The organism is Lactobacillus sp. 3B(2020) (assembly GCF_013487845.1).
Taxonomy (GTDB): Bacteria; Bacillota; Bacilli; order Lactobacillales; family Lactobacillaceae; genus Limosilactobacillus; species Limosilactobacillus alvi.
This window is the reverse complement of sequence record NZ_CP047410.1, coordinates 115,343-173,013: the sequence shown is the minus strand read 5'-3', so window position 1 is coordinate 173,013 and position 57,671 is coordinate 115,343. Positions and strand designations below refer to the sequence as shown.

Sequence of the window (57,671 nt, the reverse complement as noted above, 5' to 3'; positions counted from 1 at the left end):
GATCAGCTTCCTTCCGACTTTTGATAATGCACTTGTTAGGAATTAGTTGGATATCATCGTAATCAAATGTTGGCATAAATTAACCACCTTTCGGTTCTAAGCAACAAACCAAAGGATACTATACCAGAAATCTAAGCTTAGTCAAGGGAAATCCGAATGATTTTAAGTTGTCATTTAAGAATCGTTTTCCATATAAAAAATAACCAGCAAGAAAGATTACTTTCTATTCTGGTTATTCAAAATCTCCGAACAATTAATCTGTAAATTTCACTGCAGTTCCGTAAGCTACCACTGACTGCATATCACTCGCAATTGAGCCAGAATCAAAGCGCATCATCACCACAGCATCTGCCCCCTTAGCTTTGGCTTCTGCTTGCATCCGTTCAATCGCTTTTTCCCGGGAAGCTTGTAGCATCTTCGTGTAACCGCGGACTTCACCACCGACGATATTCTTTAAGCCGGCCCCAATATCGCTGACGACGTTTCGGGATTGGGTGGTAACCCCAAAAACTTCACCAAGGACTTCATATTCATGACCAGGAATCCGTTCTGTCGTAGTAATTAACATTGTATTTACTCCTTTCGACCTTGCATAACGCTTTAATTAATTATCCCTTGTTAAGGATAACGGTGTCAATTAATTTTAAGGTACAATAGAGATAGTACTTTAGTTGAGGTGAAAAGAATGGATGTAACTGTAACACGGGAAGGTCTGACCCTCCGGGGTGTCCTTGAAGGTACGGACCGCTTACAAAACGAAAAAATTGCGATTCTAATGCATGGTTTTCAAGGAAACCGCGGTCGCGAAAAAGGTGAGCTCCTTTATGACCTTTCCCACTATTTAAATCAAGTTGGTATTCCAACCTTACGCTTTGATTTCGCAGGTTGTGGCGCTAGCGATGGTAAGAATCAGGAAATGACAGTCCTAGGAGAACTGTTAGATGGAATGGCCATCGTTGACTACGCCCGGACCACCCTTGGGGCAAAAGCGATTACTTTAATTGGTCACTCTCAAGGCGGGGTTGTCGCCTCAATGATTGCGGGTTACTACCGCGATATCATTAAGAAGCTCGTTTTATTAGCCCCCGCCGCTACACTCAAGGATGATGCCCTCCAAGGAATTTGCCAAGGGAGCACCTATGATCCAAATCATATTCCATTAGCGGTTCCCGTCCATGAACGGATCGTCAGCGGCCAATATTTCCGGACGGCGCAGCTATTACCGATTTACGAAACGGCCCAACATTTCGCTGGCCCGGCCTTAATTATTCACGGTTTGGCTGATGACATTGTTTCGCCAGAAGCTTCCCGAAAATACAACGTAATCTTACCGAACAGTAAACTCTACCTCATCGAAGGTGAGCGTCATCGATTAGAAGGGCCAAAATTACCAATGGTAATGCAAACAGTCGCTGAATTCTTAAAATAATAATATATATATGTACACTAAAAGGGCCTGCGCCATCCAGCGCAGAGCCCTTTTATTAGTTATTTATGACGCGTTTGTCAGTAGTTATTACTTAAGACCCTTCCAGGACCATTCTTCAACTTCTGGCATGTCCTTACCTTCAGTCCGGATGTAGTGGTTGTGCTTTGCAACCATGTCATCCATCTTTTGAGCGAAGGCAGCACCCTTTTGTTCGTAACCCTTAATGTTAAGGATTGCGTCCTTAGCCAAGTGGTACCGGTCAAGTTCGTTCAATACCCGCATGTCAAATGGAGTCGTGATGTCCCCGTTTTCGATGTAGCTGTGAATGTGAACGTTGCGGTTGTGACGTGGGAAGAAGAGACTTTGCATCATGTCACGGAAACCGTGCCATGCAAAGACAACTGGCTTGTCCGCAGTGAAGTAACGGTCGAATTCTTCATCAGACATTCCGTTAGGGTTCTTGTCAAGCGTCATCAACTTCATAACGTCAACCACGTTGATAACCCGGATCTTCAATTCTGGGAAGGCATCGTGCAATAATTCAACTGCCGCGAAGACTTCTTCAGTAGGTTCAGTACCAGCCGCTGCAAAGACAACATCTGGTTCAGCACCTTGGTCAGTAGAAGCCCAGTCAACGTAGCCAAGACCGTTAGCTACCAATTCAGTAGCTTCGTCAATGGAGAACCATTGAAGCCGTGGGTGCTTGGAAGTAACAAGCACGTTGATCTTTTCCTTTTCACGGAAGATCTTGTCAGAAACTGCCAAAAGCGTGTTGGTGTCAGCTGGCAAGTATTCACCGATCATGTCTGGACGTTCCTTTTCGTAAAGGTGCGTCAACAGACCTGGATCTTGGTGAGTGTAACCGTTGTGGTCTTGTTGGAAGACCGTTGAAGTATCAACGAACGTCAATGCTGGGTAGTCATTCCGCCAGTATTGTTCCTTAGCCTTCCGCATCCACTTCATGTGTTGCGTAAGCATGGAGTCAACCACCCGACCGAATGATTCGTAGGTTGCAAAGTAACCGTGACGACCAGTCAAAGTGTAACCTTCAAGGAATCCTTCAGCTTGGTGTTCGGAAAGTTGTGAGTCGATGATCCGACCATTTGCAGCCAAGTCTTCATCGTTTGGTTCATGAACAGAAGCCGTCCAAGTCCGCTTTGCAGTATCAAGTGCTGCGTAAAGCCGGTTAGACTTGGATTCGTCAGGACCGAACCCACGGAAGTTGTTAGGGTTGAGTTCCATCATCTTAGCGATGTACTTACCCCATTCGATCATGTCTTGGTGCTTTTCAGTACCGTGGTCCTTTACGTCAACCGCAAAGTCACGGTAATTTGGCATCCGAAGAGCCTTTTGGTTAGCCCCGGCGTTGGTTTCAGGGTTCATAGCCATCCGCATATCAGCAGCTGGTACGTTTGCCCGTACAGCGTCAACTGGGTAACCATTTTCATCGAAGAGTTCTTCTGGCTTGTAAGACTTCATCCAGTCTACCAACATGTCCTTGTGTTCCATTGCATCTTGGGCAACCGGAATAGGAATTTGGTGAGCACGGAATGAGTTTTCGATTGGGTTACCATCAAGATCCTTCGTAGGACCAGTCCAACCCTTAGGTACCCGGAAGACGATCACTGGCCATTGAGCCATTGAACCATCGTTGTTTTCACGAGCGTTCTTTTGGATTGCTTGGATTTCTTCGATGGCAGTGTCCATCACCTTAGCCATTTCTTCGTGGACTTCCATGTGGTCCTTAAGACCATCAAATTCGCCGTCCTTGTAAGCAGACACGAAGTAAGGCTTCCAGCCAAGACCTTCGAAGTACTTAGTAACTTCTTCGTCGCTCATCCGAGAAATCATCGTTGGGTTAGAAATCTTGAACCCGTTAACTTGAACGATTGGCAATACAGCCCCGTCAGTAACTGGGTTGATGAAGCGGTTAGAGAACCATGAAGCAGCCAATGGACCAGTTTCGAATTCCCCGTCACCGATTTCAACAGCGGCGATTTGGTCAGGGTTGTCCAAGATAGCCCCAACACCATGAGAAAGGGCGTAACCTAATTCCCCACCTTCGTGAAGGGAACCTGGAGTTTCAGGAGCAGCGTGTGAAGCAGTTCCACCTGGGAAGGAGAAGTGCTTGAAGAGCTTTGCCATCCCTTCTTCATCTTGGGTGATTTCTGGGTAAATTTCAGTGTATGAACCGTCAAGGTATGAGTTGTTAACCATAACTTGACCACCGTGACCAGAACCTTCGATGTAGAACATCTTAACCCCGTACTTCTTGATAACCCGGTTTAAGTGGGCGTAAATGAAGTTTTGAGGAACGATCGTACCCCAGTGACCAATTGGCTTAGGCTTAACGTCTTCAGCCTTTAATTCCCGACGCAACAATGGGTTGTGCATCAAGAAAAGCGTACCAACTGAAAGGTAGTTAGCAGCGCGCCAGTAAGCATCAACATTTTCCAAGTATGCCTTGGAATCGTAATCTACTGCCATTTAATTTAACACTCCTTTTTGTGTAAAGAAATAACTACGTGTTTGACTTTAACGCATCGTAAATCTCAAGCAATTTACGATTATCATGATAAAGCATTTCGCCAAAAAGTCAACCTTTTTGAAAATTGATACGGTCCAATTTGGTTAACGCTTATCAAAATGCGATTAGATCAACCTTTAGCGTCTCTATCAACTCCTTCATTTTACCGAAGGAAAGCGGTTTACCAAAACTTTTTGCTCAAAATTTTTCCGGATTTTTGGAGAATTTTAATTTTTATAAAAAAAGAAAAACGAGGCCGATTCTAATGAATCAACCTTCGTTCTTCTTATTTCAACCAGTCCGTCAAGTACCATGAACGATACCGTTTCAATAACTTTACCCTTGTCTAATCGTAAGAAAAAAGTTGGGCTTACAGACACCAAACAAGTTGACAAAGTCTTTTAATTCACCACCAATTCCGCTTCCCGAGTCGCTTGACTAGCCCGGGTGGAGAAACCAGCAATAATGCAAGCGATCGTCACAATCGTTGGAAAGACAGCGAACGGGATGTAAGCTACTGTCGAAACTTGTAAGGTTGTGGCAATAAAGACCCCCGAAACACTCCAAGGGACAATGGCGTTAACGGCTGCCCCGGCATCATTTAAGATCCGCGTCATACATTGCCGGGGTAAGTTGTGGTGATCAAAGGCTGCCTTAAAGGATTCCCCGGGTAGGATAATGGCTAGGTAGTGTTCTCCAACTAAGAGATTCACCCCAATACAAGTCAAAGCCGTGGCGACCGTCAAACCACCGGCCCCCTTAACTTTAGCTTCAATTAATTCGATGATAATACTAATGATCTTAAACTTAATCAAGAGCCCGCCAAGGGTTAGCGCAAAGATAATCAAAGCTTCCGAAGTTAACATACTACTAATTCCGCCCTTTGAAAGCAAAACGTTGATCGTCTTGTTTGGCGTGTGGGCGACGTAGCCATTCATAATTAAGTTACTAATCTTGCCGATCGTCGTCGTTGGGTCATGGAACCAACCCAAGGCAATCGCAAACATCGCTCCTAACCCTAAGGAAGGAATGGCGGGAACCTTAAAGAAGGCTAAAATAATCAAAAGTAAAACTGGTAATAAGGTAATTGGGGAAATCCAGAAACCTTGCTTTAAGCCCTGCATCATCTTATGAATGGCGGCCAGACTTGCCGTCTTCGAATTCAAGCCAGTCACCGTAAAGAAAACCAAGGAGATGGCCCAGGCCGGTAAATCCGTCCAAAGCAACGCCCGAATGTGACGGTAGATATCAATTTGGCCAGTTGAGGCCGCCAAGTTTGTCGTCCCCGAAAGCGGAGAAATATTGGCTCCACAGAAAGCCCCCGAGACAATTGCCCCGGCTGCTAAACCAAGGTTAATGTGCAATGTAGCCGCAATCCCAATAAAGGCAATTCCCATCGTAGAAACACTGGTGAAGGAACTCCCACAAGCAATGGCAACTAAGGTACAAACCAGAAAGACCGTTGGTAAGAAGAATTGCACTGAAATGATCTTAAAGCCAAAGTACATAATAGTTGGAATTGTCCCAGAGAAAATCCAAGTGGCGATCAAAACCCCAATCGTCAGAAAAATCACCAGTGGATCAATCCCTGCCCGGAGCCCCGTTCGCATTCCGTCCATTATCGTCGACCACTTAAAGCCCCGTATCCGGCCGTAAAGCATTAGGAGGACAAAGGCAATTAACAAGGGTGCTTGTGGTTCTTGGTGCTCAACGATGATTAGAAAACCCAACAAACTTAAAATAACAATTAAAACAATGACACTTTCCGTGAAACTAAAGACGGGTTCGACCCGATTTTTTAACTTACGCATCGTATTTCTCTCCTTTTAGTAATCTATGACCGCCAATTATTCCCCGTAATAATATCGATCTTGACCACTAATTTGCTCGACCCAACACTCCTTTTGCATATAAATTACCCCTCTCTTTTTCGTTTTAATAAAAAAATCCCTCACCTGAATTACTCAGATGAGGGACGAATGATTCCGTGGTACCACCCAGCTTCGCATGGTTACCCATACCTCTAGCCAATACAGCGGCCAACCGCGATTCTTTATTGGGATGGAGTGTAATTCGCAGTTACGCTTTACGTTGGTTCTCAGCACCACCAACTCTCTTGGCCAGGGAACGAAACTCCTACTTGGCTCCACGGAATCATTAGAAAAATTTAATTAAGTTGTTGTTATTTAACCATGGTTTTACCTAGCAGTCAACCAAGAAAATTAGTAATTTTTAATTTAATACTAATCATCCTAATTTAATTAATCTTAAAAGCATTTACTTATTTTAAGTGATATTTTGTTCTTCGAACTTTTCAAAAGTAATCAAGCTTAACTTGATCACCTCGACCAATTTTCTGGTATTCTAAAGAAAATCAACGAAAGAAGGCTTTTATCATGAAGCAAATTAACGTGGCGGCCGCAGTTATTATTAAGGACGATCAGATTTTAGCTGGGCAACGCGAAGGGGGCCGCTTAGGTTCCGGAGCCTGGGAATTACCTGGGGGGAAAATTCAAGCTGGTGAAGATCCGCGGGTGTCGCTCCAACGCGAACTAGCAGAAGAACTTGGTAGTAATTCGATCATTGGCGAACGGGTTCTCCCAACTGTCGTCCATCAATACCCATGGGGCGAAGTTCACATGCAAGTCTTCTACGCTCGCTTAACGAATCACCAACTTAAAACCAATGCCCACACTAAACTTCGCTGGGGGACCCCAAATGAATTAGCGGAACTCAACTGGCTCCCGGCTGCCAGGCCCGTTTTAGCTAAACTCGCTGAGGTTGATTTAGCCCACATCCAAATTGAAAATCCTGCTCAGTTCTATACCCATCAAGTTGAATACTACGAAACTGACCGGATGGGGATTAGCCACCATTCTAACTATATCCGGTGGATGGAAGAATCCCGAACCCGCTTTTTTGCGGCAATCGGCTGGGACTATGGGCAATTAGAACAGACTGGGATCATCTCTCCGGTTGTCAGCGTTAATTGTCGTTATAAGCAATCCACCACTTTTGGTGACCAAGTCGACATCAAATTAGCCGTTAAGCACCTAGACCGGGTTAAATTAACCTTAGGCTATGAAATGACCTGCGAAGGGAGCCTCGTTTGCTTAGGTGAATCAGAACATTGCTTTACTAAGGATGGACGCTTACTCCGGATTGATCGTGAGCTCCCCGAACTCTACCAAACCCTAGCCAAATTTTTGGCCTAATCATTCGTCTTTTTGCAATTCTCATCATTATTTTTAAGCAAAACATCGCAAAATAATTACTAACCATGGTACAATTTCCCTAGTTTAATACTAATCATTCACCAAAGGGGATTTTAACATGCAGTTTTCACAGCGTATTTTAAACGTCCAGCCATCAGCAACGCTTGCCTTGTCAGCGAAAGCGAAGGCAATGCAAGCCCAAGGAATCGATGTTTTGAACCTTACCGTTGGGGAACCGGATTTCAATACCCCCACTCATATTCATCAAGCGGCAATCCAGGCCATCACCGATAACCAAGCCGACTCTTACACCGCAGCAACGGGAATTTTCCCCCTCCGGGAAGCGGTCGCTAATTTCAATAATCAGCAACACGGGACCAACTTCACTGCTAAAAACGTGGTAATGACGGTGGGAGGAAAGTTTGCCCTGTATGCGCTCAGTCAAGTGCTGCTTAATCCAGGTGATGAGGTTCTCATCCCCCTCCCCGCTTGGGTTAGCTATTCCGAACAGGTTAAATTAGCTGGCGGTGTACCAGTCTTTGCTAAACCACAAGCCGGGCAGTTAAAAGTTACCCCGGCTGAACTAGCAGCTGCTTGGACCCCCAAAACTAAAGTCCTCATCCTTAATTCACCAAACAACCCAACCGGTGAAGTCTACTCCAAGGATGAACTACTCGCCATTGGAGAATGGGCAGTTGCCAAAGACTTAACAATTATTACGGATGATATGTATGGGTCCTTAGTCTACAACGGCACCCAGTTCACCTCCCTCTTAGACTTAACCCCAGCAATCAAAGAGCACACGATTCTGGTGAACGGCTTCTCCAAGGCCTACGCCATGACGGGGTGGCGGGTCGGTTACGTGATCGCTAATGAAGCGTTGATTCAACGCCTCGGTAATTTCATCGGCAACACCACTGGAAACTTAAACGCCGCTAGTCAATATGCGGCCTTAGCAGCAATCACTGGTGATCAAACTTGTGTTGAAGAGATGCGCCAAGTCTATGAAGAACGGTTAAATACAATCTTTCCATTAATTAATGCCTTACCGGGTATTTCATTAGTTAATAAACCAAGCGGGGCTTTCTACCTTTTTCCCGATGTTAGTGCAGCCGTGAAGGCAACCGGATTTACCTCCACCGATGACTTCGTCGCCGCTGTCTTGCAAGAAGCTCATGTCGCCCTGGTTCCCGGAAAAGCCTTTGGCATGGACGGCCACGTACGCTTGAGTTATGGAACGAATTTAACGACGCTTAAGACTGCCATCCAACGGCTACAAAACTTTATTTCTGATCACCAAACGGGCACCAAGCAAAATTAGGTTTAACCCCAACCATTTTCGCTGATTTTCTTATTACAAATGCCCAGCCAGGATGCTATACTATGTTCATTGGGCTGATTGTGCAAATTTTTAAGAGAACTTAATTCCTTACTCCCATTTGGATACTGCTAAGTAAGTCTACTTCTATTACTTAGTTTGTTCATGTTACTCTTTCTATTAGACACCAATTAATACCTTAGCACACGGGAATTTATAAATCCTGGCCAGTCAAAGATAGCCACGAAGAAACGACACGATTCTTCGTGGCTTTTTGAATCGAGATTGAAAGAGTGCTACGATGATAAGCAAGGCTGGCATCGAATAAATAAAGCGCCGTGAAAATTGGCTAAAACCAGTTTTCACGGCGCTATTCTTTTCTCATCTCATTTTACCAGGCACTGATAATCTGCTTATAGGCCTCAATCGTTGCTAAATAGGAACTAATCGTCGTCCACTCATCAACTTGGTGGGAGCTTTCCCAGGCATCTGGCCCTAAAACAGCCACCGGTAAACTGGGCTTAGCTTTAGTGAAAACACTAGCATCAGTTGCCCCATTAATCGTGCGTACTTTAGGAAGCAACCGCTTATCAAGCTTCCCAAAGCAGTGCTGACTTGCCTTTAGGACCGTTTGGATAAACTCGTCTTGCGGGGCCGTTCCTACCGGATAGAAGTCATGAATAATGGTCAATTCCAGGTTATTTCCTGGGAAATCATTCTTTAATTGGGTTACCAACTGCTGTAACCGATCAATTACTTGGCTATTTGGGACTACCTTGGTCGGTCGGACATTCCCCATTAACTCTGCTTGGGCAGGAATCGAATTAACCTGATCGCCACCCTTAATTACGGTTACACTATGTTTAACCGTCCCCAAAATTGGATCTTGCGGTAAGTCTTGAAAGAGCCTAGCTTCTTCCTGATAAAATTTAACCAACGGCGTCAGGGCATTTACCCCTGCTTCGGGTGTTGATGAGTGCGCTGCTTTACCAATGCTTGTCAAACGGTAGTTAATGCTTCCGGCATGGGCATAAACAACATCCCCACCGGTTGCTTCTCCAACCAATAGCGCATCAAGATCGTTGGCAGTTCCTTGCTTCAAGAGCCGATTAGCACCCGGCGTGCCAAATTCTTCACCAGCCGTTGCGAGAAAGCGAAGGTGTCCTGAGATTTTCCCGGCTTCATATAGCTCAATTAAGGCAATTGCTTGCGCGGCCAAACCGCTTTTCATATCAGCAGCCCCGCGCCCGTAGATCCGGTCACCGTCAACCGTTGCTGCAAACGGTGGGTAATGCCAAGCCGTCTCGTCACCAACGGCCACGGTATCCATATGCCCCGTTATCCCCAGGACATGGTCACCGGTGCCAAGCTCTAAAACCAAATTTGCTCGTCCCGGCGCAAATTCATCAACGGTGGCGGTAAGACCATGTGCTTGGAATAAACGTTGAAGGTAATTAGCAACGGCCACTTCATTTTGATTAACCGTTGGTATGTCAATTAGGTCCGTTAAAATCTTTAATTTTGTGTTCTCTTTCATAATGATCCCCCTTAATAATAGTAGAGGGTGGGAATTTTTTCAGTTTTCTCCCGCCTACCTGCCGGCTTTCCGTTGTACCTAGCGAACTTGGTGGTTCAACTTCTTAGCTAACCAGTCCCCGACCAATTGAACGATCAAGACAAAAATTAAAACTAAGAGGGTGGCTACCACCGTCACATCGTTGTTAAACCGGTTGTAGCCGTAAGCAATTGCTGTGTTCCCAAGGCCACCAGCCCCAATGGCCCCAGCCATAGCAGTTAAACCAATTAAACTAATCAAAGTTACCGTTGAAACCCGCACTAATTCCGCCCGGGCTTCACTTAGGTAAACATCAAAGATGATGTCCCAATTGGTAGAACCAAGGGCTTGGGCAGCTTCAATCTTCCCCCGGTCAACACTTTCTAAGGCCACTTCAACTTGCCGGGCAAAGAAGGGGAAGACCCCTAGAGAAAGCGGAACTAAGGCCGCCGTTGTCCCAATTTGGGTCCCCACAATTAATTGGGTGAAGGGCGCGATGAAGGCTAACAAAATAATGAAGGGGATTGCCCGAAAGAAGGAAACAATCTTATCGCAGATATTAAACCAGACCCGGTTAGCTAAGATTCCCCCCTCTTTGGTTAACACCAAGGTAAGACCAAAGACTAATCCTAAAATCCCACCAACAACCGCTGGCCAGAAGGTCATAAAAATCGTTTGAAAAATTGCCGTGCCCCATCCGCTGTCACCAGTCCAGCCCAGGCTGGCAACGTTTGGTAAATATTTTGAAATTAACTCACTCATGCTAAGATTCCTCCATCAACCGGACTAACTTCGACGTTAAAACTCTTCAATAACTCTGTAACTTTAGCTTGTTGTGCTGGAGTCCCAGTAACTAGGATAAACATCGTCCCAACTGGCTCATCCCCTAACACTTCAATGTTTCCATAAAGCATCGAAACATCAACGCCCACTTGTTTGTATAGTTCGAGAATGATTGACTTGGTAACGTTAGCGGCGCTAAAGACCACTTGGTAAAGTTGTTCATTATCGCTTAATTCTCCCAAGTTAAAGGACCGCAAAGTATCGGCCGCTGCTAAGGAGCCCCCTACGAACTGCCGGGTTAACTCGGCTTTTGGCCGGAGGTAGACGTCCCGGAGGTTGCCTTGTTCAACTACCTTACCGTGTTCCATGACGGCAATCTTATTAGCGACCTTCTTAACGGCATCCATTTCGTGAGTGATTAAGATAATCGTTAAGCCGAGTTGCTTATTTAACCGTTTCAAAAGGTCCAAAATTTGGTTGGTGTTTTGCGGATCCAGAGCTGAGGTAGCTTCATCAGAAATTAAAATTTCTGGATCATTAGCCAAGGCCCGCGCGATGGCAACCCGTTGTTGTTCCCCACCAGAAAGTTGGACCGGATAATTTTCGGCCTTGTCCTTAAGGCCCACTAAATCTAAGAGTTCATAGCACTTCTTTTCAATGGCGTCATCGTCCAGGTCACTGTGCTTTAAAGCAAAGGCGACATTTTCGATCACCGTTGTTTCGTTTAAGAGGTTGAAATGTTGGAAAATCATCCCGATATTCCGTCGCTTAGCTTGTAATTCCTTACCCGAAATTTGCGCGACCCCGTCCTTAAAGAAGGTCGTCCCCGCAACTTCAATCGTTCCGCTAGTTGGTAACTGGAGGAGGTTAATTGTCCGCACCAAGGTGGATTTACCTGCTCCAGAATAACCAACGACCCCGTAGACATCGCCCTTATCGACCTTGATGGTCACGTCTGAAACGGCGTGGAGATCACCGAAAGTTACCGAAACGTGATCCAAATCAATGATGTGTGACATAGTCATCCCTCCGTGTAAATTACTTTAACTTCAAATTCCAAGCAGCGATTTCCTTATCGCCGTAGTACTTTTGAATTAAGTGCTTAACTTGCGTTGTTTGGTAAGCCTTTACCACGTCTTGGTAAGCTTCCTTGTTTTGATCCTTCTTGTTCGCCGCAATGAGGTTAATCCATTGCTTAGAATCCTTGTTAACTGGTTCCGTGTAAAGAATCTTGTTATCAGATAACTTGGCTGCTACCGCGTAGTTCGTATTTACCACTGCGGCATCAACATCATCAAGGGACCGGGCTGTTTGTTCGGCCGCCAATTCCTTAATCTTCAAGTTGTGCGGGTTACTCTTGATATCAGCAACCGTCGCTAAGGTCCCCGCTGACTTCTTTAAGGTAATTAAGCCCGCATTCTTTAACACGAAGAGGGCCCGACTTTCGTTCGAAGTATCGTTTGGCACCGCAATGGTTGCGCCATCAGGTAAATCCTTGAGGCTCTTGTACTTATTTGAGTACAGGTGAATTGGGGTGATGAAAGTCTTACCGATGGCAACTAAGCTCCCCTTATTAGCCTTATTCCAAGCATTTAAGAAAGCATAGTGTTGGAAGGCGTTCAAATCAATTGAACCATTGGCTAAGGCCTTATTGGGTTGGGTATAATCCGTAAAGGTCTTGGTCTTAACCGTAACCCCGTACTTATCTTTGGCCGTCTTGGCAACTTGATTCCAAATCTTTTCATCCGCGTTACTTGGACTAACTAGCCCGACGGTTACCGTCTTATTTTGTTTTTGTCCGGCGTGACCAAAACTAAAGATCGCGCCCACCACCACAACAATTGCTACCACTAACCAAATAATCAACCGCTTTTGTTTCTTCTTCCGCATAATTACTACTCCCTTTCTTTTTCATCCTGATAATTTGAGCGAATAAACAAAAAATCGCCCTTAACCGAAGTTTCCATCGATTAAGGACGATTGCTCGTGTTACCACCTTAGATTCATTTCACCCTCACAGGTGAAATCTCACTGAGTTACTCTTTTGAATAACCCTGCATTGGTAACGGGTGCAAACCCGTCACTGACTAATGAATCGCCAGTGCCATTCCAAGCCCATCTTCACCAACTTTGGTTAACCCTTTTTCACCAGCCAAGAGCTCTCTGTGATAACCGCTATTAGTTACTCTGCTTTTCTAAATGTTTTTTCGCTCATTTGATTGTCAAAATCTTATCATTGTTTTCTAATCTCTGTCAACTCTTTTCTTAATTTTTCTTTCAAAAAATTGGTAAAACGGTTTAGAAATAACGACAATTAAGCTCGGTATTTTCTCATTTTCAACTCCAAGTAGCGCTAAAAGGCCTTGACCAATCTGCTCTGGTTGACCAAACGATAACCTGTTTTTTCCATTAAGGAAGATTACTCGCCCCCACCCCCGAACCTATGTTAAACTTAATTAGTTACAAATACGTTTAATTAAGGAGGCCAACCAGTGCAAAACCCATTTGGTAATCAAAATAACAATCAAGATTTCTTAAAGAATCTTCCCGTTCCACCGAATTACGCGAAGGTAATCAACGATGCGGGTGATATTCGGATTGCCAAGGTGGGGATTTCTTGGACCACCTTTTGGTTTGGCCCCCTTCCGGCGATTTTCCGGGGTGACTGGTATAACTTTGCTTTGATGCTAGTTTGGGATGCAATTTACGTCCTCTTTGCCCTGCTGTTTCACCTTGGGGCCCTCTTAACTTTCCCGTGGCCGGCCGTCTTATTTACCTTCATCTACAATATGATGTATTTCCGCCACCTCTTTACGAAGGGGTACCGGCCAATGGACCAGCAATCCCGAGAATTACTGATCCGCAGTAAATATCTTAAAGAAAAATAGGCCCTGTGAAAGAGAGACCGGGAAGAAGCGCTTGTTTCTTCCCGGTCCTTCTTTCATACTCTGTAACTACGGTCAAAAGCCCCTGCCTAAACTCTCGCCTTAATAAGCATCAAAGTCCTCCTTAGGGTAAATTGATGGGCGTCAATGCAATGGGCGTTTTCATAAGGTAAACTTAATCGGGTTTTCTAATCTATGGTATAGTGGATTTAACTTAATTAAGAAGGTTGTGATCGTATTCAAGTTTTAGGAATTTTTGCTGGTACCAATCCAGATGGCATTACGGCGCAAATGTTAGCGACGGTAATGGATAATATTAAAGCCCCAAATACGGCAATTACGATCAACCTAAATGACTATAATCTCCATCCTGCCGGGCCCAAACACCCCAACCGTGATTTAGGTAAATTGGTTCAACTCTTGATCAAGAGCGATGTTTGGGTAATCGCCACCCCAACCTACTGGGGCCACGAAAGCGGGACCTTAAAACAGTTCTTTGATATCTTACGGCACTATCTCGTTCGTATTGATCACCGGGGTGGGATGCATCCGGGGCGCTTTAAAAATAAGCATTACGTTACTTTGACTTCTTGTTATAAGCAGGCGTGGGCCAACTTCTTCAGTCCGGCGACTGATCCGACTTTCCAAACCGTGGACAAGGTTCTCAGTACTGCTGGCCTAATTAAGCTTGGCGAAGCCGTTCAAGCTGGCACTTGGGATCATGAAGGTCAAGGCCTCCCTGAAAAGAAAATTAACCGTTTAAGAAAGCTCAGTGAAAAGATTAATCAAAGTCAAAGAAAGGATGATCAAACCGTGAAGCGGTACTTTGAACTTTTTGCGATTGTCGCGATCATGACCTTAATTACCATGGGCATTCAAGTTGGGTTAAGCCACTTAGTTCCCGTTTCGGGTTTTTGGTGGACCTACCTTTCCTTTGTAGTGATTTTCTTTGTCTTGTTAGCTACGATCTTACACTTACTAACCGTCCGTTTACATGCGCGGAAGTAATTTCCCGGGAAATTATCATTAAATACCCCAAAAGGGACCAAGCATGCACCTGCTTGGTCCCTTTTTTCGGTAAGAATTGATTTTAGTATTTGCAAATTTGATTTAGTACATGGTGTTATAAAGCTTTGAAGTGGGTTAAGCAAGCTACGAAGTCCTCTTTAACCACCGAGTTGTAATAACCAAAATGCATAAGTTCATCGCCACCAAAGATTTCTTTCGTTGCAACGTTTTGGTATTTCCGGTTTGGATCTAAGCCGACTAGCTTAGTCTTAGTAAGGAACGGTTGGGCTTCGGCTAATAACTGACAGTCCATTACGAGGGCTTCACTTTGGTCCTTAGCGACAAACATCCACGCCACTTCATTTCCAACACCCGGATCCTTCAAGCGGAAGAAATCACCATTTACTACGAGGTCGCGAACTTCTTGATATTTACCAATTTGCTCTTTAACCGCCTGTTTTTCTTCCGTCGTTAACTTGGTTAAATCAAGTTCATAGCCAAAGACGGCACTCATGGCCACGGCCCCCCGGGTTGCAAAGGAAGTCGTTCGGCCAGTCTGACCATTTGGCACCGCCGAAACGTGGGCGGTCATTAAGGACGGTGGGTAGACCAGGCTAGTCCCTGCTTGGATCCCTAACCGGGCTACCGCATCGGTGTTATCACTTGTCCAACTTTGTGGCATGTAATAAGCCAGGCCGGCGTCAAAGCGGCCGCCCCCACCAGAGCAACCTTCAAAGAGCACATCTGGAAAGGCACTGGTCAAGCGGTCCATTAACTGGTAAACCCCTAACATGTAACGGTGATAAACTTCTCCTTGCCGTTCTGGTGGTAAGCCCACTGAGTAAATATCTGAAAGGTGCCGGTTCATGTCCCACTTCACGTAGTCAACATCATTGGCAGTTAAGATCGCCTTAACTTGCTCAAAGATATTATCAATAACTTCTTGACGACTCAAGTCTAGAATGTATTGGTCCCGAGCTGGAGACGGTTCCCGGCCTGGTACTTGCATCAGATAATCAGGGTGGTTCCGGTACAAGTCAGAATCATAGGAAATCATTTCAGGTTCAATCCAAAGCCCAAACTTTAGACCTTTCCCATGAACATAATCGGCAAAGTGTTTTAAACCATGCGGGAACTTCTTGGCAAAGACTTGCCAATCACCAAGGGAAGAATCATCGTTACTCCGGTGACCAAACCAACCATCATCCAGGACAAACATTTCAATTCCGAGATTTCGAGCTTCATCAACAATGGTCTGGAGCTTTGCCTCATCGAAATCAAAATAGGTTGCTTCCCAGTTGTTTACTACAATTGGGCGTTGGGCGTGCTTAAATTTAGACCGAACAACCCGTTCTTGGATTAAGTGGTGGAAGCCCTGGCTCATCCCGTTTAGGCCGTGGTTAGAGTATGTCAGCAGCACTTCTGGAGCTTGAAAACTAGCGCCGGGTTGAAGTTCCCAATTAAAGTTAAAGTCATTAATTCCAGCAGTTAAGCGCGTTTGGCCGAATTGGTCTTTTTCAACTTCAAAGGCATGGTTACCAGAGTAAATAAGAGCAAAGCCATAGGCATCCCCACTAAACTCCGTCGTCGCCGGCTCAACTAAGGCCACAAACGGATTCATTTGGTGACTAGAAGAGCCCCGAATACTACTATATTGGTGGATTCCCGGCGTTACCCGGGTCCGGGTAATTTGACGTTCCCGTACGTGGGCTCCCGGTAGGGAAATCACATCCAAATCCTGCCCCACAAAGTCTAGTTGCATTGAAGCCACTTTTTCAAGCTTTACCTTTGTTTCCCCGTGATTAACTACTTGGACCGACCGGGTAATGATTGGATAGTCACGGTAAATCGTGTAGGCAAGCTTAAATTCAACCTGGCTCTTTTCGTCTTGCAAAGTAACTGTTAACGTTTGGGCCTCATCGTCATTTTCAACATACGCGGCTGGTAACCCTGTCAGCTTTGGTTTCCCCGGGGTAATTTCGTAACTAACATACTTAAGCATCAAAGCGTTGGCGCCATCGGCCTGGCGAACGACGCTTGCCAGTGTCCGGAAGTCCATTTCCCCGGCACTGCTGTATTCTTCTGGAACGCTATCCCGGGAAAAGGTCCGGTCCTTTGAGCCGGGAAGGTTACCAGAGAAGCCCCGGTCTAACCGTGGGTACTGTAATTGACCATGGTAGGCTTTGACAGCTTGACCAAAGTAAAGGTGGCTAAGGGTAGCCCCAGCTTCCACACTGAAAAGATAAGAAATTTGGCCGTTGCTTAAGTGAAAGACTTTTTGTTTCTCATCAAAGGTAATTAATGTTTCCATCACATCATCACTCCTATTTAACGGTTAGAACTTCATCACCAGCATCAACGACTTCACCACTAGTTTTAATAAACTTAAATTCCTTAAACTTATCAGAGTTAGTGACCGTTACCATCACCGTATCATCCAACCCCGCTTTTTGAATGGTTGGTTGCCAGAACTCGAGGATTTCATCGCCACGCTTAACAGCTTGTCCCCGGTTGACGTAAGATACAAAGCCGGTTCCTTTTAGTTTGACGGTTCCTAAGCCCACGTGAATCAAAACAGCCATGCCGTTTCCCCCAACTAAACCAACTGCATGTCGGGTATCGTCAAAGGTTAACCGAACTGTCCCGTCAAAGGGGGCGAGGACCTTTCCATTACTTGGTTTAATTGCAAAACCTTGTCCAAGTTCGCCCTTGGCATAATGTTCATCATTTACATTGGCTAGGGCCACGAGCTTCCCAGAAACTGGTGCGGCAATGGTAGCTGCTTCTGTTTGACTATCAGCCGTATCGTCTTCATCCTTGAAGTTTTCACCCCAAGTCCGTTCGAGTTCGTCGACGATTTGGGCATGCTTTTCTTCGGTTAAGGTAATCTTTCGTAAGAAGATAATGATGGCAATGATCATCAAAGCTGCTGGTACTGCCAACATCAAAAGCTTAAAGTTCATCCGTTGGGTAGCCGTAATTGAAGCGGCTGTCGCCCCGGTCGTCATCCCAGCAATGATCGCAATTTGACCAACGACCCCGTTGGAAACAGCACCTCCGAACTTATCAATCAACGGCCGGATGGATAAAGATAAGGATTCATCCCGGTGGCCTAACTTCCATTGCCCATATTCGACCGAGTCAGTGATAATCATTAAGACAATCAAGAAGACCATTTGTTGAGGGAAGGCATAGATAATGCCGGCAATTAAGGAAAGCGCCACGCTTTTGCCGGCAAAGGCAAAGAACCCTAACCCAAGGACCATTACTAACAAACAACCCGCAAACATTTGGTGACGACTAAATTTCTTGGAGAGAATTGGGAAGAGCGCCGTGGCTGCCATCCCTGTAAAGATGTTAATCGTTGAAAGCACGGAGAAAGCCGTTGCTTTCCCAACGATGTAAGTAAAGAAGTAGATAATCAAGGAGTTGGTGATGTTATTACCAACCCCGTATACCAAGTAGGCTAAAGCCACCCAGAGTAATTGGTCATTCTTAGCAACCGCCTTGAACACACCGATCACCCCAACAGTATCTTCATCATTGTGACGAATGTCAGAGTCAACTTCGCGGTTAAAAATCCCTACACCCCAAGCCGAAAGGAGGGATAAGAAACAGATAATGGCCGCGAAGATCATCCAGCCCCGCGTATCACCTGTTGAGGTCTTGGTAGCAGAGAAGAAAATTACGGCTGGCATAACTACCACCCCAACTAAGGAACCCCCGATGGCTGAACCGATCCGGGCAAAGGTCGCCGTTTTTTCCCGTTCTTCGGAGTTCGTCGTCAACGAAGAAAGTAACGACCAAAAACCAACGTCCTTAAAGGAGTAGAAAACATCCATCGTGATGTACATAATCGCAAAGACCACGAGATAGGCCATCGCATTGGATTGGTACAAGTTGCCGAGGGGCGTAAAGAGGGCTGCTAATAGCAGTGTTGAAACCGTCCCACCAACTACAATCCATGGCCGGGAGTGACCCCACCGCGTCTTAGTCCGGTCAATCCAGTTACCAATGAAGGGGTCAATGAATAATTCAGCGATCCGTAAGATCATAATAATTGCTGTGACTAACCCGATCATTTTAGCATCTAAGGCCTTATTTCCCGAATCAAATAAGTGAGAAGTAATAAAGACAATTAGATAACCAGATAACAAAGAGTAAAATGAGTCATTCCCGTAAGCTCCAAAACTATAGGCTAACTGTTCTTTTACGGTCATGACACCTTTCTTTTTTGCCATTGTTAATTCCGCCTTTCCTATCTTTGCAAGCCATGTATCCGCTTACAAAAAATAATATATCGAATTTTTCAGGAAATGAGAATGGCAATAGCCCTTTAGTTTTTGCCAATTTGTTTACTAGACAAATTAACATCCATTTTCTATAATCAGCTTAATAACAGGAATATATTTTTATTGAATTTACATAATGACATCAAAAGGTGGCAATAAGATGAATGGTGAGTACCGCACGCTGGCAACTGATAGTATTGAAGCAGACATTTTATTTTATGGTTTAGAGCGTTGTCGTCCCGGGCACGTTTTCCGTGGTAATAATATCCGCAGCAATTATGTTCTCCACTTTATTTTGCAAGGTCAAGGAGAATTTGCGGTTGCAAACCAGCACCTTACAACCCTCCACGCGGGTGATATTTTCTTATTACCGAAGGGTAAACCGGCCTTCTATCAAGCTGACCAAAGTGAACCGTGGACCTATTTCTGGATTGGCTTTAATGGACTAAATATCGATACAATCCTTGAAAAAACGAAGTTAGCGCAGCGCTATTTTCTAAAAGACGTTCAAGGGTCTCGGTTTGCTAACACCCTCACCCAACTTTACCAAGCCCTCCACCACGAATATGAGTTAGCCAATGATTTACACATTAAGGCCCTTACTTTCGAAATGCTCTTTAACCTCCTTAATGAATTTCCCGGTAGTAAATCCCCTAGCCATAGTCAAACTGAGCTTCAATTCCAAGCGGCCGTTAATTATTTAAAAGCTAACTACCAAGCTAGTTGTACCATTACCGATCTGGCCCACCACCTTGCCCTTTCGCGGAGTTACGTCTACAATCTTTTCAAACGCCATGCCAACTCTTCCCCACAGCAATTTCTAACTCGACAACGGATGGAAGACGCTAAACAACAACTAATTACCACCGCCCTCCCCATTAAAGAAATCGCCAGTGGGGTTGGATATAGCGATACTTATACCTTTTCAAAAGCCTTTAAAAGGTATGCCGGAACCAGTCCAAACGCCTATCGTCAACAGAATCGGATTTAATTTCCTTGGAAATAAAATGGAGGGATAGATTATGGAATTCAATCAAGGATATCGCCTCAATAACGGTGAACAGATCATCCTGCTGAAAGAGTTTCATCACTATCATTCAGATCAAACAGATTTTTTAATCAAAACTGCCAATAATCAAAACTATATTATTTCTCAGGAAGAATTAGCTGAGCTACTTAAAAAGCCTCGTTCAACAGAGGAAAAGCTCGCCCTTTATCTCCGCTACTTCAGCGGTCGTCTTGATGTCTATGCCCAAAAATGGTCAAACGGCAAGGGCTATAGTCCAGCTCTCAAAAATTGGTGGGACTTCTATAATCTTCGAAATAATAAAGCTGCCCAAAACAAATTAACCAAAGAGTATCTTCCTTACACCACCACTACGATTTTCGACCAAATCACTAAGGATGATGGTTATCATCGTTTTGGAATTTATCCTTTATTGCCCGGCGATTTAACCAAGCTCCTAGTTTTTGATCTCGACCAGCATGGTGGTCCTGATCCCCGAGATACAACAAAAGCTATTCTAGTAGCTTTACATAAATACCACATCAATTGTCTTCCTGAAATCTCTTCTTCGGGGAATAGCTACCACATTTGGCTTTTCTTTAGTGAACCTGTACCCGCAAAAAGTGCCCGTTTACTCGGAAAACTAATCTTAGCAGAAGCAATGTTGAATAGTAGTGATGTAACCCTTGATTGCTTTGATCGAATGATTCCAAATCAAGACCGCTTACCCAATAATAGTTTTGGCAATTTAATTGCGCTCCCACTTAAATGGGGTGATGTCCAACAAAAGCGGTCTATTTTTACCGATGATAATCTCTCTCCACTTCCACCAGCTAAACTGTTTGATCAGCTAGAACAGACCAAACAATACACTGCCAAAGAATTATCATATCTAATTGATAAAATCAAAGCTGACCGTGGAATCTTAAACAGCGACAATGAAATACTAAGTACATTAAGCATAACCTACTTACCCAAAAAGATTACTGGCGTTATTAGGGGTGAGATTTTAATTAATCGCCAAGACTTGACCCATCGTGAACAATTAGCCCTACTAAGTTTAGTAACTTTTACAAATCCTGAATTTAACAAAAAGCAGTGGATGCGAGCCCCAGTTTGGAATATTCCATCAATGTTGACTGCTGCCAGCTATGATTCAAGATTCTTGCACCTTCCTCGTGGCGTTCTTCCACTCTTAGTCGAAAGCACCAACTGCCAACTAACAGAAGAATTTACCGATGCCAAACCACTTAATGTCACATTCAAGGGTGAATTACGTGCAGAACAGTCAGAAGCAATCACTAAACTTAATCCACATTCACTAGGAATGATCTGTGCTCACACTGGCTTTGGTAAAACCGTCATCGGATGTGCCTTAATCGCTAAACGAAAAGTACGTACACTAATTGTTGTTCCCACTCAAAGTATTGCTAAGCAGTGGCAAATTAGCGCTCAAACCTTCCTCAAGATCGAGGATTTGCCAGACGAAGAACTTTCTCCTAAAAGGCGGAAGATTAAAAAGTCGACTGTTGAAGTTATTTCAGGAACTCGAAATCACCCGTCCCACTTGGTTGACATTGTTAATATTCGCAAACTCACCCACTTAACCGCTAAGGAAAGAGAAAAATTTTATCAATCATACGGTCAAATCATTATTGATGAATGCCATCATATTGCAGCTATTACTTTCGAAAAGGTTCTCTTGGAGGCAAACACCCGCTTCATCGTTGGCCTTACGGCTACTCCGGAAAGAAACGATGGCCTTGAAAAATTTATGTATTTAAGATGTGGTCAAATCTATTATCAAAGCCAACCTTCTGAAAATAGCTTAATTCATCGTTATCTATACCCTCGTTATAACGGTGTTGGTGAATACCAACAACTTTCTCTTAATGAAAATTATCCTCAAAAGCTAGCAGAACTTGTTGAGGATCCAGAACGCAATTTGCAAATTATCAATGATGTTACCGTTGCACTAAGCGAGAATCGTCATATCTTACTTTTGAGTGAACGAGTAAAGCACTTAAAGATCTTGTATCAAGAATTAAAAACGCAACATCCAGATGCACAAATCCAAATTATCACCGGGAGTACCAAGGAAAAGTTAAATATCAAAGATGAAACCAAGCCTTATGTTATCCTCTCAACTAGTAAGTACGTTGGTGAAGGTTTTGACATGCCCAGTCTTGATACCCTTTTCTTTACCTTACCATTTGCCTGGCGAGGTAATACCCAACAGTACTTAGGCCGACTCGAACGAGGGCTTTCAGATAAAGATGAATTACGCGTTTACGATTACGTTGACATTGCTGACGATACTTTTGCAAAAATGTTTAAGAAGCGAAGCAACGTTTATCGTAAGTTAGGATACGAAACCGTCCTGCCGACCAATCATAACAATTACGCCGCTCAGTATTTTGATTGGCAAACTTACGAAGCTACTTGGATTCACGACATTGACCAAGCAACTGATATCTTTATCCGTGTCAGAACTTTATCAAGGCAATTAATCCAAATTCTAAATGACCAAGCCAGTCAGAATAAACGTATTTCTTTAAACCTCAAAGAAGATAACGACATCCATCAAAATAATGAGACACTCGAGCATTTACTATCACCAAAAGTTAAAATCCAATGGAGCAAACAAATTGGCAATCAACTTTGTATCTTTGATCATAAAATATGTTGGTATGGTGACCTTAACTTCGGTAGTAAATGTTTCCCAACGATGTCTGCAATTCGTTTTGTTAACTCAAACCTAGCAAAGCAAACTACCAAATCCAAATAATTTCCAGGGAAATATAGAGGTCGAGAGAAAACTTTCTCGACGGCCTGGTTGGGATAAGTAGAACGAAGGTTACTTTAGCATCTGCCTTTCGTTCGCACTTATCCGCTAAGGCCGTGATTTGGAGCGAACCAACCAACTGGTTTGGCGTTTGTGAGCCCACGCAAGGCTGAATCGGTTGGTGCGACCGTTAGGGAAGCAACTGCCATTCAGCTACTGCTTTGACCGTAGTTACTGAGTAACATTCCGAGATGCAAGAGAGAGGCTGGGAAAAAACTCCTAGTCCAAAGTAAAAACCGGATGATGAATTTCTTGAACAATTCATCATCCGGTTTTTATGTACACAGGAAATCGTTCCTGATATGATGTAATTACCACAAAAACAAACAAAAAGGAGCGATTTCCATGTATCAAAATTATACCATAGGGTAAACCGAATTCGTACTAAACTATAACTATGATTTACCACAGAATCATGTTGCGCGACTAATTAGTGCATTTGTCGACTTAATTCCACAGGAGGTTCTATTGGAAGAGTCGGTGGCGGCTACTGGCCGCCCTGCATCGCATCCAGCAATTATGCTTAAGATCCTCTTGTTTGCCTACTCGCGTCAAACTTATTCTGGAAGAAAGATTGAAATGATGTTGGATGAGAGTCTACCAATGCGTTGGTTAGCCCATGACTATACTTATAGTTACCACACCATCAATAACTTTCGGAGCAGTCAGCACGCTAGTAATCTGATCAAGCGTGCTTTTGTCTACTTTACCATGGCTTTAACAGATCACGGCCTAATTCAAAATGATGCAGTTTTTATTGATGGAACCAAGGTCGAAGCTGATGCCAATAAATATTCATTTACTTGGCGTCGTGCAGTGGAAAAGTACCACGCTAAGTTAAGGGAAAAGACAAGTAAGATTTATGAGGAATTAGTGGAAAAACGAGTGGTGCAAGAAATGGCGCCAGAGCTGGTCACTTCTGCCGAAGGCATGAAAACAATGGAACAAGAACTCGGAGAGCAAATCACTAAATTAGATGAAGAGATTGAGCAAGAACCCAAAATCATCAAAGGTGGTTCAGTTAGGAAACGGCGTCGTCGTTTCCTAAAAAAACTTCGTCACCAGCTAAGCAACGACTTAATTCCTCGTGCCCAAAAGTATGAACATGCCGAAGATATCTTCCAAGGTCGCAATAGCTACTCCAAGACTGATCATGATGCGACTTTTATGTGTATGAAAGAAGATCCGATGATGAATCGGGAATTGAAACCTGGCTATAACTTACAAATTGCCACTCATAAGCAATTTGTTCTTGATTACGGATTATTTTCAAACCCAACTGATACAAGGACTTTAGTACCATTTCTTAAGCAATTTCATGCCTTAGGCTTCTTTAAACATATCGTCGCTGATGCAGGTTATGGTAGTGAATACAATTACACAACGATTCTTGATCAGTTTGAAAAGCAACCTATTATTCCCTATACAACTTATCAAAAGGAACAGAAGCGCAAGTTTAAAAACGACCCAACTAACTCACAAAATTGGCAGTATAACGCCGAAGATGATTACTATATTGATCATTTAGGGGTTCGTTTTAGCTTTTATCGGTATAGTGAGCAAATCGATAAATATGGTTTCAAACGTGATTTTAAAATCTATCGGGCAGATAAGCACCAGCCGTCAGCGCAATTGGATAAATTAGCGAAAACACCAGGTGGTCGGCAACGTTATATGAAGGTTAACCCGACCTGGAATTATTACAAAGCAAAAGTGAAAGCGACCCTCTCAAGTGACGAAGGTAAGGCGATTTATCGTCGACGGAAGTTCGACGTTGAGCCAGTCTTTGGTCACATGAAGAGGGATTTTGGCATACGCCGAACTCATTTGCGTGGTCAACGGGCTGTGGAAAATGACATTGGCCTAGCCCTGATGACATTAAACATAACGAAATTGGGACAATTAATTAACCGATGGAGGGCCAATTTCATAAACAATCGAAAATCCGGACTACAATTTTTGATCAAGGCAAAAATTATAGTCCGGATTTTAATGTTAGAGGGGCAAAAATTAATAGTTAATTCCCACCCTCTCTCGCTTTTCGTTTCTATCGTTTTTCCTTCACTGCATCCGCAACGGCTTGAATGTCCTTTGGCATCGTTGTACAACAACCACCAATAATATTGGCTCCCGTTGCAATCCAGTCAGCTACCAGCTCTGCAAAACCGGGGCCGTTGTCGGGGTTGGCCCAGGTTTTGGTTTGGGGATCGTATTTTGCTCCTGAATTTGGGTAAACAATTATCGGCTTAGTTGCGGCGGTCTTCACCGTCCTGATCGCTGGAGTAACCCATTCAAGGGGAATACAGTTTACTCCCACCGCTAAAACCTGATCAAAATCGCTTACGGCTTTCACTGCGTCTGCCAGCGCCGTCCCCTCACTAATTGTTTGGGGATCGTGAAGGGAAAAGCTAACGTAAGCAAAGGTCTGGGGAAATTCGGTTTTTAGCATCCTTAAGATCGCTGTGACTTCGGCTAATTTAGGCTGGGTTTCGATCGCTAAGCAGTCGACACCGGCTGTCACTAATTCTTTAATCCGAGGCCGGTGAAAGGCTTGATATTCAGCCGCGGTTAGATCATAGTCACCCCGATATTCACTCCCATCGGCTAAGTATGCCCCATATGGGCCAACTGATCCGGCAACGTAAGTTTCTTTTCCCGTTGCCGCTTGGAAATCATCGCGAGCGGCTTGGGCTAAGCGGACGGCTCGCTGAATTAAGTCCTTGGCTTCACCTTCAGTCATACCCGTTTCCACAAAGGCGGGCACGTTAGCTTGGTAAGTATTGGTAATGTTTAATTGAGCTCCGGCCTTGAGGTAATTCCGGTGGACCATTTGAACCTTGCCTGGTTGGTCCCGGAGGGCTGCCGCTGTCCAAAGGGGGTTATTCGTATCGACCCCCATTGCCTCTAGCGGGGTTGACATCGCTCCATCGAGAACCACTAAGGGTTGTTTAAAAAGCGCTTGAATCGTCATTTACACCATCCCTTTATTATGATAAGATAATTAATCGATCTCATCATATCTTAATTTTTATTAATTTGCAATCTGGGGTAGGATTTATGGCAGAAAAACAAAAACATTTAGCCCGTAAGATGGCCGCTCGGCACGTTCAAATGATTTCGCTGGGGGGAGTTATCGGGACCGGACTCTTCCTTAGTTCAGGATATACAATTCACGAAGCTGGTCCTTTGGGGACGGTCATTGCCTATGCGGTTGGGGCGTTGATCGTTTATGCCGTCATGCTTTGTTTGGGAGAACTTTCTGTGGCGATGCCTTACACTGGTGCCTTCCACCTGTTTGCGACTAAGTATATCAATGCCCCAGCTGGGTTTACGGTCGCTGTTTTATATTGGTTGACCTGGACCATCGCCTTAGGGTCTGAATTTACGGCCGCTGGTCTGATCATGCAACACTGGTTCTCCCAGGTCCCGGTCTGGATTTGGAGCTTAGCCCTCATAATTATCATTACCTTATCTAACCTTTACTCAGTTAAAATCTTTGCCGAAAGCGAATTTTGGTTTGCGGCAGTTAAGGTTATTGCGATTATTGCCTTTATCATCTTAGGAGCGCTCGCGATCGTTGGTATCATCCCGGTACATGGTCTTCACCACGCTCCGGGATTTACCAACTTTTATCAACATGGACTCTTTCCAAACGGCTTTGGTGGCGTTTTTACCACGATGCTAACGGTTAATTTTGCCTTTTCTGGAACTGAACTCATTGCCATCACCGCTGGCGAAGTTAAGGAGCCGGAAAAAACGATTCCCCAAGCCATCCACACCACCCTCTGGCGCTTGATCATCTTCTTTGTTGGCTCAATGATTGTCATGGCTTGCCTAATTCCTTATCAAAAGGCAGGGGTGACCCAAAGCCCCTTCGTTTATGTTTTTAACCGCCTAGGCGTCCCCTATGCTGGTGACTTGATGAACTTTGTTGTCTTAACGGCAATTGTTTCGGCCGCCAATTCTGGCCTTTACGCTTCAACCCGGATGCTATGGTCCTTAGCTAACGAAGGTACTTTACCAGCCAAGCTCGCAAAAACTAACCAACGGGGAATCCCGGTTCTTGCTTTGTTACTCAGTATGCTGGGAGGAATTCTTGCCTTACTTTCGAGTGTGATCGCCGCCGATACCGTCTACTTAGTCCTGGTTTCCGTTTCTGGTTTGGCCGTGGTTTTTGTTTGGATGGCAATCGCCCTCGCCCAATTAAATTTCCGCAAACAATGGCTAGCGGAAGGTCACCAGGTCAGCGAATTAAAGTTTAAGACCCCGTGGTACCCAGTCGTCCCGTGGTTTGCTTTTATTACCAGTACCCTCTCATGTTTGTTAATCTGGTTTGATCCAGCCCAACGGGTCGCTCTCTACTACACTATTCCTTTTGTCTTAATTTGTTACTTCGGTTATCAATGGTATGACCATTATTCCAAAGCTAAAAATTAATTGGCTCAAATTCGCAAAATGACACCGGACAGATCTAGTGGATCTGTGCAGTGTCATTTTTATATTTTGGGGAAATTTGCCCAAATCCTTCAGCGCAGTCATGGCGAACCTGGACATCTGCTTGAAACTAATCCGCCGCTCCTTACTGAAAATTGAGCTTGAGCATATTAAGTCGATTACCCGTCAACATCACATCAAAGGACCGGTGTCGATCCGTGGGGCTCGATTTGATGTGTATCTCTGGGACGATCAAAATCGAATTTTCACTGTCGAAATGCAAGTTCAAGATCACAATAACACGATCCATCGTGCCTGTTTCTATCAGGAGTAAATGGACACGGAAATTTTAAAGATGAACGTTTAAGGTTATCCAAACGTTCATCTTCTTTTAACCTTGCTCAACAATTTACTTTCTCTTATAAAATCCTTCTTATGCCGTTCAAAAAATACCGTTATCATGTGATCACAATTTTAAAATAATTCAATTTATCAAGGAGGTAAATAATATGTACTCATACGTATCAAAGGGTCTTTTAGCAACTCCCCTCGCTGCTATTCTCCCGCAAGTTGGTAACTCAGTGAGCACAATGTTTGCCGCCGGCGTGGGAATTTTACTCTTAATTCTCATTGTCACCTTGATCATGGTTCAAATAAAGAAGCGATCCACCTAAGCTAGTAAAAGGAGGACCTGCCAATGAAACTTAGCGTCATCATCGCTTTAGTAATTTTAGCTCTTAGTATCTTAGCAGTTAGTCGAATCTTAGTCGGTTTAATCGTTGCGAACTGCCATCAGCTAAACAGCCTTGATCGCCAAGCACCATTAAACAATCACCGTTTTTCAGTGGTAATTCCTGCCTTTAATGAGGAAAAGTTAATTGTCCGAACCATTGTCTCCGTCCTCCGGCAAAATTACTCAAATTTTGAGGTGATTGCCGTTGATGATGGTTCAACTGACAAAACGGGGGCGATTCTCGATCGCTTAGCCCAAAAATATCCTAAACTCCAAGTCGTTCACCAAGCGAATCAAGGAAAATCAACCGCCATTAATACCGCCGTCCGTAACTGGGCCACTGGGGATCTTGTAATGGTTCTCGATGCCGATTCCTACCTAAATAAGGATGCCCTAACAAAAATGGCCCGGCGTTTTGATGACCCTAACGTCATAGGGATGAGTGCCAACGTTCGGATTACCCAACCCCACAATTTTCTCGAGTGGGTACAAAAGGTTGAATATCTTCTCGGTTACCGGCTGAAAGGGGCCGAAGAAATTCTTGGGATCGAATATATTATTGGTGGAATTGGTTCCACCTTCCGCCGAAAAGCCATGCTAGAAGTCGGCATTTACGATACCGATTCGATCACTGAAGACATTGACTTCACCATGAAAATGATCACTCACTTTGGTAACCGAAAAAAGCAATTTGGTTATGCCGATGACGTGATCGCTTATACACCACCGGTTAAAAATTTTCGCCAACTCCTCAAGCAACGTTACCGTTGGAAGCATGGTCGTTTTAAAGCCCTCTTTAAGCATCGCCAAGTTATCTTTAATTGGAACCGCAAATACACCAAAAGTCTCACTTTCTGGAAATTACCTAAAGTGTTCTTCGAGGAACTAATCATGTTGATTGATCCTTTGTTAATGCTTTGGATCATGGGGATTGTCCTTCACTACGCTGACTTCGCAACCGTCATCTCAATTTTAGGCCTCTACTATATCTTTGCGATCGCTACCTTCATCACTGAAGACCTTAAGTTGAAAGAGCGCATTAAGTTAATGTTGACCGCGCCATTTGCCTACCTTGTTCTCTACGTAATTAACATCATCGATTGGCTTTCCCTCGTCCGTTGTCTGATCCATATGAAGCGCATTATCACCAACGCCGATAAAACTGCTAAATGGCTACCCGTTGATCGATAAAAAGACCCGCCACTTGTCAACAGCGGCTGGCCTTCCCATGTAAGATATAATTCATCTAAATAGCTTTCATTTCCGGCTATCTATACGGGGATGCGGTTGTCGGATGTAAGATATAATTCATCTAAATAGCTTTCATTTCCTTATAATTAGGTGGTATTATAAATATGTAATAAGAGCCGCTTTAAAGGCGGTGGCTTAACTACGTTAGACTATAAAATAGTCGTCCCGCGACTCGCCAAAGTGTATGGGACGGCTATTTTTAACTCCAAAACGATGAAAAAAGACCCGTCACTTATCAACAGCGGCTGGCCTTCCCATGCATATAATTCACCCAAATAGCTTCCATTTACTCATAATTAAGTGGTATCATATATGTAATGAGAGCCGCTTTAAAGGCGGTGGCTTAGTATTGAAATGACTATAAAATAGTCGTCCCGCAACTCGCCAAAGTGTATGGGACGGCTATTTTATTTAACCTAAAAAGGTAAAAATAAACGTCAGCAAGGCTACTAAAAACGTGCCAAACGCCAACATTAGCATGAGTGCTTGATAAGTACTCACGGACTGAATTCCTTTCATAAATGTAGTTCATCGGAACCACCTCCACTAAAGAATCAGCCACCACCCATAAAACTTCTCTTGAGTAAAAATTATACTGGATCGTACAATTTTGAACAATTACCATTTAAAATACCGTTCATGCGCTCTCATTTTACTAGGTGAAAGACATTAATTCACCCAGATAGCTTTCATTTACTCATAATTAAGTGGTATCATGTATGTAATGAGAGCCGCTTTAAAGGCGGTGGCTTTGTGATAGAACAACTATAAAATAGTCGTCCCGCGACTCGCCAAAGTGTATGGGACGGCTATTTTATTTAACCTAAAAAGGTAAAAATAAACGTTAGCAAGGCTACTAAAAACGTGCCAAATGCTAACATTAGCATGAGTGCTTGATAAGTACTCACGGACTGAATTCCTTTCATAAATGTAGTTCATCGGAACCACCTCCACTAAAGAATCAGCCACCACCCACAAAACTTCTCTCAAAAAGACTATAGCAAATTTTAACACCAAGATCAATCAAACCATTGATAAATAAGCATATTCCTTATCAATTTTGTAATACGAAAGCAACGACAAAAAAACGTTACCCGCCTTAACGACAAGGTTAGAAAGAGGGTGGGAAGAAACCCAAGTTTCTTCCCACCCTTTTGTCATCTCCGAATGTTACTCAGTAACTAAGGTCAAAGCAGTAGCTGAATGGTAGTTGCTTCCCTAACGGTCGCACCAACCGATTCAGCCTTGCATGGGCTCACAAACGCCAAACAAGTTGGCTGGTTCGCTCCAAATCACGGCCTTAGTGGATAAGTGCGAACGAAAGGCCGATTCTAATGAATCAACCTTCGTCCTTCTTATCCCAACCAGGCCGTCAAGGAGCTTTTTCCCCAACCTCTTTCCCGTTTCATCTACACTTTATTTTTACCTATTCTTTCCCAAAACTCCGAATAGAATCCATAATCAGCTTAATAAACCGTTTGCGATCTATTCCTAAGAGGACCTCCGTATTCTTCGGCTTTCCAGTTAAGTTGTAGTAATCACAGACCGTTTCTCCCCGGGTCAGTTCACCTTGGGTTTCAACGTCGACATTCATCTTCTCAGACTTAAACATGGTTGAATCAATCAACCAGGCAATCGTGCACGGGTCGTGAAGCGGTGCCCCGGTAAAGCCCCATTTCGGATCTTCATGGTATTGTTCAAAGAAGTTTAAGAGCCCGTAGAAAGCTTGACCAACCGGGTTCTTAATTTCACCAACCGCCTTGATTTCATCCTTCATAATTTGGGCTTGATGAGTCACATTTAAAGGTGCCATCACCAGTGGCAAACCGAAGTTCAGCACAATCTTAGCTGCTTCTGGGTCAACGAAAATATTAAATTCAACTGATGGTCGCCAATTACCAAGCCCCATCGCACCACCCATAAAGACGATTTGATCAAGCTTTTGCCGCGCCAAGTCCGGATAAACACGCAAGAATAGGGCCGCATTCGTCATTGGCCCTGTTACTACTAAAGTTACCTTTTCATCACTTGCTTCCAAGGTCTTCGCAATCAAATCGATTGCTGGATCAGCTTGGACAGCGAAATCCGGATCGGGTAAATCAGCCCCGTCAAGCCCGGTTGCTCCATGAACTTCCGGTGCTGTTTCGAGGGGCTTAACCAGCGGTGTTTGGTTCCCTTGAGCGACTGGAATATCTTGTCGGTGAAGCATGGTTAGCATCCGCATCGCGTTATTCAAAGTTTTGTCTGGGGTCTGGTTCCCCGCGGACGTCGTTACGGCCAATAATTCGATCTTGGGTGACGCTACCGCCAAGGTCAATGCTAAGGCATCATCATGCCCTGGATCACAGTCAAGAATGATTTTCTTTGTCATTATTTCCAGCTCCTTTGTAAGCGCTTTTGTAGATATTATAACATCCTTTTTAATCACCTTGATTATCATGTTAATCGGGTAAATATCCAGGTAATTTTTTTGTTAGGCGAGACTATTTTAATTGGACTGGCAATCACGGTTATCAAGGCCTTGATTCCAGCGATCATAACTGAATACCTGCCGAAACAAATTGGCGGACTAGTTTATATGGTGCGACGTGCTTCAGTTTCTTAATCACCGCCACTGGCCCCATTCAAACAAATCACTGAAGCTTGGCAAGCTAGTTTAATCTTCGTGAACATCGTCGTCCTAATCGGTGCCGTAGCAGGATGCTTAGCGAAAAGAAGGGCTTATTGGGAAGATTAAGAGATGTAAAATGTATACAATAACTCTTAGAATTCTTAAACTTGTGTAATCAGCGTATTCTCCACAGATTGTAACAAGTAACCCATTCAAAATAGCAACTTATTTAAATATCTAAAACCCGAAGTAATAGTGTTTTGCCATCACTTCGGGCTTTTTTAGCTTTGAAACTTAAGGAATGAAATTGAAATTCATTTCTTCAAGAGTATTCATATTCTTTAAGATCGATGATAGTCCATCAAGCCACGGTAAGACCATCATCGCTCCACTTCCTTCACCAACACACATTTGTAAATCAATTAGTGGCGTTAAACCAAGTGCATTTAAAGCAATTATCGAAGCCTGTTCATGCGATCGATGCGAGGGGATTACATAGTTCATCACATCAGCGTTAATTTGACGAGCCAATAATAGTGCTGCATATGAAAGAAAACCGTCTAAAATAAATGGTTTCCCGGCTTCAGCAGTCCCCAGCATTGTTCCTGCCATTGCTCCTAACTCGTACGCTCCTACTTGCCGTAAAATTTCAATTGGATCGACTGTTGTTTTATTATCCAAATTAGCACGTTGGAGCGCTTGGCTAACCACATCTATTTTATGAACTAACCGCTGGTCTGAAATTTTTGAACCTCGTCCAACTAAATCGGCAGCTGGACGGTGAAGAATTGCGGCCATCATCACTGAAGCCGCTGTCGTATTCCCCATCCCCAATTCACCAGTAATAATTACATTAGCTCCGTCATTAATTGCTTGGTGGGCTGCTGACCGACCAATCTCCAAGCATTTAATAGCTTCTTCTGTTGTCATTGCAGGTTCGTGCAGAAGATTCCGCGTCCCACGACGAATTCGACGATTAATAACTTTAGGTAGCGGTTTTGTCGTATCAATCCCCACGTCGATTACCTTGACTTTACAATCATAAGCAGCGCCTAACGCTGCTACAGTTGTATGTCCATTCATCATGTTAACTGCTTGAATTGCAGTAACCTTTTTAGGGGTGGCCGAAACTCCTTCTTCAACCACGCCATTATCAGCCGCAAAAACCAAACAAGTCCGTTCAGCCGTTTTTAAGTCTGTTGAATGATAGATTCCAGCTAATTGGCACGCAACCTGTTCTAGTTGACCTAAACTCTTAATTGGCTTCGCTAGATGGTCTAGCTTTGCTTGCATTGCTTCTGCATCAGCTTGGGAAATCGCTGGGATGATTACTTGGTATTTACTCATTTCCTTCACCACCATGATTAATTATCTTTTGTATAATGTTATCTAAAACATTTTGTTTTTCACTTGGGTAAACAACCCGTAAGTGATGGCTTTCTAAATACTTTCCAGTACTCTCACCAAGAACGTAAAATATCGCTTGTTGTTCTTCGTTATTACTATCTAGTTTATTTAAAGATTTTAATAGTCGTTGTGCTGCCGAAGTACTTGTTACCAAAAATTGTTGGAATTTATGTTGAAGCATCGTTAATAATAGTTCTCCTTGATCTGCTTCCGTCCACATATTTTGATAAACAACAACTTTATCACCAATTACTGTTTGATAATGGCTTAAAGCGACATCCCCTAACAACCAAACTACCTTCGTAAGGTTCTCAGCCTCAACTTTGTGAATTAGGGCCTGGCGATTTTCTTCGGTACCAACCTCAATTCGATTAGCTACTCCCCTTGCTTTTAACTCATTTGCCATTTTGCTACTAACTACATACAAAGTTGCTTGTCGATTTAAACGAGCTATTTTTTTACTATAATATTCAGCCGCAAATGGACTAGTTAACATTAGGTTTTTAGCTTGTGCGATCTTTTCCCGTTCCTCCCTTGATAATTCTTTTGGAACTAAATGCCGTAATGGAAAGTAACAGACGTCGGTTTTATTGGCTAACTGCAAACGGTAAAAAGGTTCAATCTTCTTTTTGGGATAAGTTATTAGAATAGTCATGCTTTCACCTCCTTAAATGATTTCTTTATTTGTTAAACAACCCTGAGTATCTATATCTAAAACCGTGAGTGTACCAGCTGGAAACTGGATGTCATAAAAGTCTTTTTGTTCGCCTAATTCTTGCGCAATTATTCGTAATGTACCCAAGTGAGCAACCACCCAAATCACATTGTGTTCCGGAAATTCCGCTAAAATCTTGGTAAATCCTGACTTAACTCGTGTTTTAAATGCACTAAAGCTCTCAACCGTTGGTGGCGTGTAGGATAGTGGTGCTTTTAACCACTTCAACCATTCTTCGGGATATGTTGTCTGAATCTCATCTGCATCTAAGCCTTCCCAATTACCAAACCCTTTTTCATTTAATTCAGCTAACTTTAAGACTGCCACATCTGGATACTTTTTAATGTACGGGGCGGTTGTTTGAGCTGTTCGTTTTAGGGTAGTTTCAATAATCAATGTTGGCTTAAATATTGCCACTTTACTTGCCAGAAGTTCTGCTTGTTGTCGCCCCGCTAGCGCCAATGAGACATCAGTACTACCATAAAATTTGCGACCTAAGTTAAATTCTGTTGTTCCATGACGACTAAGGATTAGTTTCATTTTCTCCTCCTAAAATGATATTCCAGCCTGAATTGCAACCGTTATCCCGATCATAAACAATAATTGGGTTAAGCAAGCAAATGCACCTAAAGTATCACCAGAGAAACCACCGAGGACTTTCGTTATTTTTCTGCGATACCATAATGCCCCAATTAAAATTAAGCAATAGCCTATTAAGCCACTAATTGAAAAAATTAAGCCGATAATAATAATTGCAATGATTTGGGCAAGTACAATTCGCCAGACTGCAACATTTAACCAAATTTTTGATAATCCATGGGGACTCCCTGCATAATGCATATGATAAAACAAGATGGTTAAGCCAACTTTTGTCACCATGGTTAAGGTTGCACTTAATAACGCTAACTTTAGGGCTGACAATTTTGGTAAGATCACAATTCCTAAAGCAATATTCAAGGCGTAGAAATACAAAAGGGCTAAACTTCCCATCGTTCCCAACCGACTATCTTTCATAATGGTAAAAATTTTATCAGCTGTCCGTGATGAGAAGAAACCATCAGCAGTATCTGCTAATGCATCTAAGTGAAAACCACCAGTTAAAAGTCCATCGAGCACCCAATAGCAAATCCAACTAAACCATAATGGAAAAATTTGGGCAATTAGCCAAATTCCCAAACCTTCCAAACAACCAAAAACGAAGCCGAAGAGCGTCAAGTATTGAATGTTCTTTCGAAACTTGTCCATTGGGTCATCAATTGGAAACGGCAAATTTAATTTTGTAAAAAACTGGCCAAACAAAATTAACCCTTTAAACACATTCTTCACCTACTTTAATTTTTGTGGTAGGCCACTTATCACAAAGTAGGCCTGTTCAGCTGCTTTAGCCACCAACTGGTTGGCTTGTCCATATAAGTCTCTCAGGATACGAGTCTGCTTTGTCGCCGGAACAACCCCTAGACCAACCTCATCACTAACAATCACCATTTTTTGCTTTGTCGCCAGCTGAGCTGCAAGTAACCTTTTTACCGCATTTAAGATTTCATCGCTTAACTCTCCTAGTTTTTCCCAGCCTATACTCATTAAGTAATCATCAAGTTGTTCCGACTTAGTTTGTGTCAATATTCGTTGATAAAACAAGTTCGTTACCATCATCGTTAAATCATCAATTAGATAACCATCAAGCTGATTATTCATTACCAATTTATCAAGGTTCTTAAATTGTTCAGCCGTCTGCCATTTTGCTGAACGACGGGCTTGATGGCGCTTAATTCGTAATTGCATTTCGGTATCTGGATGTTCACTAACTCCAGTAGCAACATAGCAAATCCGTTCATCTCGTGAAAATAGGTCTTCTGCAAATGCTGACTTTCCACTTTTGGTACCGCCAATTATAAACGTTAATCCTTTTTGAACCATAATTGTTCCTCTTTTTGCCTTATCTTCTAACTAAAAAACGGGCGCAAATCAGCCATCAAACTTTTCATGGCTAATTTGCTCCCGTTCCAAATTTTATTAACTAACGCGTAGCGGCCGCAAAAGCAGCTCCGTATGCATCAATTGTCTTTTCAATGTCTTCGTCAGTATGTTTAGTAGAGATGAAGCATGTTTCAAATTGAGATGGGGCAACATAGACACCATGAGCCAGTAATTGCCAGAAGCACTTTTCAAATAAATCTTGGTCACAGGCCTTAACATCTTCAAAGTTGTTAATTGGGCCAGCGCTATAGAAGGCGCTCCACATGGTACCAACGTGGTGAACTGTCATTGGAATCCCGTACTTCTTAGCTTGGTTAGCAATTCCATCTGTCAAAGCTACAACTCGCTTTTTCATTGCTACATAGTCCGCTTCACTTAGTTGTTCCAAGGTACTAATTCCACCAGTTACGGCTAATGGATTTCCAGATAAAGTACCAGCGTGATAAATTTTCCCATCTGGGGTAATGTTTTCCATAATTTCCCGCTTACCACCAAAGGCCCCAACTGGTAAACCGCCTCCAATTACCTTACCTAAGGTCGTAATATCTGGATGAATATGGCGTAAGCTTTGAGCTCCATGGAAAGCAGCACGGAAACCAGTCATAACTTCATCGAAGATTAACAATGATCCGTGCTTAGTCGTTTCATCCCGTAGAGTTTGCAAGAACTCTTGGGTTCCTGGGATAACCCCCATGTTCCCAGCGACAGGTTCCACAATTACTCCTGCAATTTCGTCTCCTTGGGCATCAAATAGTTGCTTAACCGCGTCTACATCATTGTAAGGAACCGTTAAAGTGTCATAGGCAAAGTCATCGGGAACACCTGGAGAAGTGGTTATCCCAAAGGTAGCCATCCCAGATCCTGCATCAACCAGTAACGAATCACTATGACCATGGTAATTCCCGATAAATTTAACAATCTTGTCTCGTTGCGTATAACCCCGAGCTAAGCGAATTGCACTCATCGTTGCTTCAGTCCCAGAAGATACCATCCGAAGCATTTCAATTGATGGCATAATTTCATGTACCATTTTGGCTAGCTTAGTCTCTAATACCGTTGGGGCCCCATAACTCGTCCCCTTTTCAGTTGCCTGCTTTAAGGCGGCAACCACTCGGTCATCAGCATGACCTAAAATTAATGGCCCCCAGGAAAGAACATAATCAATGTAACTATTACCGTCAACGTCGGTAATCATTTCATTCTTACCGTGATCAATAAAGAGTGGTGAGCCACCAACGTTCTTAAAAGCCCGAACTGGACTGTTAACCCCACCTGGCATAAACTTTTTAGCTTCTGCAAAAGCTTGGTTTGATTTCTCCGTATTGACTAATTTACTCATTTTGCAAAATCCCCTTCAACTAATGTAAACGCTTAGCAACGTCCTTAGCAAAGTAGGTAATGATCAGGTCGGCACCGGCACGCTTCATTCCTACTAATGTTTCCTTAACAATTTCTTCTTCGTTAATCCAACCATTAGCGCTAGCAGCCTTAATCATTGCGTATTCACCAGAAACATTATAAGCAACTACTGGCAGGTTCGTTTGGTTACGAACTTCACGTAAAACATCTAAGAAGGCCATGGCCGGTTTTACCATCACAAAATCGGCACCTTCTTTTTCGTCACTTTGAGCTTCACGTAATGCCTCTAAACGGTTAGCAGGATCCATTTGATAAGTCTTCCGGTCACCAAACTTCGGGGCTCCATCTGCTGCATCCCGGAATGGCCCATAGAAGGATGATGCATATTTAACAGAATATGCCATAATTGGTAAATTCTTAAAATTGTTTTCATCGAGTCCCTTCCGCATAGCAGCTACAAACCCATCCATTGCATTTGATGGAGCAATAATATCAGCCCCCGCCTTAGCTTGACTAACAGCCGTCCGCGTCAAGTATTCAAGGGAAGCATCGTTATCAACATCGCCATTCCGGACAATCCCACAATGACCTGTACTGGTATATTCACACATGCAAGTATCGGCAATTACAATTAATTCTGGGTATTTAGCTTTAATTTGCCGAATGGCTTGTTGCACAATGCCATCATCTTCCCAAGCCCCTGTACCAACTTCATCCTTGTGGTCAGGAATCCCAAAGATGATAATTGACTTAATCCCTAAGGATACAATCTCATCAATTTCATCCATAATGGAGGTTAGACTGTATCGAAAAATTCCCGGCATTGAACTAATTTCTTCTTTATTATTGATTGTTGCATCCACAAAAACGGGCATGATCAAATCATCAATATTTAAGTGGTTTTCCCGTACTAAGTCCCGCATTGAGGCACTACTACGTAAACGACGATGACGATCAAATTCCAACATTTCTCTTACTTCCCTTCAATAATTCCATAAGTATCTGCTGCCAATAGCTGATCAGCAACTCGCTTGCCGACTCCATAACCATTGGCATGATGCACACTTTTTCGTAAAACGTGCTTGCCATCTAGTGAGGCAATTAAACCCGAAAAGATTAACTCTTCTCCAACTTGGCGCGCAAATCCACCAATTGGGAAGGTACAATTACCACCAAGTTCTCGCATAAATTCGCGCTCAATCTGCGCGCAGCGCTGGGTTGCAGTATCATTAATTTCAGCTAGGATAGCCAAAATCGCTTGATTATCTTTTCGACATTCGATAGTCATAATTCCTTGCCCGACAGCTGGCACAATTACATCATCCAAATCAAGTTGGGCATAACTACTTAAGTCTAGACCTAGTCGCTCTAAACCAGCTTTTGCTAATACCACACCGTTCAAGTTTTCTGAAGTTAATTTTTTCAGTCGCGTTTCGACATTGCCCCGAATTGGTACAATTTCAAAATCAGGCCGTTTCGCTAACAGTTGACTAGCTCGTCGTGTACTATTAGTTCCAATCCGTGAATTTAATGGCAATGCCGTTAGTGATTCATACGGTTCATGAGTGATCATGCAATCATATGGATTCGCTCGTTTTGGAAACGCGCCTAGGGTTAAACCCGATGGTAAAACAGGCATAACATCTTTAAGCGAATGAACAGCAATATCAATCGTCTTATCCATTAGCTCTTTTTCAATTTCCTTAACAAAGACGCCCTTACCACCTAGTTTAACTAAACTATCTTGTAGATTTTTATCGCCTTCGGTTACGATCTCCTTAATTTCAATCTCAAGATCGGGAAACTTAGTTTGTAACATTTCCTTAACTAAGTCCGTTTGCTTTAAAGCAAGCTTACTTCGTCGTGTCCCAATAATTATTTTATTCAGCATTTTTCTTCTCCCCTACTTTTAGATCTTTTAGTCCAAAAAGTTGGCAAAAAAGATCAATATCAACTTGGGCATTTTCCTGGATTGATAGTTCTTTAATTTCCTTAATTGGGCTCCGTAACATCTGGTTAACGATGCTCTTCATGTGCTTGCTAATCACTTTCCGTTCATGACGATCTAAATCTGGGAGTTTTCGAAGTAAACTATCATAAGCTGTCCCTTCAATTTCCAAAGCATGTTCACGAAGGCCTCGAATAACTGGAGTAATGTGTAGTTGTTTTTCCCACTTAAAGTAATTAGCTACTTGCGCATCAACATGACTAGCCATTTGTGTCAACATCTCAGTCCGCTCTGTCTCGTTACGACTTACCACTGAATTTAAGTCATCAATGTCATAGTAGTTGATTCCTTCAGTGGAAACATAATTAACGTTCCGTGGAACGCCAAGGTCGATAACTTCTAGTCGCCCAAACGCATTTGTTGCATCAATTTTTAAGAGTGGTTTTTTAACTCGCGTCGCAAAAATCACTGCATCCAACTCTGATAGCATTTGTGAAAGCTGATCTAACGGATAGGCTTCTACTACCGAATCGTATTGATGGGCTAGCCTTTCAGCTTTCTCAAAGGTACGATTAAAAACGTACACCTTTGTAAAGCCCATGGTACTTGCATTCGCGACGGTATGTGAACCCATCATTCCGACACCAACTACACCAAGTTTTTTAGCTTTTACCGTGCCCAGATTAATCTTAATTTGGTGCAACCCAGCTTGACCAGAAGATTGTGATAATTCACTAACCCGGTACTCAGTATGCATTCGTTTTGCAAAAGTGATGGCTTGTTTAAACAGCTCGTTGAATAGTACCCCAGTTGCCCCCGCATCAAATGCTGTTGAGTAAGCATTTTTTACCTGGCCCAAGATTTGTGGCTCCCCCTTCAACTTTGAGTCAAGTCCCGTTGCAACTTCCATTAGATGCTTAACCGCGGCTTCCCGTGTAAAAATGGTAACTAAATCATTAAAGTATTCTGGCGTTGTTTTAAACCATCCTGCTAAGAATCGCTTAATATAGTAGCGACCCGTATGAATCTGATCAACAACCGCATAGACCTCAGTTCGGTTGCATGTTGCTAAAATTACATTTTCTAGAATTGACTTTTCTTGATTTAATTTTTGATCAGCTAGTGCTACCTCTTTGGCATCAAAAGAAAATCGCTCTCGTTGATCAATTGTCAAATGATGATAGTTAAGACTAACACACATTAAGTACATGTCTTACTTACTCCCTCCAATGACGCTTTTTTAACCAATCACTTAATTCATTTTTAACTTGTTTAGCTAAGCTCGGTGATTTTCCCATTGTTGAAATCCCAAGTAAAATATCATCTACCATGATAGTCGCTAAATTATAGAAATCAGAATGACGTTTATCACTTGTATTGTTAACTAACTGAAAATGGCTAGCTTCTTTTTTAATCTGTTCATTAACAATCGGATTATCGGTACAGGCAATAATGATGTCCATTTCGGCTACACGATCCCGTTGGTAAGGTCCTTTGATCCATTCAACTTTGGTGGGATCAATTGCTGGATTTAATTTAGGACTGATTACAACTGGTTTGGATCCTGCTGCTAATAGCTTACTGATTTTCCTAGCAGCAACTTTTCCCCCACCAACAACCGCAATTTTCTTATGGGTTAGATCAATGATTATTGGATATGGTTGTTTTATCATTTATCTTCACCAGCTAAAATTGCATTAAATTTCTTAAGATCAACGTTTTCCTTAAACATTTGTGCTAAACGATCATATTGATGATTCTTATAGTCACTTAACGAAACCTTAGTATTAACTAATGGTGCTAGTCCTTTCGCGACTCGTACTTCATTTAAGAAATGGCGAGTCCAATGTTCATTATCAAAGACACCATGTAAGTAAGTACCCAAAACGGTTCCATCAGTATTCATCGCACCATCGAGACGCTGTTCTTCCTTACCATTTGTCGAAATAATAGTCGCAAACGGTCGCGCATTAGGCCCTAACTTAGTTGTTCCCATATGAATTTCATATCCTTTAAGATCAAAATGACCGTGTTTAGCTATTGATTGGGTAGTTGTCTTAACGGGATTGAATACCGTTTCTGTGTCTAAAAGGCCTAATCCCCGCTGCTCTTTGATTGACGATTCAATTGCATCAGGGTCTGCTAGTCGTTGACCTAAAATTTGATAACCGCCACAAATTCCAACTACTCGGCTACCTTTCCGATGAGCATTTAGAATTTGACTATCAAAACCATTCTTCTTTAGTGCTACTAAATCTTCATTGGTATTCTTACTTCCCGGCAAAATCACAATATCTGGCTGCCCTAATTCACTTGGCTCATGAACATACCGGACAGAGACATCCGGTTCGATTTCCAAACTATGGAAGTCCGTAAAGTTTGAAATCCGATTTAGGTCAACAACTGCAACATCGAGAGCTTTACTCTGATCGACCTGCTTATTTTTTCTTGAAAGAACCACACTATCTTCTTCGTCAATGTCAATATCCGTCATCGGAAGCACCCCAATTACTGGAACTCCTGTTAGCTCTTCGATCATCTTGTTACCTGGTTCCAGTAATTTTTTATCACCCCGAAATTTATTAATGATGATTCCTTTAATGCGCTTTTGATCTTCCGGTGGCATTAACTTGATTGTTCCGTAAATTGAGGCGAAGACGCCCCCTTTATCAATATCAGCCACTAAAATCACAGGAACGTCAGCCATCCGGGCCATCCCCATATTCACAATGTCATGCTCATTGAGATTAATCTCGGCAGGACTACCAGCACCTTCTAAAATCACCACGTCGTTCTGATCAGCAAGTTTTTTGTACGCTGCAAGGACTTTGGGTGCTAGCTTTTGTTTGTAGTTGTAGTAAGAAACAGAATCCATATCCGCTAGAACTTTCCCTAGCACAATCACTTGCGAGTCTTTATCTGTTGAAGGTTTTAAAAGAACGGGATTCATTAAGACGTCTGGTTTTACTCGAGCTGCTTCTGCTTGGTAAACCTGGGCCCGCCCCATTTCATCCCCTTTATCGGTAATAAATGAATTTAAAGCCATGTTTTGCGCTTTAAAGGGGGCAACCTTTAACCCTTGGTCAACTAAATAACGACATACCGCTGCCGCCAGCCAACTCTTTCCTGAGTCTGATGCGGTTCCTTGAAACATTACCGCCTTAGCCATCTCAAATTCCTCCTTTTTGTCTATGTAGTAGGCATAGGCTAGATTGGATGAAGCACTCTACTAGCCCTGCAATTTATTTTCTTTTTTGCGCCGTAAACAGTTGATCTTCATTTTCATATAATGGAATTTTCAACTTTTGGTGAAGCTTTACTAGCCAAGGTTGTTCTAGCCGATTAGCTAGTAATAGTTGCTCATCATTAAAAACCTCAGTCCGGCTTCCTTGAGCTTGAATCTTCCCCTTACCTAATAAGTAAAGGTAGTCGCACATTTCATACATAAAGTCCATGTCATGACTGGAAAGTAAGATCTTTTGCCCTCGCGCAACCAACTTTTTAATCAATAATTTCATCCGGCGCCGACCGTCTGGATCAAGCCCCGCTGTTGGTTCGTCAAGTAAAAGCCACTCTGATTGCAAAACTAGGATTCCAGCAATTGCAACCCGCTTTTTTTGCCCCCCACTTAAATACTGAATTGGTCGATCTCGTAATTCCCAAATATCTAGTTCACGAAGGACCCGTTCGACCCGTTCATCAATTTCGCTTTGCGGGAGTTTTAAGTTATGGAGCGCAAAGGCAACATCTTCTTTTACAATCGAATAAAAAAGTTGTTGATCCGAATTCTGGAAAACAATTCCAATTTTTCGACGTAATTTCCGTAACCCTTGTTTCGAATATTCTACTGGTTGTCCATCAACTATAATTTGACCACTAGTTGGTTTTAATTCGCCAACTAAGTTTAAAAACAAGGTCGATTTCCCAGCTCCATTGGCTCCAAGAATTCCCATTACTTGATGATCTTGACCAAATTTAACGGAAAGATCATTCAAAATTGGCTTGCTCTGATCATATTCGTAACTCACATGTTGCAGCTCAAGCATGGTCTCCATCCCCTAAACATAAAAATCACCATCGTATAATTTGGCATCCAACGCTTTAGTCATCATTTGGTAGTTAATAATTACCTGTTCGAATAGCATTTTGGCTAGAATCCCAGATGATTGAATCATTAGCCCCATTGAATCATAACCAAAGCGCAATTTTTGTGCTCGATATATTTGTTCAAAGGCATCAATAAAAATAAAAATAAATCGATACATTAACATGGTGACTTCAATCATCGCCTTGGGTAAATGTAGTTTCTTAAGAACCTGAATAACCTGGACAAATGGCGTTGACAAGGCAAACCAATACGTACAAGCAATTGCTGTCAATGAACGTAATGCGACTTTAATCCCAAGCGGTAGCATTGATTTGGATAACCCAAGATAAGTGCCAAAAATTGGTAACGGAGCGATTAAATTAGTTTTACTATTACTAATCGTAAAAACAATCCCGACGATACTAAGTAACAAAAATGGCAAAATAACGTAAAACCAATGTAAGTAACGCCGAACAGAAATCCGAGTTAACCAAATCGTTATGCCAGCAACAATAATAAAAGCAACTGGTTTTACTAATTCAAAGGGTTGAAATGCTACTACCATGCCGACTAACCACAATAACGCCTTCGTCATTGGTGACCAATTAGCAATTCGACTACCATACGCATATTTGTCGATATTCAGCATGTTTTCCCCCTCCACTTATTTTTAGGTTACGGTTTTTGTTGCTTGGCTTTTTTCTTCCCATGGGCATATCCGATAATGTAACAGATAATCCCGGTTCCTAAAGAGCCTTGTACAGTAAAGATTAAACTTTCAATTTCTCCCGACGGTGGCGTCCAAACGGGATGTGCCCATGCTTTATAGCCGGGTTTTAGCTTTTGGATCATTGCTGTTCCTTGATCATCACTTCCACTGAATTCACCCTTGACAAATAATAACGGGAACGCAACTAAAATGATTGTGCATACCAATAAGACCAAATTTATTTTAGTTTTTTTTACCATTAGAGTGCCGTCTCCTTCCAAAGATCATTACTAATTACAAGGTTATAAACAATGACGGTTAGGAACCCTTCAGCAATTGCTAATGGAATTTGCGTAACGGCATAAATCCCCAGAAACTTAATTAGTGACGCCACAAAGCCACCGTTTGGATCCGGATAAACAATGGCTAATTGGAAAGCCGTAGTAATGTACGTTGACCAATCAGCTAACATTGCACATAAGAATAATGAAACTGATCGGTTAACATTCAACTTCCGGCAAAGTTTATAGACCGCAAAACCGACAATCGGTCCAACAATCGTCATTGAAGTTTCATTTGCTCCTAGCGTTGTTAACCCTCCATGGGCAAGGAGAATCGCCTGGAAGAGTAGGACGATTACTCCGATAACCGCCATTACGCCTGGTCCAAACATCACCGTTCCCAGACCAACTCCCGTCGGGTGAGAACAAGATCCGGTAACTGACGGTAATTTAAGCGAAGAAAGGACAAAGACAAAGGCTCCACATAGGGCTAGCATAACCTTGGCATTTGGCTCACTTGAATTAACGATTTTGTGTAACCGATACAGACCATACAAGAAGAACGGAGCAGCAACCACAAACCAGAAAATACACCAAGCCGGCGGGATCATCCCTTCCATAATATGCATTGCATGGGCCGTTACTGGATATAACACTGTATAACCAAAGCCTAGTAACATCAAAATCAAGAAATTCCTTAAACGTTTACTTCTTAGCATTTATTCTCTCCTTCCAACCTTAATAAGGCTTTTTCTTGAGTAATGCCGTTGTGAAGTACGGTAGTTTTGCATCTGGTGAATATTCGCTTAGCCTTTTAGTAACTTGACCTTCCATCGTGGCATTAGTAACAACCGTAGTACTAGTTAAAAGACGCCGTTCCTTCAAAATGCGGTAAACCTTTCCCAAACCGGTTGCTATTTTCATAATCACCACATTGTCATGATCATCAATAATCCGAGCTAACCGTTCTTCGCTTGTTGTTGCCGGAACAATTGCTAATGATTCTTCGTCTAACATCAACGGTACTGACATGTTGGCCGCAATTTGAGTGTAGGAAGCAATCCCCGCAATGGTTTCCACCTCCACTTGAACAGCCACCATTTCAGCAATATAACTGTAGGTACTGTAAACGGACGTATCACCAAGGGTTAAAAAGCCTACTTCTTTACCGGCTTTAACATCGGCAATAATTTCGTTGGCAATCGCCTGCCAAGCCTTCGCTTTAACTTCCCAATCCTTAACCATTGGAAAATGCCGTCGCTTAATCTCTAAATTTTCACTTAGGTAAGGAGCAGCAATTTTCTCGGCCACACTTGGACCTCCCTTATGTGCTTGGGGAGCGTACAGAATGTCCAGTTTTTTGATGGCATTAACAGCCTTAACCGTTAGTAGTTCACTATCGCCCGGGCCAACACCAATTCCCCAAAACTTTGCCATTATTCTTCCTCCATTACTACTTTGAGTTTATCCACAAATACCTCTTGAATCGCGGTATACTCACCTAATCCTTTAAAACGGGCTTCAACTTGATAACCTAGCTTTTCCAATTGGGCTCGCCAAGAATCCGGACCTTGGGCCATGTCATTATGAGCATGGTTCCCAGCAACTAACATTAGTGGCTGAAGAATTATCTTCGTTGCCCCCGTAGCTTTAAGATCTGCTACTTCACGATCTAAATTAGGATAACTTTCAACCGCTGCGACAAAACTTCTACTTCCTGCTAACATGTGGTCCAAACAAGCATAACTAGTAAAACAACTATGACTACTACCATGCCCCATCCAGACTCGAGCCTCATCTGGTGCTAACATGGCTTCTTGTTGCTTTAGAAATTTAACTACCTTTTTAAAATCGTTATAGTCGGCCAATAACGGTTGCGTTAACTTGAGAATGTCAAAATCATCCCGATACTTTTTTACTAATTTAACTAGTAACTGATATTCCCATCCTGGAAGTAAGTGTAATGATTGAATGTATACTTCATGGTAACCAGCAGCCAGGAGCTTTTTTAAAGCTTCTTCTGGCGAATCAACTACTAGTTGTTCGTTTACTAACACACGTTGCCGGACAATCCGAGAAGTAAATACTTGTACAACCTTTGCTTTTGGATAAGTCGCTTGGATTTTTTCAACGGTTGCTTCAATCGTCTTCGAACGCGTCTCCGGATACGTTGTCCCAAAACTAACCGCCAAAATCGCCTGCTTACTCATTTGTTAAAACCTCCCGCACCTTAGCAATTGTTTGGATTGTCTTAGTCGGACATTCAATTACTTGTTCAAACCCAGCTAGCTTGGCAGCCTCCGCAACGGTCGCTCCCATTGCAAAAACGATTAATTTTGGCATTTCCTCTTGCTGTTGCTCACTCAATACTGATTGAAAATCACTTACACTCGCCGTACTTGGGAAAATAATCCCATCGAAATCTGCTAAAGTTTGTTGGAACCATGTAGCTCCCATTTTGGCATCAAAAAGCGGAACAAAATCACTATTTGTAAACAGTTGCTTATCAATTCCAAGCTCTAAAAGTTTCCCATCATATTCTGAAGCAACTGATGGAATAATCCCCAAGGCTTTAATATGCGTAGCAATCATTTGGTTTGGCACCAAAATCGTCAAGCCGACTAGCTTCCGTAGATCCTGCCCAGTTTGAGTTAATTGCCACGTAAAGGTCCGAAAGGCACTAATACTATCAAAGGCAATTGCTTGATAGTCAGTTAACTTTGGAATTTCAATTCCAGTCGGGCTAAGCTGAGCACGAGGGTAAAAGTCCGCCGTTGCTCCTTGGTCCTGGAGAGCGTGAAAAAGTCGTTTGGTTTTTGAAATTGGTACTAATAGATGGCGTCCCATTAGTGGTAAGCTTGGCTTTAACTCTCGTTGAAGCTTTACAACATCCCCTACAACAATCAACGCCGGTGCCCCAAGTTGGTTTTCTCGAACTAATTGGCTAATATTACCTAAAGTTCCGACAACTTGCTTTTGGCGCCATTGGGTTGCCCATTGAATAATTGCCACTGGAGTCTGAACATCTTTACCATGACTAACTAACTCCGCACAAATCTCATCGAGAGCTGCCATCCCCATCAAAAAGACTAATGTTCCTTCTTGATGGGCAACGTTTTCCCAATCAATCTGGCGACCGTCTTTTTGGTGATGGCCCGTAATAACGTGAAAACTAGAAGCGAAATCCCGGTGGGTAATTGGAATTCCGGCAGCTGCTAATCCTGCAATCGCACTGGTAATTCCAGGAATAACTTCAAACGGTACTCCAGCTTTTCTTAATATTTGGGCTTCTTCACCACCTCGACCGAAAACATATGGATCACCAGCCTTTAGGCGGACAACTTGTTTCCCCGCTTGTGCATACCCAACTAAGAGTTCATTAATTTTACTTTGTCTAACTTTATGAAATTTAGGTAACTTACCGACATCAACTAACTCAGCCGTTGCGTTTACCAAGGCTAATATCGAGGGATTTACTAATCGATCAAAGAAAACCACATCCGCTTCTTTTAGCCGTCTTTGGCCTAAGACTGTAAGTAATTCGGGATTTCCTGGTCCTGCCCCAAGTAATGACACCTTACCTGTCATGGTTTACCTCCAAGGTTTGTTTTAATTCTGAGACATCCTTAACCACTGCCGGATAGTCCATTGCTGGTCGCCGGATAATCACACACGGAATGTCGAGAGCTTGACAAGCAGTAATTTTTTCTTGAATTCCTCCTTGCCGCCCGCTTTCCTTGGTAACAACGGCTTGAGCTTGCGCATGCTTAAACATTTCAATATTCAATTCTTTACTAAATGGCCCTTGAATCGCGTCAATCTGGGAGGCAATAAAGCCAGCTTTAGTTAACTTTTCCAAAACTCGTGTAGTTGGTAGTACCCGAACGTGTAAACGCTCAACGCCTAATGCAGTTGCGTAATCGGGGGCTGTCTTACTACCTGTCGAAAGATAGATCGTACCTTCAATTGATTTTAAATAAGTGATTGCCTCATTCATGGAAGTAACCGGAACTAAATTCTTGACATTTTCAAACAAAGAAGGGCGTTCAAAACGTAAGTACTTGATCCCCAGTTGAGCAGCACAATTCATTGCTTCTTGGGAAATTACCCGGGCAAATGGGTGCGTGGCATCTAAAATCAAGCTAACTTGATTAGTCTGGCAAAATTCCGCAAGGCTTTCTGGTGTAAATACGGTTTTAATGACTTGGTCCGCATGTTGTTGAGCTAGCTCTGCTCCGTAATCACTAATAACGGAAACCATAAATTTGAGTTTTACTTGACTTAAATAATCTGCCACTTCTAAGCTTTCACTTGTCCCACCTAACAGAAGAATCATAGTTGGTAACCCCGTGGTGTAATCATCCGACCGTTATCAACATAAGTTTCCTTGTTCCCAACAATAACAATTGAGGTCATGTTAACTTCGGTTTCATCCAAGTCCTTAATCGTGGTAATTTCATCAATTTCTTTTGGCCGAGCAACATCTTTACCAATCCCGACAACCGTGTCTTCTGACTTGTATTGAGAGATAATGTCCAAGGCCTTCCGTAAGTGGTGCGGACGACCCTTACTCCGTGGATTGTAAAGACAAATTACAAAGTCGGCTTGTGCTGCTGCGTGAAGTCGCTTTTCAATAACTTCCCATGGCGTCATTAAGTCACTAAGGCTGATATGACAGAAATCATTCATTAAAGGTGCTCCTAAGTGGGCAGCAGCAGCAATACTTGCCGTTACACCAGGAATGACCTTGATATCAATTTGTGCATCTTGCTTAGCTACTAAGTCCATGATCAAACCGGCCATACCATAGACCCCGGCATCCCCGCTTGAGATAATTGCAACGTCTTTTCCAGTTTTGGCGATTTCAATTGCACGCTTACACCGTTCAATTTCACCCCGCATCCCAGTAACAACAATTTCTTTACCTTCGATCATGTCTTCAACTAGTCGCATGTAAGTTGCATATCCAACAATGATGTTAGTCTTTTCAATTACATTGCGAGCTTCTTGCGTCATTAAATCCTTTGAACCTGGTCCTAAACCAACTACGTATAACATATCTGTTCCTCCTATTATTTTGCTAATTCTGCTGGTGATAATTGGCTAACTGCCATTGTTACTTCTTGTTCAACAAACCTTTTACTTGCTGTTTGCCGGCCGCTAGCGACATCAGCTGCTGCACAGGCAACACTGGCAACGCCAACCGTCTTTTTTACAAAAGTCGAACCGGGATAATTCTTGCTAGCCGCTTGTAACGCCGTTGCGGAATAAAACTCAACCGGAATTCCCAAGGTTTGTGCAAGGTACTGGATTGCCCCTTCATGTTGCTTAATATCAATCGAAGCGACCTTCGCAAATGATTGCCATAGTAAGTGTTGTTGCTGACAAAACTTAAAAAAAGCTTCTTGCATCATCTTATTAGGAACGTTTTTCCGACATCCCACACCCAAGACGTTTTGCTGGGGAATTACTGGAATTACTTGCGAAAATTTCGGTAGCGTATCTTGGTCAGAAACTACCACTAACGGAATATCTGTCGGGGCCTGGTTAAGATCGTTAACCAAATTAAACCCACGTAAGTTATCAACTTGCCCTGAGAATTTCGAATCAATGAAAATATTTACTGGTTCATGGGCGGCCAAGCGACCATTAATTAATTTCGTATTTTCCTTAAAATTGGGATACCATGCATGTAACTGCTTAGCTAAAATATCTAACGCTTGGACATTTTCCGTATCTGTAGCCGTAGTAATTACTGGGTCCGCTCCAATCGCTTCGCCAATCAAATGTGCCCATTCATTAGCGCCACCAATATGGCCCGACAGTAAACTAATAACATGATTTGCCTGCTCGTCCATGACAATTACAGCTGGATCAATCCGTTTATCTTTTACCCACGGGGCAATTGAACGAACTACAATTCCCGTTGCCATAATGCAAATTACACAATCATACGTTGTAAATAATTGATGCAAGGTTGGCTGAAACTCTCCTTTACCAAAAGTTATTTCAACCGATTGGGCATATCGCTGAGAAACATAAATTTGCGAATTAATTGCTTTAGCTTGTAAAACCTTTTGTAACTTTCGAGCGGTAGCACTCCCTTGTTTAGTTAGCGCGATAATGGCGAATTTAGTATCCATTACTTACTCTTCTTCCGGTACATCGTACTAAAGGCCGCATCGTAAAGGTGCGAGTAATTGTATTCATCGCCCAAGAAATTACCGACCATGATTAAAGCCGTCCGCGTAATTCCAGCTTCATGTACCTTTTCAGCAATATCAGCTAAGGTTCCCCGAACAACTTTTTCTTCTGGCCACGTAGCCTTGTAAATTACGGCTGCTGGCGTTGAAGTTGGATAACCACCATCTACCAATTGTTTAACCACTTTTTGTATTCCTTGAACTGAAAGGAAAATTACCATCGACGTTTGGTGTTGAGCAAATGATTGGAGGGATTCCTTTTCTGGTACCGGGGTCCGTCCCGCCATCCGCGTAATCACAACACTTTGCGAAACTTCTGGAACCGTGTATTCAACCCCCATTGATGAGGCTGCCCCAAGGAATGAACTAACCCCAGGAATGCATTCATATTCAATTCCCCGTTTAGTCATTTCTTCGATTTGTTCCCGAATGGAACCGTAAATTGAGAAGTCACCAGTTTGAAGCCGCGCTACTGGCTTACCAGCCTTAGTAGCTTCTTCCATCTTGTCAACAATGTTATCCAAGGTCATCTTGGCACTGTCGTAAAGCTCAGCCCCTTCTTTACAGTAATCAAGTAAAGCCTTATTAATTAATGAACCAGCATAAATTACAACATCAGCGGCCGCTAATACTCGATAACCTTTTAAAGTAATTAAATCTTTGTCACCAGGACCGGCTCCAATAAAACTTACAATTGCCATTATTCTTGTTCCTCCTTAATTCCACTTAAAATCATCGTCTTGTTGTTTGGTTTAAAGTAGTGTCCTTTCCCCAAGGCATGCCATTTAGCAACCGCCACTTCCGTCATTTCAACCATCTTAAAGCCGGTTACTTGCATTAAGCGTTCTGCTTCTAGGGCATTTTCTAATAAAATAAAGTTCAGTACTACGGCACCTCCTGGCCGAACGTGGCGCCAAGCATACTCCATAATCGGTTGGAGGTTTGGTCCCGTCCCACCTACAAAAATGGCATCAAACTGCTGATCAGGTAATGCTTCGGGAGCACTCCCTTGAATCAAGTTGACATTTTTTAAACCAAACTTAGCTAAATTCTGATTAATAATGTCAATTCCATCCGGATTTCGCTCAATCGCCGTAACCGCCAAGTTTGACCATTCACGAGCCGCTTGAATTGAAATACTGCCAGTTCCAGCACCAATATCAAGCATTGAACTAGCTCGCCAAAGATTTAGCTTATCAATGCTAATTGCTCGCACAGCTTCTTTAGTCATCGGAACTTTATTCCGTAAAAATTCTTCATCACGCATTTGTTATAATCACCACGTTTAATCCATACTCACGATCTTGAACCTGATCGGCTAAACCATTTGTTAACTTTTCATCTGGATAACTTAAGTTTTCTCCAATGTATAAACGCCGCTTTTGACCACGCTTTAAAATTTCTTGGGCAATTTGATAAGGTCCTAACTCTCTATCTGTTACCATAGCTACTTTTTCATGAGCCAGTAAGAAATCAAAATCTGGTCGCCGTCCATGACTGCTCGTAAAGTAACAGTCATTCATGGACAATCCAAACTGGTGAAAACAATATTGCATGGAGCTAATTCCCGGAACAACTTTAACCTTCCCGGTTGGAAAATTATGAATTGCCCATGTCCCAATTCCATAGAGTAATGGGTCTCCCGATGCAAGAATTACAATGTTTTCATCTAATTTGGTTACTAATTCCGCTTTAAGTGTCGCTAGGCGGGGTAAGGGATAAGCCTTCTCCTTTGGTACCTGCATCGTTGTTAATTGCCGTTTCGAACCGACAACTAACGTCGCCTGTGCTAAATATTGATTGAGCCCTTTTAACTGCAAATCATTACGTCCGGGCCCAATCCCGACAACGGTAATCATTGGCCCCACTCCTTTTGTAGCTCAGCAACCGGTTTTGTTGCTGCCAAGAAACCAGATTCTCGGGAAAAGATTACGGCATCAATTTCAACTCTCGGTTCCCGGTGCGCTAGGAGCTTTTCGGCCCGTAATTTAATCTTATCGACAATTAATTGATAAACAGCTTGATACCCCGCTTCATCAATCTTTTTAATCATTGAAATGGTCGTTAAGGAGCCATAAATTTCCCGCAAGAATTCAGTTGGCACATTCCCTAAGAGAGCTAAGTTTGCCACCATAATTTCGGCCCGGGCATCAGCGTCCTTACTATGGGTCGAGAAGATCCCACCGGAAACCTTGATCATCTTACCGAGGTCGCCAACGATCAAAAGCTTTTTAAAACCAAGGCGTTGGACTTCATGAAGAACATAGCCAACAAAGTTACTCATCTGGACAATCTTTTCTCCAGGAACTTTTAAATTTTCTTTAGCAAAATCTTCGCCATAGTTTCCAGGAACTAGAACCAAGGTGTCATCGCCCCGCTTGCGGTGAATGTTCATTTCAATTGAAATTGAATGCTTCCAACTTTCTTCAGACATTGGAGTAACAACACCACTCGTACCAAGAATCGAAATGCCCCCAACAATTCCGAGCTTCGGATTGTAAGTTAACTTAGCAATCCGCTCCCCTTCTGGAACTGAAATCACAATATCAGCTCCCCGATCATCGCCAAGTTCTTTCCGAGCCGCCTCAGTAATTACTCGCCATGGCGTCGGATTAATTGCCGGCATTCCCGGTTTATTGGCCAAACCTTCTTTAGTAACTCGACCAACTCCTTTTCCACCGTCAAGGGTAATCTTGTTATCCTTACGGAGGGTAACGGTAGCAAAAATTAAAGTTCCGTGGGTGGCGTCTTGGTCGTCGCCACCATCTTTTCGAATCCCACAGGATGCTGACTGCTTATCAAAATCGGTTTGTTCAACATCGAAAATTGCTACTTTCCCGTTGGCTGCCTTAACAGTTACTGTCGATTGCGGTTCCTGATTTAAAACTGTTCGTAAGGCCGCTACCGTTGCTGCGGTAGCAGTTGTTCCAGTGGTAAAGCCTTTCCGAAGTTTACGACCGTTGTAGTAAACAAAGTTTTCATCGGAATTGTTATTTGGTGTAACGGCCATATTCGTCACCTAATTTCTCAATATCCATGTTGTACATCACAGCATTTAGTAGGGCAGCCGCTAAATTACTACCACCCTTCCGACCAAGAGCAACAATCGAAGGGATCTCAGACTGGAATAGGGCTTCCTTACTTTCAGCTGCTTCTACAAAACCAACCGGCACCCCAATCACAGCGGCCGGATCAAGTTGACCTGTCTCATGCATATCGAGAATCTTGTAAAGCGCTGTTGGCGCATTCCCTACCACGAAGACTTTGGGTCGGGAATCTTGGGCTGCAACTTCAATGGCGGCCATCGATCGAGTAATCCCTTTCCCCTTTGCTAAGTCCATAACCCGCGGATCTCGAATTAAGCATTGGTAACTAACTCCTAATTTATCAAGACGCCGCTTATTAATCCCAGAGAGCGCCATCGTAGTATCGGTATAGATACTTCCCTGATTTTCCAGAACATCTTTTAATACCGCTAAAACATTATGCGTAAATTTCAAATTTTGTAGATAATCAAAATCGGCCGTGGTATGGATTGCTCGTTTAATAACTGCCTCTTGGAGGGGACTTTCGAACTCATATCCGGGCGCAATCCGATCAATTTCTTCTTGAATTAATTGAAAACTCTTATCTGTAATTTCGTGGGGAATTGTAATATAATCTCTCATAATTTTTCCTCAAATCTTTTAACCCTTAACGACTAGCCAACGGAGAATACCTAGTATTACGAAACCAATTCCCGTTGCCATATACATCATCTGAATTGTCTGGCTTAAATGTCTTGTAGTTGCAGTTACTTTAAAATCATCCCCGATGTATGGTTTATCAACTAGTTGACCAAAATAATAATGTGGCCCGCCTAGTTGTAAGTGAAGTGCCCCAGCAACAACTGATTCACTAAAAGCACTGTTTGGGCTAAGGTGTTGCTTGCGATCGCGTTCACCAACTTTTAGGGCTTCTCTAACGTCCGTTCGCAATAGCCAACTACTAATTAAAAGCAGTAACCAAGTAATCCGGGCAGGAAGATAGTTCACCACGTCATCAAGCTTGGCAGCCACCATTCCAAAGTCCCGGTATTTTTCGTTACGGTAACCAATCATTGAATCGAGGGTGTTGACCGCCTTATAGGCTAGCCCTAAGACTGGCCCCCCGATCAATAAAAAGATCAAAGGAGCGATTTCGCCATCACTGGTATTTTCAGCAACTGTTTCAACCGTTGCCTTTACAACTGCTTCTGCTGATAATTGATCGGTATCTCGACCAACAATCATTCCAACTTGGTGCCGCGCTATTTCTAGGTTGCCCGAATCAATACTCTTACCAATTTTCTCAGCCTCAATTGCTAGTTGGCGAGCTGATAAGCAAGTGTAAGTTAAATACGTTCCGATGATAAAACCTAGGATTGGACTAATTAAGTTCGCTAACCAAAGTAGTCCGCCACTAACGAGAACCGTTAACCCAACCGTAATTAACCAAGTCAAGCCCCCGGCTAGCTTCCGCTGTCTTGCTGACCATTCCGGTCGATTTAAATGCTTCGTTAGCCAAGTAATTAAATGACCAATTAGTTTGATAGGGTGAGGCCAAGCGTGGGGATCACCCAATATCAAATCTAAAATTAGGGCGATGAAAACCATCATTAATGTTGTCATTGCCGATCAGCCCCTAACTGTGTAAGTAGGAATGGCAAAAGATCTGGTGATTGGTAGAAATGAACATGGAGATAACTAGCAAAGGTCTGTCGTACTTGATAACCACCTGTCCATGTATCGACAACTTGATGATCTCGAACCTTTTGCATCATCATTACTGGCTGTAATTGTTCATCTAACGGCTCAAAAACTGAATGGTGGAACTCATGCCCTCGAAGGATAACTCCCGCTTTACCAAGTAAAGTTGTTGTTTGCGGTTGAGCTAAACAGTAGCCAAACTTTTTTAGACGTTTAGTCATTACGCTTCGGCCATCAAAAACCCCCACCATTTGATAAACTTGATCGTTAAAAACTAACTCTTTGCCAAGATACATTAGGCCCCCGCATTCAGCGTAGATCGGCTTATTAGCTTGAGAAAAAGCTAAAATTGCTGACCGCATCGCCTGGTTAGCAGCAAGCTCCTTGGCAAATTCCTCGGGATACCCCCCACCTAAGTAGAGGGCATCAACGTCCGGTAATTGTTGATCCTTAATCGGACTAAAAGGAATCAATTCAACCCCTAGCCGGTTTAAAAGGTCAATATTATCCGCATAGTAGAAGTTAAAGGCCTTATCCTGGGCAATCCCTAGTCGGAGATGGTACTGTTGGCTAGTAAACAAGGCTAGCTCAGTTTCCATAACTTCAGCCCCAGCCGCAATTAACTGATCTAAGTCAATGTGTTCTTCCACTGCTTGGGCAATCATTTGAATCTTTTCATCAATTGAAGTAATCTCAGCATCCGGAACTAATCCCAGTTGCCGTGATGGCAATGACATTTCCGACTGTTTAGGAATATAGCCAAAGACCTTTAGCGGGGTATACCGTTCAATCGCCCCTTTAACCAATTGATAATGGCTTTCGCCCATGACGTTATTTACAATGACTCCCGCAAACTTAACGTCTGGATCAAAATTTACAAAACCATTCACAATCGCCGCTGCCGAAGTTGAGGTGGCCTTAGCGTTAACTACTAATACAACCGGTAAACCAAGTTGCTTGGCAATACTAGAAGTTGACGCCGCATCCTTATCGGTTCCTAAGCCATCGTAAAGTCCCATTACACCTTCGACAATTCCCAAATCGACATCATTCGTAGACCTGGTAAACAGGTATTTTAAAACAGTTGGGTCCGGAACAAGAAAGTTATCTAAGTTCCGGGTAGGTCGTCCTGTAATTCGGGTATGAAACTTGGTATCAACGTAATCGGGGCCAATCTTATAAGACTGAATCTGATATTTTTTTTGTAACGCAGCAAGTATCCCCAAAGTAGCCGTTGTTTTTCCTGAACCACTCGTTACTCCAGCAATCACAAAACTTTTCATACTAAGTTGGCCTCCTTCAAAACTTGTCCTAAGGCATTAACCAGGATTTGATTATTGGCTTCACTTTTGACGGCAACCCGGTAGTAAGTTTTATCTAACCCTTCGTAATCATCACATTGTCGAATCATAATGCGATGTTTTAATAACCGTTCACGGAGATCTGTCAACGCTACTTGGAAAAGAATAAAATTAGTGTGTGAAGGAAAAACATGCAACGCTGGAAATGCTTTTAGCGCTCGCATTAACTTTGGTTGAGTATCTTCCAACCATTGACGGGTTTGGACTTGAAATTTACTTTGATCAAACATCTGTTGACCAAACACATCTGCTAGGGCGTTAACTGACCAAGGGTTTTGTTGCTGTTGAATTGCGCGGAGTAGGTCTTGATCCTTGGTAACTGCATACCCTAATCGCAAACCCGGGATTGCATAAAACTTGGTAACCGAGTGCACCACCACTATTGGATCAGTTGAATTTAACTGAGTAATGAAGGAGCTAACTTGCGGAATGGTTAAATCAACAAAAGCCTCATCTAAAATTAATTTTCGTTGACTTTGATGGCAATAATCCGCTAAAGCTCGTAAATCAGAATTCGTAATTAATCCCCCACTCGGATTATTAGGGTTGGTTAAACAGAGGACATCGATTTGGGGGTGACGTTCTAAATAATCAATTAACTCCGAGAGCTCAAATTTGAACTCTGTTTGTGGCTTTAAATGGAAATGATATACTGGCACTTTGAGCCGACTAAAATAATGTTCATATTCTCCAAAAGTCGGGGCCAAAACCAGGCCAGCCGTTGGACTAAGCGCCCGAATAACTTCATCTAACATTTGAGCCCCACCATTACTAACTAGGACCTCTTCAGCTGAAAGTTGGTAATGATTCGCAATACTTTGTCTTAAATTGTAGTATTCAGGATCTGGGTATTGTGGAAGAAGATCTAAGGCTGCAACTAAATCAGCTTTTAGCGACATCGGATACCCAAAAGGATTAATGTTAGCGCTAAAATCTAGCAATTGATCAGGTTGAATTGCCAAACGGCGTGCAACGGCATCAACATTTCCACCATGATGAGTTTTC

The 57,671-nt window shown here is 42.9% G+C and carries 54 protein-coding genes, 2 pseudogenes and 1 other annotated feature (2 of these 57 running past the window's edge); of the genes and pseudogenes, 13 read left to right on the top strand and 43 right to left on the bottom strand.

Annotated features, from left to right (window positions below; translation table 11 throughout):
- Both GTO83_RS00815 and GTO83_RS00810 read right to left on the bottom strand, forming a co-directional pair.
- A protein-coding gene (locus GTO83_RS00815) for a GMP reductase (RefSeq protein ID WP_180871293.1) crosses the window boundary here: on the bottom strand, window positions 1-76 show its beginning. The gene continues 899 nt to the left of window position 1, outside the view; 76 of the gene's 975 nt are visible here — the first part of the coding sequence; the start codon lies at window positions 74-76; its stop codon lies beyond the left edge, outside the window.
- Window positions 77-253: 177 nt separating this feature from the next.
- Window positions 254-568, bottom strand: a complete 315-nt coding sequence (locus GTO83_RS00810) for a heavy metal-binding domain-containing protein (protein WP_180871292.1) — start codon at window positions 566-568, stop codon at window positions 254-256.
- Window positions 569-685: 117 nt separating this feature from the next.
- Here GTO83_RS00810 and GTO83_RS00805 point away from each other — a divergent pair, with 117 nt between their 5' ends.
- Window positions 686-1,429, top strand: a complete 744-nt coding sequence (locus GTO83_RS00805) for an alpha/beta hydrolase (RefSeq protein WP_180871291.1) — start codon at window positions 686-688, stop codon at window positions 1,427-1,429.
- An 87-nt stretch (window positions 1,430-1,516) separates the two neighbouring features.
- Here GTO83_RS00805 and GTO83_RS00800 read toward each other — a convergent pair whose 3' ends face one another.
- Entirely contained in the window at window positions 1,517-3,916 is a 2,400-nt protein-coding gene (locus GTO83_RS00800; protein WP_180871290.1) for a phosphoketolase, read from the bottom strand.
- Between the two features lie 441 nt (window positions 3,917-4,357).
- Window positions 4,358-5,767, bottom strand: a complete 1,410-nt coding sequence (gene nhaC / locus GTO83_RS00795; RefSeq protein WP_180871289.1) for a Na+/H+ antiporter NhaC — start codon at window positions 5,765-5,767, stop codon at window positions 4,358-4,360.
- Between the two features lie 585 nt (window positions 5,768-6,352).
- Here nhaC and GTO83_RS11060 point away from each other — a divergent pair.
- The 3 genes and pseudogenes from GTO83_RS11060 to GTO83_RS00785 all read left to right on the top strand — a co-directional run.
- Window positions 6,353-6,715 (top strand): annotated as a pseudogene (locus tag GTO83_RS11060) ((deoxy)nucleoside triphosphate pyrophosphohydrolase); the annotation flags it as partial.
- A gap of 42 nt (window positions 6,716-6,757) precedes the next feature.
- On the top strand, window positions 6,758-7,171 hold the full coding sequence (locus tag GTO83_RS11055; protein WP_370524344.1) for an acyl-CoA thioesterase: 414 nt from the start codon (window positions 6,758-6,760) through the stop codon (window positions 7,169-7,171).
- 118 nt (window positions 7,172-7,289) lie between these two features.
- Window positions 7,290-8,492, top strand: coding sequence for a pyridoxal phosphate-dependent aminotransferase (locus tag GTO83_RS00785; RefSeq protein WP_180871287.1), 1,203 nt, complete (start codon window positions 7,290-7,292; stop codon window positions 8,490-8,492).
- Between the two features lie 388 nt (window positions 8,493-8,880).
- On the opposite strand, the gene GTO83_RS00780 is transcribed toward GTO83_RS00785, so the two are convergent.
- The 4 genes from GTO83_RS00780 to GTO83_RS00765 form a co-directional block, all read right to left on the bottom strand.
- Window positions 8,881-10,026, bottom strand: coding sequence for an ArgE/DapE family deacylase (locus GTO83_RS00780; RefSeq protein WP_180871286.1), 1,146 nt, complete (start codon window positions 10,024-10,026; stop codon window positions 8,881-8,883).
- 78 nt (window positions 10,027-10,104) lie between these two features.
- The gene (locus tag GTO83_RS00775) at window positions 10,105-10,806 is read right to left on the bottom strand and encodes a methionine ABC transporter permease (RefSeq protein ID WP_180871285.1); all 702 of its coding nucleotides are present in this window, start codon (window positions 10,804-10,806) and stop codon (window positions 10,105-10,107) included.
- Window positions 10,803-11,846, bottom strand: a complete 1,044-nt coding sequence (locus GTO83_RS00770) for a methionine ABC transporter ATP-binding protein (RefSeq protein WP_180871284.1) — start codon at window positions 11,844-11,846, stop codon at window positions 10,803-10,805. Before GTO83_RS00770 ends, GTO83_RS00775 begins: the two co-directional genes overlap by 4 nt.
- Window positions 11,847-11,865: 19 nt before the next feature.
- Window positions 11,866-12,717: a MetQ/NlpA family ABC transporter substrate-binding protein gene (locus GTO83_RS00765; protein ID WP_180871283.1), complete on the bottom strand. Its 852-nt coding sequence runs from the start codon at window positions 12,715-12,717 to the stop codon at window positions 11,866-11,868.
- 79 nt (window positions 12,718-12,796) lie between these two features.
- Window positions 12,797-13,034, bottom strand: a binding site (T-box leader).
- Between the two features lie 285 nt (window positions 13,035-13,319).
- Between GTO83_RS00765 and GTO83_RS00760 the strand changes: the two genes are divergently transcribed.
- Window positions 13,320-13,715 (top strand): hypothetical protein, encoded by a 396-nt coding sequence (locus GTO83_RS00760; protein WP_180871282.1) that lies wholly within the window; start codon window positions 13,320-13,322, stop codon window positions 13,713-13,715.
- A 234-nt stretch (window positions 13,716-13,949) separates the two neighbouring features.
- Window positions 13,950-14,720 carry an NAD(P)H-dependent oxidoreductase gene (locus GTO83_RS00755; RefSeq protein ID WP_180872078.1) on the top strand — a complete coding sequence of 257 codons (771 nt, stop codon included), beginning with the start codon at window positions 13,950-13,952 and terminating at the stop codon, window positions 14,718-14,720.
- Between the two features lie 115 nt (window positions 14,721-14,835).
- Here the strand turns inward: GTO83_RS00755 and GTO83_RS00750 are convergent, their stop codons facing one another.
- Both GTO83_RS00750 and GTO83_RS00745 read right to left on the bottom strand, forming a co-directional pair.
- On the bottom strand, window positions 14,836-17,031 hold the full coding sequence (locus GTO83_RS00750; protein ID WP_180871281.1) for an alpha-galactosidase: 2,196 nt from the start codon (window positions 17,029-17,031) through the stop codon (window positions 14,836-14,838).
- Between the two features lie 13 nt (window positions 17,032-17,044).
- Window positions 17,045-18,961, bottom strand: a complete 1,917-nt coding sequence (locus tag GTO83_RS00745) for a glycoside-pentoside-hexuronide (GPH):cation symporter (RefSeq protein ID WP_180871280.1) — start codon at window positions 18,959-18,961, stop codon at window positions 17,045-17,047.
- Window positions 18,962-19,172: 211 nt separating this feature from the next.
- Here GTO83_RS00745 and GTO83_RS00740 point away from each other — a divergent pair, with 211 nt between their 5' ends.
- The 3 genes and pseudogenes from GTO83_RS00740 (at window position 19,173) to GTO83_RS00730 (ending at window position 24,984) form a co-directional block, all read left to right on the top strand.
- A complete protein-coding gene (locus GTO83_RS00740) occupies window positions 19,173-20,003 on the top strand; it encodes an AraC family transcriptional regulator (RefSeq protein WP_180871279.1) in 831 nt (276 codons plus the stop codon).
- Window positions 20,004-20,034: 31 nt separating this feature from the next.
- Window positions 20,035-22,806: a DEAD/DEAH box helicase family protein gene (locus GTO83_RS00735; protein ID WP_180871278.1), complete on the top strand. Its 2,772-nt coding sequence runs from the start codon at window positions 20,035-20,037 to the stop codon at window positions 22,804-22,806.
- 402 nt (window positions 22,807-23,208) lie between these two features.
- Window positions 23,209-24,984 (top strand): annotated as a pseudogene (locus GTO83_RS00730) (IS1182 family transposase).
- Here the strand turns inward: GTO83_RS00730 and mmuM are convergent.
- Window positions 24,911-25,834: a homocysteine S-methyltransferase gene (gene mmuM / locus GTO83_RS00725; RefSeq protein WP_180871277.1), complete on the bottom strand. Its 924-nt coding sequence runs from the start codon at window positions 25,832-25,834 to the stop codon at window positions 24,911-24,913. The pseudogene GTO83_RS00730 and the gene mmuM sit on opposite strands and share 74 nt — an antisense overlap.
- An 86-nt stretch (window positions 25,835-25,920) precedes the next feature.
- Between mmuM and GTO83_RS00720 the strand changes: the two genes are divergently transcribed.
- From GTO83_RS00720 to GTO83_RS00705, 4 genes are all read left to right on the top strand, one after another.
- Complete coding sequence (locus GTO83_RS00720) at window positions 25,921-27,300, top strand: amino acid permease (protein ID WP_180871276.1); 1,380 nt, start codon at window positions 25,921-25,923, stop codon at window positions 27,298-27,300.
- Between the two features lie 100 nt (window positions 27,301-27,400).
- Window positions 27,401-27,631: a PD-(D/E)XK nuclease family transposase gene (locus GTO83_RS11050; RefSeq protein WP_180871275.1), complete on the top strand. Its 231-nt coding sequence runs from the start codon at window positions 27,401-27,403 to the stop codon at window positions 27,629-27,631.
- Between the two features lie 175 nt (window positions 27,632-27,806).
- Window positions 27,807-27,971, top strand: coding sequence for a hypothetical protein (locus tag GTO83_RS00710; RefSeq protein ID WP_180871274.1), 165 nt, complete (start codon window positions 27,807-27,809; stop codon window positions 27,969-27,971).
- Window positions 27,972-27,994: 23 nt separating this feature from the next.
- Window positions 27,995-29,221 (top strand): glycosyltransferase family 2 protein, encoded by a 1,227-nt coding sequence (locus tag GTO83_RS00705; RefSeq protein ID WP_180871273.1) that lies wholly within the window; start codon window positions 27,995-27,997, stop codon window positions 29,219-29,221.
- Window positions 29,222-29,692: 471 nt separating this feature from the next.
- Here the strand turns inward: GTO83_RS00705 and GTO83_RS11045 are convergent, their stop codons facing one another.
- The 32 genes from GTO83_RS11045 to cobD form a co-directional block, all read right to left on the bottom strand.
- On the bottom strand, window positions 29,693-29,800 hold the full coding sequence (locus tag GTO83_RS11045) for a putative holin-like toxin (RefSeq protein ID WP_180871272.1): 108 nt from the start codon (window positions 29,798-29,800) through the stop codon (window positions 29,693-29,695).
- A gap of 299 nt (window positions 29,801-30,099) precedes the next feature.
- Window positions 30,100-30,207, bottom strand: coding sequence for a putative holin-like toxin (locus GTO83_RS11040; RefSeq protein WP_180871272.1), 108 nt, complete (start codon window positions 30,205-30,207; stop codon window positions 30,100-30,102).
- Between the two features lie 500 nt (window positions 30,208-30,707).
- Window positions 30,708-31,652 (bottom strand): pyrimidine-specific ribonucleoside hydrolase RihA, encoded by a 945-nt coding sequence (gene rihA / locus GTO83_RS00690; RefSeq protein WP_180871271.1) that lies wholly within the window; start codon window positions 31,650-31,652, stop codon window positions 30,708-30,710.
- Between the two features lie 534 nt (window positions 31,653-32,186).
- Window positions 32,187-33,239 (bottom strand): nicotinate-nucleotide--dimethylbenzimidazole phosphoribosyltransferase, encoded by a 1,053-nt coding sequence (gene cobT, locus GTO83_RS00685; RefSeq protein WP_180871270.1) that lies wholly within the window; start codon window positions 33,237-33,239, stop codon window positions 32,187-32,189.
- Window positions 33,232-33,954, bottom strand: coding sequence for a uroporphyrinogen-III synthase (locus tag GTO83_RS00680; protein WP_180871269.1), 723 nt, complete (start codon window positions 33,952-33,954; stop codon window positions 33,232-33,234). Before GTO83_RS00680 ends, cobT begins: the two co-directional genes overlap by 8 nt.
- Window positions 33,955-33,966: 12 nt before the next feature.
- Complete coding sequence (locus GTO83_RS00675) at window positions 33,967-34,554, bottom strand: histidine phosphatase family protein (protein WP_180871268.1); 588 nt, start codon at window positions 34,552-34,554, stop codon at window positions 33,967-33,969.
- Window positions 34,555-34,563: 9 nt separating this feature from the next.
- On the bottom strand, window positions 34,564-35,331 hold the full coding sequence (locus GTO83_RS00670; RefSeq protein ID WP_180871267.1) for an adenosylcobinamide-GDP ribazoletransferase: 768 nt from the start codon (window positions 35,329-35,331) through the stop codon (window positions 34,564-34,566).
- A gap of 9 nt (window positions 35,332-35,340) precedes the next feature.
- Window positions 35,341-35,931 carry a bifunctional adenosylcobinamide kinase/adenosylcobinamide-phosphate guanylyltransferase gene (locus GTO83_RS00665; RefSeq protein ID WP_180871266.1) on the bottom strand — a complete coding sequence of 197 codons (591 nt, stop codon included), beginning with the start codon at window positions 35,929-35,931 and terminating at the stop codon, window positions 35,341-35,343.
- 100 nt (window positions 35,932-36,031) lie between these two features.
- A complete protein-coding gene (hemL, locus tag GTO83_RS00660) occupies window positions 36,032-37,330 on the bottom strand; it encodes a glutamate-1-semialdehyde 2,1-aminomutase (protein ID WP_180871265.1) in 1,299 nt (432 codons plus the stop codon).
- A 19-nt stretch (window positions 37,331-37,349) separates the two neighbouring features.
- Window positions 37,350-38,318 (bottom strand): porphobilinogen synthase, encoded by a 969-nt coding sequence (hemB, locus tag GTO83_RS00655; protein WP_180871264.1) that lies wholly within the window; start codon window positions 38,316-38,318, stop codon window positions 37,350-37,352.
- Between the two features lie 5 nt (window positions 38,319-38,323).
- Complete coding sequence (gene hemC / locus GTO83_RS00650) at window positions 38,324-39,241, bottom strand: hydroxymethylbilane synthase (protein WP_180871263.1); 918 nt, start codon at window positions 39,239-39,241, stop codon at window positions 38,324-38,326.
- The gene (gene hemA, locus GTO83_RS00645) at window positions 39,231-40,508 is read right to left on the bottom strand and encodes a glutamyl-tRNA reductase (RefSeq protein WP_180871262.1); all 1,278 of its coding nucleotides are present in this window, start codon (window positions 40,506-40,508) and stop codon (window positions 39,231-39,233) included. The genes hemC and hemA overlap by 11 nt, the downstream gene beginning before the upstream one ends.
- A gap of 7 nt (window positions 40,509-40,515) precedes the next feature.
- Window positions 40,516-40,971, bottom strand: coding sequence for a bifunctional precorrin-2 dehydrogenase/sirohydrochlorin ferrochelatase (locus tag GTO83_RS00640; protein WP_255463132.1), 456 nt, complete (start codon window positions 40,969-40,971; stop codon window positions 40,516-40,518).
- Entirely contained in the window at window positions 40,968-42,467 is a 1,500-nt protein-coding gene (locus tag GTO83_RS00635) for a cobyric acid synthase (RefSeq protein WP_180871261.1), read from the bottom strand. The genes GTO83_RS00640 and GTO83_RS00635 overlap by 4 nt, the downstream gene beginning before the upstream one ends.
- Before the next feature lie 73 nt (window positions 42,468-42,540).
- Window positions 42,541-43,344, bottom strand: coding sequence for an energy-coupling factor ABC transporter ATP-binding protein (locus GTO83_RS00630; protein ID WP_180871260.1), 804 nt, complete (start codon window positions 43,342-43,344; stop codon window positions 42,541-42,543).
- 12 nt (window positions 43,345-43,356) lie between these two features.
- Window positions 43,357-44,034, bottom strand: a complete 678-nt coding sequence (gene cbiQ, locus GTO83_RS00625; RefSeq protein ID WP_180871259.1) for a cobalt ECF transporter T component CbiQ — start codon at window positions 44,032-44,034, stop codon at window positions 43,357-43,359.
- A gap of 26 nt (window positions 44,035-44,060) precedes the next feature.
- The gene (locus tag GTO83_RS00620) at window positions 44,061-44,354 is read right to left on the bottom strand and encodes an energy-coupling factor ABC transporter substrate-binding protein (protein WP_180871258.1); all 294 of its coding nucleotides are present in this window, start codon (window positions 44,352-44,354) and stop codon (window positions 44,061-44,063) included.
- The gene (locus tag GTO83_RS00615) at window positions 44,354-45,094 is read right to left on the bottom strand and encodes an energy-coupling factor ABC transporter permease (RefSeq protein WP_180871257.1); all 741 of its coding nucleotides are present in this window, start codon (window positions 45,092-45,094) and stop codon (window positions 44,354-44,356) included. The genes GTO83_RS00620 and GTO83_RS00615 overlap by 1 nt, the downstream gene beginning before the upstream one ends.
- 19 nt (window positions 45,095-45,113) lie before the next feature.
- Window positions 45,114-45,812, bottom strand: coding sequence for a cobalt-factor II C(20)-methyltransferase (locus tag GTO83_RS00610; protein WP_180871256.1), 699 nt, complete (start codon window positions 45,810-45,812; stop codon window positions 45,114-45,116).
- The gene (locus tag GTO83_RS00605) at window positions 45,812-46,585 is read right to left on the bottom strand and encodes a sirohydrochlorin cobaltochelatase (RefSeq protein WP_180871255.1); all 774 of its coding nucleotides are present in this window, start codon (window positions 46,583-46,585) and stop codon (window positions 45,812-45,814) included. The genes GTO83_RS00610 and GTO83_RS00605 overlap by 1 nt, the downstream gene beginning before the upstream one ends.
- Entirely contained in the window at window positions 46,578-47,963 is a 1,386-nt protein-coding gene (gene cobA, locus GTO83_RS00600; protein ID WP_180871254.1) for a uroporphyrinogen-III C-methyltransferase, read from the bottom strand. The genes GTO83_RS00605 and cobA overlap by 8 nt, the downstream gene beginning before the upstream one ends.
- The gene (gene cobK, locus GTO83_RS00595; RefSeq protein WP_180871253.1) at window positions 47,953-48,711 is read right to left on the bottom strand and encodes a precorrin-6A reductase; all 759 of its coding nucleotides are present in this window, start codon (window positions 48,709-48,711) and stop codon (window positions 47,953-47,955) included. The genes cobA and cobK overlap by 11 nt, the downstream gene beginning before the upstream one ends.
- Window positions 48,708-49,433 (bottom strand): precorrin-3B C(17)-methyltransferase, encoded by a 726-nt coding sequence (gene cobJ, locus GTO83_RS00590; RefSeq protein ID WP_180871252.1) that lies wholly within the window; start codon window positions 49,431-49,433, stop codon window positions 48,708-48,710. Before cobJ ends, cobK begins: the two co-directional genes overlap by 4 nt.
- 14 nt (window positions 49,434-49,447) lie before the next feature.
- Window positions 49,448-50,518 (bottom strand): cobalt-precorrin 5A hydrolase, encoded by a 1,071-nt coding sequence (locus tag GTO83_RS00585; RefSeq protein ID WP_180871251.1) that lies wholly within the window; start codon window positions 50,516-50,518, stop codon window positions 49,448-49,450.
- Window positions 50,518-51,279: a cobalt-precorrin-4 methyltransferase gene (locus GTO83_RS00580; protein WP_180871250.1), complete on the bottom strand. Its 762-nt coding sequence runs from the start codon at window positions 51,277-51,279 to the stop codon at window positions 50,518-50,520. The genes GTO83_RS00585 and GTO83_RS00580 overlap by 1 nt, the downstream gene beginning before the upstream one ends.
- Window positions 51,279-51,845, bottom strand: a complete 567-nt coding sequence (locus GTO83_RS00575; RefSeq protein WP_180871249.1) for a decarboxylating cobalt-precorrin-6B (C(15))-methyltransferase — start codon at window positions 51,843-51,845, stop codon at window positions 51,279-51,281. Before GTO83_RS00575 ends, GTO83_RS00580 begins: the two co-directional genes overlap by 1 nt.
- Complete coding sequence (locus tag GTO83_RS00570) at window positions 51,838-52,437, bottom strand: cobalt-precorrin-7 (C(5))-methyltransferase (RefSeq protein WP_180871248.1); 600 nt, start codon at window positions 52,435-52,437, stop codon at window positions 51,838-51,840. Before GTO83_RS00570 ends, GTO83_RS00575 begins: the two co-directional genes overlap by 8 nt.
- Window positions 52,434-53,588, bottom strand: coding sequence for a cobalt-precorrin-5B (C(1))-methyltransferase CbiD (cbiD, locus tag GTO83_RS00565; RefSeq protein WP_180871247.1), 1,155 nt, complete (start codon window positions 53,586-53,588; stop codon window positions 52,434-52,436). Before cbiD ends, GTO83_RS00570 begins: the two co-directional genes overlap by 4 nt.
- Window positions 53,569-54,246 carry a cobalt-precorrin-8 methylmutase gene (locus tag GTO83_RS00560; RefSeq protein ID WP_180871246.1) on the bottom strand — a complete coding sequence of 226 codons (678 nt, stop codon included), beginning with the start codon at window positions 54,244-54,246 and terminating at the stop codon, window positions 53,569-53,571. Before GTO83_RS00560 ends, cbiD begins: the two co-directional genes overlap by 20 nt.
- 18 nt (window positions 54,247-54,264) lie before the next feature.
- Window positions 54,265-55,227 carry an adenosylcobinamide-phosphate synthase CbiB gene (gene cbiB / locus GTO83_RS00555; RefSeq protein ID WP_180871245.1) on the bottom strand — a complete coding sequence of 321 codons (963 nt, stop codon included), beginning with the start codon at window positions 55,225-55,227 and terminating at the stop codon, window positions 54,265-54,267.
- Complete coding sequence (locus GTO83_RS00550) at window positions 55,224-56,588, bottom strand: cobyrinate a,c-diamide synthase (RefSeq protein WP_180871244.1); 1,365 nt, start codon at window positions 56,586-56,588, stop codon at window positions 55,224-55,226. Before GTO83_RS00550 ends, cbiB begins: the two co-directional genes overlap by 4 nt.
- Window positions 56,585-57,671, bottom strand: the 3' portion of a protein-coding gene (gene cobD / locus GTO83_RS00545; protein WP_180871243.1) for a threonine-phosphate decarboxylase CobD. The gene runs 5 nt beyond the window's last position; 1,087 of the gene's 1,092 nt are visible here — the last part of the coding sequence; its start codon lies beyond the right edge, outside the window — the gene reads right to left on this strand; the stop codon is at window positions 56,585-56,587. Before cobD ends, GTO83_RS00550 begins: the two co-directional genes overlap by 4 nt.

Coding starts and splice junctions, on each gene's coding strand:
- GTO83_RS00705 (WP_180871273.1), top strand. CDS start 27,995: ATGAAACTTAGCGTCATCATCGCTTTAGTAATTTTAGCTCTTAGTATC.
- GTO83_RS00605 (WP_180871255.1), bottom strand. CDS start 46,585: ATGAGTAAGCAGGCGATTTTGGCGGTTAGTTTTGGGACAACGTATCCG.
- GTO83_RS11045 (WP_180871272.1), bottom strand. CDS start 29,800: ATGAAAGGAATTCAGTCCGTGAGTACTTATCAAGCACTCATGCTAATG.
- GTO83_RS00775 (WP_180871285.1), bottom strand. CDS start 10,806: ATGAGTGAGTTAATTTCAAAATATTTACCAAACGTTGCCAGCCTGGGC.
- rihA (WP_180871271.1), bottom strand. CDS start 31,652: ATGACAAAGAAAATCATTCTTGACTGTGATCCAGGGCATGATGATGCC.
- GTO83_RS00810 (WP_180871292.1), bottom strand. CDS start 568: ATGTTAATTACTACGACAGAACGGATTCCTGGTCATGAATATGAAGTC.
- GTO83_RS00560 (WP_180871246.1), bottom strand. CDS start 54,246: ATGAGAGATTATATTACAATTCCCCACGAAATTACAGATAAGAGTTTT.
- GTO83_RS00615 (WP_180871257.1), bottom strand. CDS start 45,094: ATGCTAAGAAGTAAACGTTTAAGGAATTTCTTGATTTTGATGTTACTA.
- GTO83_RS11040 (WP_180871272.1), bottom strand. CDS start 30,207: ATGAAAGGAATTCAGTCCGTGAGTACTTATCAAGCACTCATGCTAATG.
- GTO83_RS00630 (WP_180871260.1), bottom strand. CDS start 43,344: ATGCTTGAGCTGCAACATGTGAGTTACGAATATGATCAGAGCAAGCCA.
- GTO83_RS00750 (WP_180871281.1), bottom strand. CDS start 17,031: ATGGAAACATTAATTACCTTTGATGAGAAACAAAAAGTCTTTCACTTA.
- GTO83_RS00550 (WP_180871244.1), bottom strand. CDS start 56,588: ATGAAAAGTTTTGTGATTGCTGGAGTAACGAGTGGTTCAGGAAAAACA.
- GTO83_RS00640 (WP_255463132.1), bottom strand. CDS start 40,971: ATGATAAAACAACCATATCCAATAATCATTGATCTAACCCATAAGAAA.
- GTO83_RS00610 (WP_180871256.1), bottom strand. CDS start 45,812: ATGGCAAAGTTTTGGGGAATTGGTGTTGGCCCGGGCGATAGTGAACTA.
- nhaC (WP_180871289.1), bottom strand. CDS start 5,767: ATGCGTAAGTTAAAAAATCGGGTCGAACCCGTCTTTAGTTTCACGGAA.
- GTO83_RS00785 (WP_180871287.1), top strand. CDS start 7,290: ATGCAGTTTTCACAGCGTATTTTAAACGTCCAGCCATCAGCAACGCTT.
- GTO83_RS00765 (WP_180871283.1), bottom strand. CDS start 12,717: ATGCGGAAGAAGAAACAAAAGCGGTTGATTATTTGGTTAGTGGTAGCA.
- hemB (WP_180871264.1), bottom strand. CDS start 38,318: ATGTTGGAATTTGATCGTCATCGTCGTTTACGTAGTAGTGCCTCAATG.
- mmuM (WP_180871277.1), bottom strand. CDS start 25,834: ATGACGATTCAAGCGCTTTTTAAACAACCCTTAGTGGTTCTCGATGGA.
- GTO83_RS00635 (WP_180871261.1), bottom strand. CDS start 42,467: ATGGCTAAGGCGGTAATGTTTCAAGGAACCGCATCAGACTCAGGAAAG.
- GTO83_RS00680 (WP_180871269.1), bottom strand. CDS start 33,954: ATGACTATTCTAATAACTTATCCCAAAAAGAAGATTGAACCTTTTTAC.
- cbiQ (WP_180871259.1), bottom strand. CDS start 44,034: ATGCTGAATATCGACAAATATGCGTATGGTAGTCGAATTGCTAATTGG.
- GTO83_RS00580 (WP_180871250.1), bottom strand. CDS start 51,279: ATGGCAATTGTAAGTTTTATTGGAGCCGGTCCTGGTGACAAAGATTTA.
- GTO83_RS00620 (WP_180871258.1), bottom strand. CDS start 44,354: ATGGTAAAAAAAACTAAAATAAATTTGGTCTTATTGGTATGCACAATC.
- GTO83_RS00665 (WP_180871266.1), bottom strand. CDS start 35,931: ATGGTTCAAAAAGGATTAACGTTTATAATTGGCGGTACCAAAAGTGGA.
- GTO83_RS00575 (WP_180871249.1), bottom strand. CDS start 51,845: ATGCGTGATGAAGAATTTTTACGGAATAAAGTTCCGATGACTAAAGAA.
- GTO83_RS00770 (WP_180871284.1), bottom strand. CDS start 11,846: ATGTCACACATCATTGATTTGGATCACGTTTCGGTAACTTTCGGTGAT.
- GTO83_RS00805 (WP_180871291.1), top strand. CDS start 686: ATGGATGTAACTGTAACACGGGAAGGTCTGACCCTCCGGGGTGTCCTT.
- hemL (WP_180871265.1), bottom strand. CDS start 37,330: ATGAGTAAATTAGTCAATACGGAGAAATCAAACCAAGCTTTTGCAGAA.
- GTO83_RS11050 (WP_180871275.1), top strand. CDS start 27,401: ATGGCGAACCTGGACATCTGCTTGAAACTAATCCGCCGCTCCTTACTG.
- GTO83_RS00570 (WP_180871248.1), bottom strand. CDS start 52,437: ATGATTACCGTTGTCGGGATTGGGCCCGGACGTAATGATTTGCAGTTA.
- GTO83_RS00735 (WP_180871278.1), top strand. CDS start 20,035: ATGGAATTCAATCAAGGATATCGCCTCAATAACGGTGAACAGATCATC.
- GTO83_RS00745 (WP_180871280.1), bottom strand. CDS start 18,961: ATGGCAAAAAAGAAAGGTGTCATGACCGTAAAAGAACAGTTAGCCTAT.
- cbiB (WP_180871245.1), bottom strand. CDS start 55,227: ATGACAACATTAATGATGGTTTTCATCGCCCTAATTTTAGATTTGATA.
- cobJ (WP_180871252.1), bottom strand. CDS start 49,433: ATGTTATACGTAGTTGGTTTAGGACCAGGTTCAAAGGATTTAATGACG.
- GTO83_RS00675 (WP_180871268.1), bottom strand. CDS start 34,554: ATGAAACTAATCCTTAGTCGTCATGGAACAACAGAATTTAACTTAGGT.
- GTO83_RS00800 (WP_180871290.1), bottom strand. CDS start 3,916: ATGGCAGTAGATTACGATTCCAAGGCATACTTGGAAAATGTTGATGCT.
- GTO83_RS00710 (WP_180871274.1), top strand. CDS start 27,807: ATGTACTCATACGTATCAAAGGGTCTTTTAGCAACTCCCCTCGCTGCT.
- hemA (WP_180871262.1), bottom strand. CDS start 40,508: ATGTACTTAATGTGTGTTAGTCTTAACTATCATCATTTGACAATTGAT.
- GTO83_RS00720 (WP_180871276.1), top strand. CDS start 25,921: ATGGCAGAAAAACAAAAACATTTAGCCCGTAAGATGGCCGCTCGGCAC.
- cobT (WP_180871270.1), bottom strand. CDS start 33,239: ATGAGTAAATACCAAGTAATCATCCCAGCGATTTCCCAAGCTGATGCA.
- cbiD (WP_180871247.1), bottom strand. CDS start 53,588: ATGGCCGTTACACCAAATAACAATTCCGATGAAAACTTTGTTTACTAC.
- GTO83_RS00740 (WP_180871279.1), top strand. CDS start 19,173: ATGAATGGTGAGTACCGCACGCTGGCAACTGATAGTATTGAAGCAGAC.
- cobK (WP_180871253.1), bottom strand. CDS start 48,711: ATGATTCTTCTGTTAGGTGGGACAAGTGAAAGCTTAGAAGTGGCAGAT.
- hemC (WP_180871263.1), bottom strand. CDS start 39,241: ATGCTGAATAAAATAATTATTGGGACACGACGAAGTAAGCTTGCTTTA.
- cobA (WP_180871254.1), bottom strand. CDS start 47,963: ATGACAGGTAAGGTGTCATTACTTGGGGCAGGACCAGGAAATCCCGAA.
- GTO83_RS00585 (WP_180871251.1), bottom strand. CDS start 50,518: ATGGATACTAAATTCGCCATTATCGCGCTAACTAAACAAGGGAGTGCT.
- GTO83_RS00780 (WP_180871286.1), bottom strand. CDS start 10,026: ATGAAAGAGAACACAAAATTAAAGATTTTAACGGACCTAATTGACATA.